Genomic DNA, 44,909 nt, shown 5'->3' with positions numbered 1-44,909 from the left:
GCCGGCGGCGGCGAGCACGCCGCCGGCATCGCCGTAGGCGCCCAGCCGCGGCAGCAGCGCGGCCAGGGCGCCTGCCGCCGCGCGGCCCGCCTCGATGCGGGCGGCCGCTGCGGCGAGTGCTTCGGCGGCGCGGGCGGAATTGTCCGCCCCGCCTTCGACAAGCTGGGCTGCGGCTGCTTCCAGCGCAGCCGCAGCCTGATGCACGAGCAGCAAATTCTGCTTCACGGCGGGAGATACCGCCTGAAGCGCCTCGCTGCCGTGCTGCAGGAACGTTCCGGCTCCGTCTGCGAAGCGGGAGCCTTCCCGGGTCAGCTTCTCGGCGAACGGGAGCGCTCTCTGCGCCTCCGCCGTGAGCTGCGCGGTTTTGCCCAGATCCTTCCGGGCGACCGCTGCGATCCGGTTCACCTCGGGCAGCTCCTTTTCCAGCCGGTAGACGAGTAACTCCGCATGCTCGATCGCCGGCCGTTCCCGTTCGAGCTCGGTGCCGAGCTCGTTGAACAGGCGGAAGATCGTGCCGTTCACCGTTTCGGAGAATTGCTCGGTGAAGTTCTTGATGATCGTATTCGTTCCGGAAGAGGTAATCTTTGGAGCGATCGCATTGATCTTTTCATTGACGGTGTACGTAATCTCCGCCCGAAGCGGCTTGGGCGAGAGGATGCTGGCCATCCGCTCGGAGAAGTTCGCCGGTATGAGGATGCTGGCATAGTAAGTGCCGTCCCGAACGCCGTCCAGCGCTTTCTTCCCGCCGACAAAATGCCAGCCGATCGAAGGATTGGCGCGCAGCGCCTTGACGATTTCGTCGCCGGCCCGGAGCATGCCGCCGGCTGCTCCTCCCGCTGCAGCGCCCAGCGCCGGACTGAACCGGTATCCGGCATCCTCGTTGACGACGGCGAACGGAATCTCGGAAGTGCGGCCGTACGGGTCCCACGAGGCGAGAATATTGAACCAGGCGTACAAGGAAGGGAGCAGGGCGAGGCCTCCCAGGATGACGCAGGCGGTCCAGTTCCGTCCGATACGCCGCCAATCCTCTGCGGCAATGCTGAATATCGTTTTGATGAGATCCGCCCTCCCAGATGCTGCGGCAGCAGCTTGTCTGCCTAGTATCCCGGGAGAGCGGGAGGATCATTCGGAGAGGACGGGCAGGCTGATGCGGACGACAGTTCCTTGGCCGACGCGGCTGCGGATGACGAATATGCCTATGTGATTGCTGACGATGCGCTGGCTGACCATGAGCCCGAGTCCGTTGCCGCCTTCCTTGCTGGTGAAGAACGGCTCGCCCAGGCGAAGCAGGTCTTCCTCGGAAATGCCGCTTCCCTGGTCCTCGACCGTGACGACGGCAAATCCGGCATCATCCCGATGCAAGCCGATCTTCAGCACGCCGCCCGTCTCCGCCATGGACTCGATGCCGTTTTTGATGACGTTGACGAATACCTGCTTCATCTGGTTCGGCTCGCATAGGATCGGGGCGATGCCGCTATCCAGATCGAGCTCGATGGCAACTCCGGACAGATTGGCTTCCGGCTCCAGGAGGAGCGCCATATCCTCCAGCATCGGGGCGATGCGCTGCCTATGGTAATGATTGGCCTGGGGCTTGGACAGCACAAGAAACTCGCTCACGATGAAGTTGATCCGGTCAAGCTCCGAGAGCATGATCGACAGGAAGTAAGGACTCAGCTCCTTGCCCTCCATCTGCATTTGCACGAAGCCTCGCAGCGTCGTCAGCGGATTGCGGATCTCGTGGGCGACACCGGCTGCCAGCTGTCCGACGACGGAGAGCTTCTCCGTCCGCCGCAGCAGCTCTTCGGTATGCTTGCGGTTCGTCACGTTGCGGGAAATGCAGGATACCGCGACGATCGACCCGTCATGATCTCGAATCGGCGAGGCCGTCGTGCTCACGTCGATGCGGGCTCCGAATTTGGTCTCGAGCGTGGTCTCCGCGTCGATATAGGCGACCCCGTTCAGCACGCTGTTGATCATTTGGCGGATTTCCTCCTCGTTTCCGGGCAGGAAAGAGGCTGGCGAGTCCGGATCCATGAGTTCTTGCTCCGACCACCCGAGCATCGCCTCGAAGGCGCGGTTCGCGCTCATGAGCCGCCCGTCGAGGCCGTACGTATGGATGGCATCCTTCGTATGGCTGACGAGCGATTCCAGATGCTCCTTCGTGTGGCGGAGCTCTTCCGCCGACTCCTTCAGACGGCTCGTATAAGCGCTCATATTGGACGCCATGAGGTTGACGCTTTGTGCCAGCTCGCCGATCTCGTCGTTGCTGCTGAGGCGGATCGGCTTGTTGAAGTCTCCCTTGGCCACCGCGTTCACCCTGTGGATGACGAGCTTCAGCTTCCGCAAGGCGACTCCGGAGATCAGGTAGCTGGCCGATATGGCGACGATCAGCAGCGTGAGCGATATGGCGAGCAGCAGGAAGAACTGCTTGTTCAGCGACTCGCCGTACAAGGAGGTGTCCAGGGAAACGATGACGACGTAGCTGCGGATCGAGTCGACGTTGAAGGGGATGTATCCTCGCAGCAGCTTTTTGCCGAGCAGCTCGGTCTTGTTGTACACCGGCTGGCCTGTCCGGCTGGCCTTCTCCATCAAGGAATAGTCGTTCTCCCTATCGACGTAACGGTAGGCTCCGAATTCCATGGCGTTGTCCGGAAATCCTTGCCGCAGCTCGGAAGGCTCGCCGCTGTCCGAACGGGGCACCAGATCCGCATTGATGCCTGTAATCTCGACCAGGCCCGGAGAATCACGGATCATATCGTCGATATTGCTGTGGTCCTGGATCGGAGTCAGCTTGTCGACCATCGGCTGCACGTTGTAGGAAACCCGCACGACGTAGTCGGAGGTCCCGTCGTAATAGAAGCTCAGCTTGGATTTGTAGCCGCTCTCGGAGTAGAACAGCGAATCGCACCAGTAATTCTGGAGGCTCGTTCCCCGTTCGGTGTATGCATATCCGTGGCTGATCAGATCGCTGACGACCTTGCCGTTGAGGCTTCCGGAGCCGATCGCCTTGCCTGTCAGGTCGGAATCGGATGAGGCCGCGATCGTAATCTTGCCGTCGTATCCGCGCTGGACGAGCGACAGGGAATCCAGGTTGAGCTTGCCCGCGCTCTCCAGCAGGCTGGCTTCGGCGACGTCGGCCAGCCGGGGCCCAAGCAGGCCGATCGCGGCAATGGATGCGACACGCATCCGCTCCGAGACGGTTGCATCGATGTAATAAGCCGTCCGCAGCGTCGGCGACATGGAAAAGCGGATCTGATCGGCGGCCGTACGGATCTGCTGCTCGACCGCTCTTTCCTGCTGCCCGGTCGAATACAGGGAGAAAACGAGCAGGTTCAATGCCAGGATCAGGACAACGACTGACGATATGAGAGCGGATAGCTTCAGTTTGATCGACATGTCCTGCTTTTTCTCTCCTCACATAGCCAAGATGACCTTCAGGACCGGGTGCTGACAGACGATAGGGGCCATCACGCTTTCTCTCGCGTACGTCCGGAGTCGATGCCGGACCAGAATAGATCCATCATCTGATCGGCCAGCTCGTCGATGGAGCCGTACATCCCTTGGGCCGCTTCCCGATTGCCGATCATCAGCAGGGCGGTATAGAGATGAGCCATCAAGAGAGGGTTGCCCTTCTTTACTTCTCCAGAATCCAGAGCTTTGCGGAAATGGACGGCAAGCAGCTGGTGGAGATGGTCCTCGGCTTCGCGGATCTCATTTTTCTGCTCCGCCGTCAGCCAGTGAGAGGCTTCCCGCATCAGCGTTTCGAATTCGGCATGCTGGCTTCGGGCCAGCCGGACCTGAGCGATGCGGAGCAGCCTCTCCCGCAAGGTTCCGCCGCTCTCCAGCAGCCTTTCTGTTCCAGCTTTGGCCTTGCGCAGCATATCGGTGACGGAGGCGGTGAACAGGACAGGCTTGCTCGTAAAATGATAATAGACCGACGCTTTGGTGACGCCGCATTGCTCGGCGATCTGGTTCAGCGATACGGCCTCGTAGCCTTGCTCCATGAACAGGACGGAAGCGGCCTGCAGCACGAGGTCCCGGACGGGAGTTCCGCGGTCTTCCGCCTTCGGCCGGCCCGGCGCGCGGCGCGTTCCTTCTTTATCGGAATCGGATTGGGGAAATTTTGACAAAAGAAGCTCTCCTTCTATGTGAAATCGGAATCCGTTGAAAATTAACCCTACGGTATATATAATGGAGACAGGATTTTCCGTTGGATATTAACTTGCCTGCCCGAGCAGGCGTTTCGCGTTGGACTAGCTTATTTTATCATGATTTCGTGCTCGGGGGTCATACCGGTGACGGAATGCGGAAACGAAAGGATGAGGGTTATGAACCGATGGATGGGAGCCATCGCCGGCCGGCGGAGCAAGTGGGTCACGCTGGCCGCATGGATCGTGATGGCCGCCCTGCTCAGCATGCTGCTTCCGGGAGTAAGGGCCGAGGTGGATGAGAACGCGCCTAACTTCGGCGAACAAGTCGCTTCCGTCCAAGCAGAGAAGGTGCTCAGCCGGGAGTTCGCATCGAATGACGGGACGCCGGCTCTGATTGTATGGCATCGGGATGGGGGACTCGGCGACGGGGATCTCGAGCTGATCCGGCAAGCATCAGCAGACGTGACGGCGCGGCCCGTTGCTCATCAGCAGGCCGCTGTGCCGCTCGACAAGCTGCCGGAGCCTGCCTTGAAAGCGCAGCTGTCGAAGGACGGCAGCACGCTCGTCTGGGCGGTGATGTTCAGGCCGGAGGCCGGCACGCCTGAGCTCAAGGAAGGCACGCAGGAGCTGCGGGAGCGGATCAACGCCCTGGCCGGAGGCGAAGATGTATTCGCGGCATCATACTCGGCTGCGGACTCCCCGGCGCCGAGCGCCAGGCTGACCGGGCCTGCAGGCATCGCGGTCGATGCGACCGCCTTGTTCAGCAGCGCCGATGTCTCTCTGCTGATCGCGACGGTGCTGCTGGTGCTCGTTTTCCTGCTGGTCATCTACCGTTCCCCCGTGCTGGCTCTCATCCCTCTGCTGGCTGTCGGCTTCGCCTACGGAGTGACGGGGCCGATCCTCGGGTATATGGCCTCGCAAGGTTGGATCGATGTCGACTCGCAAGCCGTCTCCATCATGACGGTGCTGCTGTTCGGCGCAGGGACGGACTACTGCCTGTTCCTGATCAGCTGTTACCGCCATCTGCTGACGGAGGAGAGCAAGGCGGCCGCGCTGCGCAGGGCCGTATCCGACTCGGGCGGGGCAATCGCGATGAGCGGCCTGACGGTCGTCATCGCGTTGCTGACGCTGCTGCTTGCCCGCTTCGGCGGCGTGCACCGGTTCGCCGTGCCGTTCAGCCTTTCGATTCTCGTCATGGCGCTGGCCAGCCTGACGCTTGTCCCCGCGCTGCTCGCGATTCTCGGCCGCGGCTCCTTCTGGCCGTTCGTGCCGCGTACGCCGGCGATGGCGGCGGAACGGGCAGCCCGCCGCGGCAAGCCCGCGCCCGCTCCGCGCAGCAGCCGGCGATCCGGCTTCACCGGCCGGCTCGTCGTCCGGCATCCGTGGAAAGTCGCTGCCGTCTCCTTGCTGCTGCTCGGTTCCCTGGCGGCCGTCAGCTCGCAGGTGAAGTTCACGTATGACATCCTTTCTTCCTTCCCGTCGGATATGGAGTCCAGGGAAGGCTTCCGTCTCATCGGAGAACAGTTCTCCGAAGGAAAGCTGGCTCCTGTGACCATCATCGCGGACACGGAGCGAGGGGACATGGACGGCTTCGCGAATGAACTCAAGAGCCAGCCTTACGTGGCTTCGGTGTCCCAGCCGCAGCAGGGAGCTGTCAATCCGAACATCCGGGCGTGGACGGTGGAGCTGAGCCTGAATCCTTATTCCCTCGAGGCGATGGACCGGATTCCGGAGATGCGGAGGCTGGCCGAAGGAGCGCTCGCCGGCGCAGGAGCCGCCGATCCGGCAGGCCATGTATGGATTGCCGGCCAAACTGCGGTCCAATATGATACCCGGGCGACGCAAGACTCGGATACGAAGCTGATCATCCCTGTCGTCATCGGCCTCATCGCGCTGCTGCTGCTCGTTTATCTGCGTTCGGCGATCGCGATGCTATATCTGATCGGAACCGTCATTCTCAGCTACTTCTCCGCCCTCGGGCTTGGGTGGCTCGTCCTCCAGGCGATTGGAATCGACGCCATTCAGGGCGCAATTCCGCTCTACGCCTTTGTGTTCCTGGTCGCGCTGGGCGAGGATTACAACATCTTCATGGTGTCGGGCATCTGGAAAAAGAGGCGGCATATGCCGCTCCGCCAAGCCATATCCGAGGGCGTAAATGAGAGTGGGCCGGTCATCACGTCAGCCGGCCTCATCCTGGCGGGTACGTTCGCCGTGCTCGCGACGCTGCCGATTCAGGTGCTGCTCCAGTTCGGCTTGATTACCGCGCTGGGCGTCCTGCTTGATACGTTCATCGTGCGTCCGTTCCTCGTTCCTGCACTGACGGCGCTATTGGGGCGCTGGGCCTTCTGGCCTTCGGGCTTGCACCGGATTGCTGCGGAGCAGGTTCCGGAAGCCGGAGCAGCCGAAGCGAAGCAGCAGGGTTAGCCGAAGGCCAGGCTCAAGTCATGGGAGCCAAGCTGCCGGAGCAGCGAAGGCGAGGCTAAGGCGGGGGAGCAAGGCTGCCGAAGCAAGGCTGCCGGAGCATCGAAGCTGGAAAAACGGGAGCCAAAGCGAGTCGACCGGAGCTTCCGAAGCGAGTCTGAAGGTCATAGGAGCCGAAGCTGGCAGAGGTAGACCTGGAGTGCTCTGGCATCCGACCGGCGGGGCCGGCCATGGCGGACATTGCCTTGAGCAGGGGAATTCCGCCGAGGGCAATCCATGTGACCTATGGCGTCGCTCTTTTTACCGGTTTTGTTCAGACAGACCCGCAGATGCATGCCGCAGACAATACAAAAGACCTCTTGCCAGCAAGTATCGGACATAGGATCCGTTATTTGCCTGCAAAGAGGTCTTTTGTTTATTTATCGGACATAGGATCCGCTATTTCGGCCGTTTACCGCCTTAGGGAGCGAATTTCGAGCAAATAACGGATCTGATGTCCGATAAATCCGAGAATCGGCGAATTTCGATCAAATAACGGATCTGATGTCCGATAGCAATGCTCGGCTGTTATTTTGTTTAGTCGGGGCTCTAAGCGCAGCCAGAGCTCGGCGCGGCCAGTATTGGTATTGAAGATCGAATTGTGAGCAGGAGCGAAAGCCAAATCGGATTAGTTGAAAGTTCTACGAGCACCCAGGTGGTTGGGCTTTCATCCAGCATCTAGGTAGTTGGACATTCTACGAGCTAGTTTGTTGGAATTCTATGTTCACCCAGTTGGTTGAGCGTTCTATGTGTACCCAGGTAGTTGGATGTTCTACGTATACCCAGTTAGTTGGACATCCGCCCGCATCATGGCGGAGAGAACCCCGTTGCTATCAGCCGGGTGTCGTATACCACCTGCGTCTCAGCTAGGATTTTGTTGTTGGGATAGAAATTGGAACCGCGGACAGAAAGGGAGGCAGAGAGAAGCCCGCCACGCCCGCGCTCACGACCGAACATGTCGAACTCGCGGCCATCTCTGCCGGTCAATCCATTTCATAGATGGAGCCGGACTTGCTGGCGAACAGCTCGGCGTACACCTTTTCGGCGTAAGCGTCCGTCATGCCCGATATATAATCGGCCACAAAGCGCGGCCAGCTCCATTTGCCCGAGTGGCGCTCATAGTTCTCGAGCCAGTCCGGGGGGGTGATCAGGCGGCCCATGTCGGGATGGACAAAGCTTTCCCATAACCGCTGGATCATGATTTCGCTGCGCAGCTGCAGCCGCTGGACGCGGAAGTCCTTGACGAGCGTTACCCAGGCGAGCTTCTTCAGGATCTCCATCGTGCGGAGCAGGTCAAGATCCTGCGAGCCGTCGCGGACGAAGGTGACGCGCTTCCAGCCTCCATCGTCGATGATGCCGATCCGGCCGGCGAAGGTGCTTACCCATCTGGCCTTGATCTCTCTGCGCGTGCGCGAGGACTCGCGGCCGGTGGACTGGTAGATTTCTTCCCATTGGGTCAGGAAATCGTCCAGCACCCGGCGAACCATGACGGGGATGTCCACTTCATCCCAGTGAAAGCCCCGATTCCCTTCGTCATGGGCGATTTCCTGAACGAGATGCTCATGGAGCCGGTCATTTTCGAAGAAGGTCCGGTTCATGCCGATTTTGCCTGCGCGGATGCCGTCCTCGATATCATGGGTGGAGTAGGCGATATCGTCGCACAGATCCATCAGCTGCGTCTCAAGCGTCGTCTCGCCTGTCGGCATGTCCCACTTGCGGCGCAGCTCGGAAATGATTTCCCATTCCGGGGCGTACACTCCCTTGAGGCGGCCGGGCTCATCGAGGCAGAAAGGGTATTTGTTGACGGCAAGCAGCACCGCGGCAGTCAGGTCGAGCCCGCTGCCGCTGCCGGCGCGTTTCTCCAGGAACATGAGAATGCGGAAGTTCTGGGCATTGCCTTCATATTTCATGCCGTACTGCTCCTGCAGCAGGCGGTTGAGCACTTCTTCTCCCCGATGGCCGAAAGGGGGGTGCCCCAGATCATGGGCCAGGGCCGCGCATTCCACGACAGCGGGACTGACGACGAGTCCGGGATGCTCTCCCCGTTCGACGAAGGGGTAATGCTTGGCCAGCCGGCGCGCGGCTTCGCGGGCAATCTGGGACACCTCCAGGGAATGGGTAAGGCGTGTCCGGTAGTAGTCCCCGGAGCCGGCGCCGAATACCTGCGATTTCCCTTGCAGACGGCGAAACGCCGGGGACTGGATGAGGCGGGCGTAGTCACGCTCGTATTCTTCCCTTTCTTCGCTGAAGGTGACCGGGGCCGGTTCGTCCAGCCTCATATGCCTGATATCCATGCTCATGCTCCCCCTTGGCTGCCATGTCCAGCGGGATTCGGCGCTTGCCGGATCCCGCTTGCTGATTGCGGTATTGCGAAAATTGTAGCATAGCGGAAGCGGAGGAAGGTAGGGGCATCAGGGCATGCTTGCTCCTACCATGGAGGCAGCGTATCCATGGCGGCCCGGATAATGGAGCAGGAGCGCTCGAAGCGCTCCTGCTCCTGGGCGCTGAGCCGGAGCTCCAGCACTTCCTGGATGCCGCTCCGCCCCAGTATGGCCGGTACGCCGATGCCGATATCCCGCTGCCCGTATTCGCCGTCCAGCACGGCCGATACCGCCATGATGCGGTGGTCGTTGTTGAGCACGGAGCGGGCGATCGAGGTGAGGGCCGCGGCAATGCCGTAATGCGTGGAGCCCTTGCCATGCAGGATTTCCCATCCCGCATTGCGCGTGCGCAGGGCGATTTCCTCCATGTCCATATGGCCGAAGCGCCCGGGGTGCTGGCCGATGATATCGGCCAGCGGCTTGCCGCCGACCGTGACATGCGACCATACCGGGAACTGCGACTCGCCGTGCTCCCCCATGATGTACCCCTGCACGCTGCGAGGGTCGACCGGCAGGTCCTCGGAGAGCAGCGTCTTGAGCCTGGCCGTATCGATGGACGTGCCGCTGCCGATGATCCGCTCCCGCGGCAGGCCGGACAGCTTCCAGACCACATATGTGATGATGTCGACCGGATTGGTGGCGGCGATGAAGATGCCGTCGAAGCCGCTCTGCATGACTTTGCCGATGATGTCCGAATACAGCTCATAGGACGATTCAAGCAGGTCGAGACGGGTTCCGCCCGGAATCGGATTGCCCCCTGCGCACAGAAGGATGATATCCATATCGCCGCATTGCTCGCAGGTGCCGTCATACACCTTGGTCCGCGAGTGGCTGAAGTCCACGCAATGGGACAGATCGAGCGCCTGGGCCCGCGTCCGCTTCGGATTTCGGCCGATCAGCATGATTTCGTCGCACACCGACTGATTCACCATCGCGTATGCGCAGCTCGCCCCTACATGGCCCACTCCGACAATGGCTGCTTTCCTGAGCTTGTTGACCATACCCGCCGCTCCTCCCGCTTGCCTGAGAACGATAACCGCTATGAATCACAATATGATGGATACCCGGCTTCTGTGTCAATGATATGTTAGAAAAAATAACACGATAATAGCGGCGGGTCTCATTTTTGGAAATGAGCCTTCGCTTTAGGGCTGCGAGGCGCCGCTTCCTTTCAACATCTATTTTGCCCTAACCGAGACGATTCCATTTTGACGAAAGTCCAAGTTACAAGCGAGCAGCAGCGTGACCACATCTTCCAGTTCTCGCTTGCCGCCGGGCTGCTCTTATTCGCCATTCATGCCTTGTGCAAAAGTCTCGAAGAGAGCTGAAGCAAGCCTATTGCCACGCTATAAACAAGCCTTTAAGCACGTCTTTCAGCACGTCTTTAAGCAAGTCTATAGACAAGCCTGCAAACAAGCCTGCAAGCGTTAAGCACGCCTATAAGCCCCGGCCGCAAGCAAGCCGATCAGCATGGCAAAGAGCCCGCGAACTAAGAGCGGGCTCTTCAATATGGCTGCGTTCATGGAACAGCTGCAGGCCGCTCTCTGTACGAGGCTTATTTCCTCGCTTTTTGATCGATGATGCGGCGAAGGAGAGGCAGGGGGTCGGCCGGAGCGGCGTCGGCCATCCGCCTGCGGTAATCCGCTTTTTGCTCTTCCAAGACAGACAGATGCTCCAGCAAGGATGCAGCCGTAAGCTCCTCCTCCTGCAGCACTCGGCATAGTCCCGCCTGCTCAAAGGAGGCGGCGTTGCGCAGCTGGTCCCCACGGCTCTGGGCGAGCGTCAGTGGAACCAGAAGCATCGGCTTCTGCAGCGCCAGCAGCTCGAAGATCGCGTTGGAGCCGGCGCGGGAGAGGACGAGATCCGCCATCGCCAGCACATCCGGAAGCTCCTCCGACAAATACTCGAATGCCCGGTAGCCCACGCCGTCATTCACAGGATTCCCCTCAGGCAGCTGTCCTTTGCCGCATAGGTGTACCACCTGGTACTGCTTCAGAAGCTGCGGCAATGCCTCTCGGACGGCTTCATTGATGCGCCTGGAGCCCAGGCTGCCGCCCATGACGAGCAGCACCGGCTTGCCGGCGGAGAAGCCGCACAGCCGCCTGCCCTGGGCGGCATCGCCCTGCAGCAGCTCCGGCCGGACGAGAGCTCCGGCCTGCAGGATCTCCGGGCCTTTGCGGATATAGGCCGCCGTCTCCGGGAAGGTCGTGCAGACCGCCGAGGCGAACGGCATCGCGATCCGGTTCGCCAGCCCCGGGGTGACATCGGATTCGTGGATGATGACGGGAATCCGGTTCAGCTTCGCGCCGATGACGACGGGGACGGAGACGAATCCGCCCTTGGAGAAGACGATGTCCGGGCGCAGCTTGCGCAGCAGCGCGGCGGCCTGGGCGAGGCCTTTGACGACCCGGAAGGCATCCGTCATGTTCTTCATGTCGATGTAGCGGCGCAGCTTGCCGGTGGAGACGGCATGATAGGCGACGCCGTCCAGCGGCTCGATCAGCTCCCGCTCGATTCCGGATGCGGATCCGATATAGTCGATCTTCCAGCCGTCGGCGAGCAGGCCGGGGATAAGCGCGAGATTGACGCTGACATGGCCGGTAGAGCCGCCTCCGGTGAGAACGATCTTCTTGCCGGAGAGCGCCGTCCGGAGCGGTTCCGAACGCTTTTCCGGCGCAGAGATGGCTGTGTCCGCCGTTGGTTTCGTAGAGGTACGGGTATCGTTGTCAATAATGATTTTCATAAGAAATCCCTATGCCGGCGTTCCGCGCCGAAGAACGCGGACGCCGTCCGGACCGGCTACATAGACCGAATCCGCCATGCCGACGAAAAGGCCGGTCTCGACGACGCCGAGCAGGCTTTTCAGCTTGCCGTCCAGGGCGCCCGGATCCGTGATGTCGCCGAAGTCGCAATCCAGAATGTAGTTGCCGTTGTCCGTCAGGACGGGCTCGCCGCCGCGTTCCCGGCGCACGGCCGAGCAGCCGGCCCCCTCGACGCGCTTCCAGGTGGACTTCCAGCCGTAGGGCATGACCTCCACGGGCAACCGGAAAGGTCCGAGCTCCGGTACGATCTTCGACTCGTCGGCGACGATGACGAGCCTTTTGGAGGCAGCCGCCACCATCTTCTCGCGGAAATGGGCTCCGCCCCCGCCCTTGATGAGATCGAGCGTTCCGTTCACCTCGTCGGCGCCGTCGATCGTCAGGTCGAGCGGCTCGAGCTCGGACAGCTCGCCGAGCGGAATGCCGAGCTCGCGGGCGAGCTTGTCCGTCGCTTCGGAGGTCGGCACGCCGACGATCTCCAGGCCCTCGTCCTTGACGCGGCGTCCGAGCTCCATAATCGTGTAGTAGACGGTCGAGCCCGTGCCGAGCCCGACCTTCATGCCGCTGTTTACTTCCCCGGCCGCTTTTTCCCCGGCTGCCTGCTTGTGGTTCATGATCCTGCCTCCCATGGCTGGATGCCGCCGCTGCGGCATCGTTTTCATATTCGCTGGCTTAAAGGTGCCATCCACCGCATTCCCAGATACGGCGTCGACCTGTTCGGCGCCGTCATTCGCCGCCCCGGCAAGGGCAGCAGGGGAGATGCTTGTGCTCTTCTCCGCACAATAGACCGTATGCCCGGCGTTGTCAATGAAAGGCGGGCCTTGCATGGAGATCGCCCTAATCTATGGAAAAAGGATGCGGAAAGTCTGGTATACTGAAGCTGACAAGCAAAGCGATTTCATAGATGGGCAGGTGCCGAGTTGCATTATTTTCAACAAGCCTACTCCGTATTTTATATTCTCAACCTCATTCTGGCCGTCACCGTCATCTTCCTCGAGCGGCGCAACATCGCGGCCACATGGGCTTGGCTGATGATTCTCTATTTCCTGCCGGGTGTCGGATTCGTCCTGTATCTGCTTCTCGGACAGAACCTGAGCCGCCGCAAAATCTACAAGTTCAAGCTGAGCCAGCTGAAAGCGGCCCGCCAGAGGCTCAAGACGCAGCAGCGGATCGTCGAGAACGGGCTTTATTCGTTCAATGACCCGCTCATGACCTATTACCAGGACATGATCTACATGAATCTGATGTCCAGCGATTCGCTGTACACGCAGGACAACGAGGTCGAGGTATTCACGGACGGGGAGACCAAATTCGATGCCCTGCTGCGGGACTTGGAAGCGGCGCAGGAGCATATCCATCTGATGTATTACATCATCCGGGCCGACAAGCTCGGCAAGCGCATCCTGCACACGCTGATCCGCAAGGCGGAGCAAGGGGTGGAGGTAAGGCTGATCTATGACGATATCGGGAGCATCCGCCTCAACAAGAAATACCTCCGCATGCTCGTGAAGGCCGGAGGGCAGGTCGGAGCGTTTTTCCCGTCCCGCATCTTCTTCATCAATCCGAGGCTGAACTACCGCAACCACCGGAAGATTGTCGTCATCGACGGCAAAATCGGCTACATCGGCGGCTTCAACATCGGCGACGAGTATGTCGGCAAGGTGAAGAAATTCGGCTTCTGGCGGGATACCCATCTGCGCCTGGAAGGCAGCGTCGTCGCCCAGCTGCAAGGCCGGTTCCTGCTGGACTGGAGCCTCGCTTCCTCCAAGCCTTTCATGACCGACGCCCGCTACTATCCGGCCCCGGCATCGGGGGGCTCCGTCGGCATGCAGATCGTCTCCAGCGGCCCGGACTCGGAGTGGCAGCATATCAAGAACGGCTACATCAAGATGATCAACGCGGCGAAGATATCGGTCATGCTCCAGACTCCGTATTTCGTCCCGGACGACAGCCTGCTCAACGCCCTCAAGATGGCCGCGATATCCGGCGTGGACGTCAAGGTCATGCTGCCGAACAAGCCGGACCACTTCTTCGTCTACTGGGCGTCGCATTCCTACTTCGGTGAGCTGCTGTCCGCCGGGGTGAAATGCTATCAGTACGGCAACGGCTTCCTGCATGCCAAAACCCTTGTCGTAGACGGCAATATCGCTTCAGTCGGGACGGCCAACATCGATATCCGCAGCTTCAAGCTCAACTTCGAGGTCAACGCCTTCATCTATGATTCCGCGACGGCGCAGCGGCTTCAGCGCATTTTCCAGGACGATCTGCTGCACTGCAAGGAGCTCTCCTTGGAAGACTATGATTCCCGCTCCGCCTGGCACAAATTCAAGGAGTCGGTCAGCCGGCTGCTCTCTCCTATTTTGTAGAAACTGGATCCTCTGAAAAAGCCATCCAGCCGAGTATGGTATAATAGAGGTCGTTGGCCCGCCGCTCCGACCCTATCCATACCCAAGGAGAGTGATGACTGATGTCCGTTGACGCTGCGCAAGCGAGCAGAGCCATCCTCGATGGCGAGAGCTTTTTGGCGGAGGAAATAGTAAAGCTTCAGTACGAGAGGCAGCCCGGTCTGGCGGAGCGCTTCGGCCGGATCGGCCAAGAGAAGACGCTTGAGGACACCCGCTACAGCCTGAAGTATCTGGTCGAAAGCGTGAGCCTCCAAAGTCCGCTGCTGTTCTCCAGCTATATGACCTGGCTTCGGGTGCTGCTGATTCAATACAAGGTTTCCACGGAGGACCTGTACATCAATATTCTTTGTCTTCAAAACGTCCTGGGCAAGCATCTGGAAGAACGCGACTACAAGCACGTCACTCCCTATATAGAGGCGGCTCTGAGGCAGCTGGACACCGATGCTGAGCTGACGGTCTCCCATCTGGACAGCAGCGCGGCGGCCGACGAGGCGCGGGCTTACTTGTCCATGCTTTTGCAAGGAGACCGGAGCGGAGCCAGCCGCCTCATCATGGGCCTTGTCGACGGCGGGATGCCGCTGCAGACGATCTACCTGGAGATTTTCCAGAAATCGCAATACGAGATCGGGAGGCTGTGGCAGCTCGGCCGGCTGACGGTTGCGCAGGAGCATTACTGCAGCGCCGCCACCCAGCTGATCATGTCGCAATTGTTTCCCTATCTGTTCAACCATACCCGCAAGGGCAAGAAGCTGGTCGCGGCCTGTGTCGGCGGAGAGCTGCACGAGATCGGACTGCGCATGGTGACGGATATCTTCGAGCTGAACGGATGGGATACGTACTACGTCGGCGCCAACATGCCCAGAGGGCCTCTGATCCGCTCTCTCAAGGAGTACGGAGCCGATGTGCTGGCCATCTCCTGCACGATGACTTATCACGTCGGGCTGGTCAAAGAACTGATCGCCGAGGTGCGGCTCGATCCGGAATGCGACCGGATCCGAATCATCGTCGGAGGATTTCCATTCAATATCGACCCTGAATTATGGGAGAAAGTAGGCGCGGACGGACATGGACGCGACGCGGAGGAATCCGTGCGCAAGGCAGGCGAGCTGACGAAACGATGAAGGCGGTGAATTCATGGAAAGCATCAAAGCGGCTCCGAGAACGGACCAGAAGGTCATCTCCCTTCTCTGCAGCCGCACAGGGCGAATTTCTACCATCATCAGAGACGACTATGGCGTTTCCGCTCGCTTGAGCGGGGGCGGCCATGTGTTTTCCGTAATGGACGAAATGAACGCTCTCAAATTTCACGACTTTCTGAACCGGCTTGAACAGGAAAAGGCGATTTTCAATTGGGAATTGAACCTGACCCTGGAAGACAGGCCGGTTCTTTTTTATTTCAACGGGGGCGTTTTCGACGACCATCTGCTCGTCGTCGGCTCCACGTACAACCCGGGCTATTCGTTTTTTTACGACGAGCTGATGAAGATCAACAACCAGCAGATGGTGACGCTTCGCGACACGATCAAGAAGCTCTCCAATCAGATCGTGGAGAAGATGGAGCAGGAGATGAGAACGTTCGACGAGTTCTCCGCCCTGAACAATGAGCTCGTCTCCCTGCAGCGGCAGCTGGCCAAGACGAACATCGAGCTCAAGCTGGCCAAGGAGAACGCCGAGAACGCCGACCGCTCGAAGAGCGTGTTCCTGGCTACGATGAGCCATGAGATCCGCTCTCCGATGAACGGGATCATCGCCATGAGCGAGCTGCTTTCCCAGTCGGACCTCTCCGATCAGCAGCGGGAGTCGGTATCCATCATCATGGACTCCGGCCAGCTGCTGCTCACGATCATCAACGACATCCTGGATCTGTCCAAGATCGAGGCGGGAGAAATGAAGCTCGATGCGGCGCCGTTCGACCTGCGTGCCTCGCTGGAGCATACGATGAAGCTGCTGCAATCCAGAGCCCAGCTGCAAAAGGACTCCCTGCGTTGTTATATCGATCCGCGCATCCATACGCCTGTCGTCGGAGACGCCGGCCGCTTCCGGCAGGTGTTGATCAATCTGGTCGGCAATGCCGTCAAGTTCACCCAGGACGGGGAAATCGAAGTGCGTTTCTACCTGCTTTCCCGCAGCGGCGGGCGCCAGAAGATCCGCATCGAGATCCGGGATACCGGAATCGGCATTTCGGAGGAGAATGCCAAGAGATTGTTCACGCCCTTCTACCAGATCGACAACTCCTTGACGAACAAGTTCTCCAGCACGGGCCTCGGCCTATCGATCTCGAAGCATCTCGTTGAAATGATGGGAGGCCAGATCGGGGTCGACAGCCGTCTGGGCGAAGGCTCGGAGTTCTGGATCGAGGTCGAGCTCCAGCAGCAGGAGCAGCAGCGCGGCTCTGCGGAGTCGGCGGGACGGCCGACAGCCGTCGACGGGCTTGCCGGCAAGGACGCCGCGACCGTGATCCTGCTGGCGGAGGACAATCCGGTCAATCAGCATGTGACGATGCTGCAGCTGCGCAAGCTCGGCTTCAGCAACGTCATTGCGGCAGGCAACGGCGAGGAAGCGGTGGAGCTGTGGAAGAAGCATGAGCCGCGCCTCATTCTCATGGACAACCAGATGCCGCTGCTGGACGGCTTCCAGGCGGCAGGCCGAATCCGCAAGCTCGAAGCCCGCGAGGAGATGGAGGCAGTGCCGATCATCGCGCTCACGGCGAACGCCATGATCGGCGACCGCGACCGCTCGATCAGCGCAGGAATGAACGATTACCTGGCCAAGCCGGTGACGCTGGAGAAGCTGGCGGGCATTCTGCTCCGCTGGCTGCCCGACGCCATGGGACATCGAGAGCTCGCCGCGCCGAACGCGGAGCCGGACGAACCGAAGCTCGTCAGCATGGAGACTCTGGCCGACATCGCTCCTCTTCCATGGAGCGGCGACGATGTCGGCCTGCTGCTGGAGCTCGTGCTTCTGTTCGAGCAGGACACCCCCGCCAAGGTCGGGCAGCTGAGGCGCGCTGCCGCTGAAGAAGATCATGGGCAGGTGGAGCTCCTGTCCCACCATATCAAATCCGCTTCGCTGAGCATCGGCTTTAGCGCGCTTGCCCGCCTTGCAGGCGATCTGGAGCAGAAGGCGAGGTATTCCGCCGGCAGTTACGGACATGAGGCGGAGCGCCTTGAAGGGCTGCTGGAGGCTTCGTGCCGGGAGATCCGCCAGCTGCTCGAAGCCTGATTTTCCGCCCGGACCCGATTCCGCCTCCTCCTCATCGGGTAAGAAGGGACGAAGAAGACATCCTAATTCCCGTCCGGCCGATACGGACCCGGGCAGAAAAATTGGAGGCGAGCGACGTGACGATAAGATATGCGGGAGTATTTCGCGATGACGATCATGCTCTTCGGGCGATAGAGGAGCTCCAGGCGACCGGCTTCAAGCGGGACGAGCTGTCGGTGCTGACCCAGGACAAGGAACGCTACGAGGGCATGATGGACGAATCGGGAACGATGGCTCCAGAAGGCATTGCTGCCGGCGTGACGACGGGAGGGCTGGCGGGTGGGGCGGTCGGCCTGCTCGCGGGCCTAGGAGCGCTGGCGATTCCGGGCATCGGGCCGCTGCTTGCTGCCGGACCGATCGTCGCCGCGATCAGCGGCGCTGCCGTCGGAGCGAGCACGCTCGGCATCGCGGGCGGACTGGTCGGGATGGGATTCCCGGAGAACGAAGCGGAGCGGTTCCAGAACGAAGTGAAGGACGGCCGCATTCTCGTGCTGGCGGAAGCCGACCGGCATGATGCAAGAGATATCCTCGGCATCATGGAGCGCGCCGGAGCGATCCGCACACATAAGCTTGATTCCTCCGGCAACGATCCGGGACGGCCGGGCGCGGGAGATGTCACGATCGTCTAGATCCACTATTTTTCAAGCGGAGGTGCATGATGATGCCATGGGCTAAAAACGATTATCCGCCGTCGATGAAAAATCTCGACAAGCGGGTGCGGGACAAAGCGGTGGAGATCGCCAACGCGCTGCTGAAGGATGGATACGAGGAGGGCCGTGCGATTGCCATCGCCACTTCTCAGGCGGAGAAATGGGCGGAGGAGCATCCCGGCGGCGGAGGCGGACATGAGGGAAATGCCGAGGACCATGACGGCGGGAAGAAGGATTCGGATGCGAAAGGCGGTTCCGGACAGCGCGGCAGCGGAACCGGAGGCTCCATCCAGCATGTCGTTCCTCATGACGGGGAATGGATGGTGAAGGACGCCGGAGCGGACAAAGGCGAGACCTATTCCACCAAGGCCGAGGCAGTGGAGGCCGCCAGGAAGTCGGCTTCCGACCGCGGCGGCAGCGCCATCGTCCATCGGGCCGACGGAACGGTGGAGACATCCCATAATTACTCCTGAGATCGCGGGACTATAGATCACCCGGCAGGAGCCGGTTCGGTGAAGCGGATTGAATGCCAATCCCCCTCTGCGGACCTAGTGATAAAGCTGATTGAATGCAAATCCCCCTTTGCGGACCTATCGGTCTGCAAAGGGGGATTTGTCAATTCTGCAAGGTGACGCTGTCGTCCCCGTAGCTTGCTTTGGCATGGAGGATTTCCGTGAAGAAGGCCAGCGGTACCGTCATCCGGCCTTTGCTGTCGTAGGCCGGAGCGGCTCCGAGCGCGACCGGGGCCATTTTGTTGTACGTGTAAGAGTCGCTGCCGATCGTGACGGCTGTCCATTGGCTGCCTTTGCTCAGCTCGAGCGTCGAGGTGCGTGCATCCCATTTCAGCTTATAGCCGAGCGCTTCGGCCGCATCCCTTACCGGTACGATCGCGACCCCGTCCTTGTTGGGGACGGCCTGGACGCCGGTCAAAGCCTTGCTTCCGATGATGACCTGCAGAGGTTTGGAATCGGCTCCATGGACGGGAAGAGGGATCTTGAACTCCGGATTGCCGCTCGCGCGCGGAGCGATCTCTCCTTGCTGGAAGACGACGTAGGCGTCCTGGGCTTTCACGTAGAACACGCTGTCCGCTGTCACGCCTCTGAAGCCGTCATCTCCGGCAAAGTAATTCTCTTTGTCCTTGGAGATCGCAGCCTGAACGGCTGCCCCGACCTCGCTCTCGTAATGATTGCCGAACAATGCCGCCAGCGTCACGGGCGAAGCTTGGGAGGCATTGCGGAATGTCGACGCGCTTATATGCGTATCCCCGTTCGCTCCGCCTTCGTAGGTGTACGTGGTCATTTTAATGGAGACAATTCCCCCGGCAGCTGGAGAACCGTCCGAGACGACTTCGAAGGTCGTCTTGATCTCGGAAGGGATGAAGCTCGTTGGGCTCGCTTTTTTGCGCTCGGCTGCAGCCTTTTTCAGCGAATCCAACTCATTGGAGGCGGCCTGCTCCATTTTCGCATTCCATTCATCCTGGAACTTGGCATCGAGCAGTCCGCTTAGGACGGGAATATCGATGTCGGCTTTGTACAAATCGTCCTCCGTACGGATGGGTTTGGCATCTATTTTGACGGAGACGGCAGGGGTCGGATTGGAGGAGGACGGAAGCGGGATCGCGAACACGGGAATACCAGAGGCGTAAGGAGCGATTTCGTAAGGCTGGAAGACGACCTGTACGCTGCCGTCCTTGAGGTAGAAGGGCTGATCCGCCGCCACGCCGGTGAAGGCATCCTTGAAATAACCATCCGCGTTCCGGGAGATCTGCCGCTTGATCTCCGCGTTGATCGCGGCCGGGTAAGAGTCTCCGAACAGCGTCTTCAAGGTGACGGCTGTAGCGGAGCCGGCGTTCTTGACGTTGTAGGCGTCAATTCTGGAAATGCCGTGCGCTCCTCCCGTATAGATGTAGGTATTCAGCTTGAGAGAGAGAATAGGACTGGCCGTACTCGTTCCGGATAGTCCAGCGGAATATTGCAGCTTTATTTCATAAGGATGGAACTCATTGCCGGCTTTTTTCGCTGCGGCCAGGCCGGAGGCGGACTGCTTCTTCACGGCATCCAGGTCTGCCATGGCCGCGCGCTCCATCTTATCATTGAGCGATTTCTGATAGGAGGCATCCTTGAGCCCGGAGACGACGGGAATGAACAGAACGGCTTTCAAAGCCGATGTCGACTGAACGATTTTTTTGGCCGTAACGGAGACGCTTGCCGCTTTTTCCTGCGCTGAAGCAGGCAGGGAGGCATACGCAGCCGGACCAGAGGAGGCAGGAGCTTGTCCAGGCGCTGGAGCCGATAATGCTGCTGCATAAGCGGAAGGCAAAGAGGCCGTGCTGAGCAAGGCCGCGCTGGTCAAGCCGAGGAATAGCGCTTGGATTCGTTTTTTCGATTCGTTGCGATTCGTCATGATGTTTCCTCCATCTATAGCCTCTGGCAGCAGAGGTCCGATTTCATTCTGTATACTAGACCGTTCTGACGACGTGAAGGTTACAAACGGGTAACGTTCTCTTCACATTCCATGACGAAGCGTGGAATTCCTTCTCGAATGGGGCAAAAGGGAATCAAATGCTGGAGGGATCTGTCGAACCATCGTTGAGAGAAAAGTCCCGACAAGTCATGATCCAATGAGGACAAGCCGTCGTCGCTTCGCTGCTCGAAGTCCAGGTTGAGCATCCGGGCCAGCGGGTAATATAAGCATGCGTTCAACTGACCGACAGCAAAGGAGAGGATTATGATGGCGAAAATCGCATTCCTGCTTGGACCGCAATTCGAGGACAGCGAGATGAAAGCACCGTATGACGCTATCCGCGCGGATGGTCACGAGACGGTGATTATCGGCCTCAAGGCCGGCGAGAAGCTTGAGGGCAAGCAGAAAAAAGCGGAGTATACGACGGATCTGGGCATTCAAGACGCCGATGCTTCCGACTACCAGGCCGTTGTGATTCCAGGAGGATCTTCCCCGGAAGCTCTTCGCAACGATCATTATGTTCAAAAGTTCGTGCAGAAGTTCGATGAAGAGGGCAAAACGATCGCCGCCATTTGCCATGGACCTCAGATTCTGATCAGCGCGGGTCTGGCCAAAGGGCGCACGCTGACCTGCTACCCGCCGCTGCGTGATGATTTAGCCAATGCAGGCGCTCATTACGTGGACCAAGAGGTTGTCGTGGACCGTAACTTCATTTCTTCCCGAACGCCGAAGGACGAGCCTGCCTTCATCCGGGAAACGCTGGAGCAGATTAAAAAAGGATTGCCCCAGGCATCCCGATAATGGATGGAAATGCCGCACAGGAATGATGCGGAAACGCATGGTTTCCGGCATCCAACGCCATGCCGCCGATTGCGCAGTTTGAACTGCTCAGCCGGCGGTTTTTTGGCGAGTTCGCGAATTTGCGTTCACATCCGAATTCAAGTAGGATGAAGAAAGCGGCTTCGTCCATAGTATGGAAAGCCCCGCCGGCAACAAGCCGGCATCTTCTCCTTGGGAGTGTCGATCCCCGATGAACCTGAATATCCAACCATCGCCGCTATGGTCGCTGCTGATTCCGCTGATCGGCGGACTCGCCGTTATCGCCCTGCGGGTGCGTTCTACCCGCAAGCCGACGACCATGCGCAAAATATTGATTCCACCGCTAGGCATGTCCACTGGCTTCCTCATGTTCGTCGTGCCGCAGACTCATATTCCGTGGCTGTGGGGATTGGCTGCCTTCGCGTCAGGAGCGCTGTTTTTCGCAGCGCCGCTGATCACCACCTCCAAGATAGAGTTTGTCGGAGATGACGTCTATCTTCGCCGCTCGAAAGCCTTTTTCTTCATTATTCTGATTTTGCTCGCCATCCGTCTGGTCCTTCATGATTTCGTGGAGCAGTATGTGACGGTCATGCAGACGGCGTCCTTGTTCTTCCTGCTGGCATTCGGCATGCTGGTGCCATGGCGGCTTGCGATGGCCTCGAAGTTCAGACGGCTGCAGCGAAGCCGAGCTTCCTCGCTTCAGTCCTGAAGCAGGATCAATCGAGCCTTCCGCATAAGTCGGCTTCTGCGCATCTCTCCCTCGCCGGGTTTCCGGCGGGGGAGTTTTGTTCCAACGCGTGTTCAGGGGATGATTCATCTCGCAAGTGTAGGCTGCTCCTTCTACACCGTAACGGCGCTGCTTGTTCAGAAAGCATAAATCGGATGTCACGCCTCCACTCATTTAATACCAAGGCGGGTCTACATGGGGAAGAGATGCGGTCGTGATCGTTTGACAGAGCGAGTGGGGATATGTTAAGTTAGTATTATCCAATTTAATTGTATACAATATAATTGAACGGAAGGAGTAGATCCCTTGCTGGATTCCCACCATGACCAGACCGCGTTGCCCGACGAGCAGGGCGATCATTCGCTTCTCCAATTGGATAATCAGCTTTGTTTTGCGCTATACGCCTGCTCCAAGGAAGTGACCCGGCTGTACCGTCCTCTCCTGCAAGAACTCGGCCTCACGTATACGCAGTATGTCACGCTGTTGGCTCTATGGGAAAGGGACGGGGAACCTGTCAAATCGCTGGGAAGCCGGTTGTACCTGGACTCCGGCACGCTGACTCCGCTGCTCAAGAAGCTCGAGTCGATGGGTCTAGTGAACCGGGTGCGCGATCGAGCTGACGAGCGGATGCTGCGGGTAAATCTGACAGAGGCAGGACAAGCCATGCGGTCAAGGGCCGGCAGCATTCCGCGGAAGCTATGCGAGGTCACAGGCATGGAGCTTCGCGATCTTGAAGCGCTCAGGCTGCAGCTTCAGCAGCTGAACGCCGTTATCCAACACCATTATGAGGAGGATTCGGAACATGGCGAAGATTGACAACTACACGCTTGAGACGATCAAAGGGGAGACGAGTGAGCTCTCCGACTACACCGGCAAGGTGCTCCTGATCGTCAACACGGCCAGCAAATGCGGCCTTACGCCGCAATATGAAGGGCTTCAGGCTTTATATAACGAGTACAAGGATCAAGGCTTGGAAATTCTCGGCTTTCCGAGCAACCAATTCGCGGGCCAGGAGCCAGGCAGCAGCGAAGAAATCGATAGCTTCTGCCAGCTGAACTACGGCGTCAGCTTCCCGCTGTTTGCGAAGACCGACGTCAATGGCGACGCTGCGCATCCGCTGTTCAAGCAGCTCATCTCCGACGCGCCATTCCAAGGTTTCGACGCGTCCCCGAGCGGCCAGAAGTTTCAGGGAATGTTCCAGCCGGATCAGCTCGAAAGCAACGACGTGAAATGGAACTTCACCAAGTTCCTGGTGGCCAGGGATGGATCGATCGTGAAGCGCTTCGAGCCGAATGTGCTTCCTCAAGATATCGCGGCGGACATCGAGAAGCTTCTCTAGAGGCTAGCTCGGGCAGAGCTCTTAAGTCCAGATATGTCTGCAATTGTAACAAGCCTCCGCTCCACTCATAAGCTGACAGAACGATGCAGCAGGACTGCGCCGGGCTGTCGGCTTTTCTTGCAAGCTCCCCCTTATATTCAAACCGTATTTTGTGTAGAATGGTAGGATACAATTTATCAGAGAGGTTGTGGTCGCATGGATCCTAAGAATCCTCCGGTTTCTAATTTCATTCGCGCTATTGTCGTCGACGACGTGGAGAGCGGCCGCACGCAGCAAGTCGCAACCCGTTTTCCTCCCGAGCCGAACGGCTATTTGCATATCGGTCACGCCAAGTCGATCTGTCTGAACTTCGAGCTCGCGGATGAGTTCAAGGGCCGCACGAATCTTCGTTTCGACGATACGAATCCGGTCAAGGAAGATACGGAATTCGTGGAATCCATTCAGGAGGATGTGCGCTGGCTCGGCTTTGAATGGGAAGAACTGCGATTCGCATCCGATTATTTCGAGGAGTTCTATGAACGCGCTGTCCTCTTGATCCGCAAAGGGCTGGCGTATGTGGACGACTCCACTCCGGAGCAAATGCGCGAGCTTCGCGGAACTTTGACAGAGCCTGGCAAGAACAGTCCGTACCGCGATCGAAGCGTCGAGGAAAACCTGGATTTGTTCGCCAGGATGCGTGCGGGAGAATTCCCTAACGGAGCTCGCGTGCTGCGTGCCAAGATCGATATGAGCTCGCCGAACATTACGCTTCGCGATCCTGTCCTGTACCGCATCTCCCATTCCCATCATCACCGGACAGGGGATGCTTGGTGCATTTACCCGATGTATGACTATGCTCATCCGCTGGGTGACGCGATCGAGGGCATTACGCATTCGATCTGTACGCTTGAGTTCGAGGATCATCGTCCGCTGTATGACTGGACCATCGAGAACTGTGAAATGGAAGCCCGCCCTCGCCAGTACGAATTCGGCCGCCTCAACCTGACCAACACCGTCATGAGCAAGCGCAAGCTCAAGCAGCTCGTAGAAGAAGGCGCCGTTGACGGCTGGGACGATCCCCGGATGCCGACGATCAGCGCGCTCCGCCGCAAAGGCTTCACGCCTGAAGCCATCCGCACGTTCTGCCGCGAAATTGGCGTATCCAAAGCCAACAGCATGGTTGACGAGCAAATGCTGGATCATTTCATTCGTGAGGATCTTAAGCTGAAGGCTCCTCGTACGATGGCTGTCATTCGTCCTCTCAAGGTGACGATTACCAACTATCCCGAGGGCCAGGTGGAATGGCTCGAAGCCGAGAACAACAACGAGAACGAAGAAATGGGAACCCGGCAAATTCCGTTCTCGCGGGAAATCTATATCGAGCAAGACGACTTCATGGAAAACCCGCCAAGCAAGTACTTCCGTCTCTTCCCGGGCAATGAAGTTCGCTTGAAGCATGCCTACTTCATCAAGTGCGAAGAGGTCGTCAAGGATGAAGCCGGCAACGTGGTCGAGCTCCGCTGCACCTACGATCCGGAGACCAAGAGCGGGACCGGTTTTACCGGACGCAAAGTCAAAGGCACACTGCACTGGGTTGAAGCTTCCCATGCTGTTGCGACCGAGTTCCGCCACTTCGAGCCGCTGATTACAAGCGAAGCCGAGGAGACCGGCAAGCCGTTCATGGAATGCTTGAACCCGAACTCGCTGGAAATTCTTAATGGCTTCGTCGAGCCGGGAATGAAGGAAGCCGCAGCTGGCGACAAGTTCCAGTTTTTCCGCCATGGCTACTACAATGTGGATCCGAAGCTGTCCGATCCTGGCAAGCCGGTATTCAACCGCGTCGTGTCGCTGAAGAGTTCGTTTGATCCTGCTAAGGGCTGATCAGATTAGTTGCTTCTTATTAAAAGAGTCGTTTGCATGTACGTCCTTGGACGCCTTGCAGACGACTCTTTTTGCTTGCCGGCCACCTGTCCGACAAACATTCTGAAAACCAAAAGAGCGGCCCCGGAGGACCGCTCTTTCTACTGGAATCAAGAAGGATTAGTTCGAAAGACCAGAGATAGGCAGGTAGCGTGCGATCATTGTAGTTGCCTCGGCACGGTTGGCGAAGGAATTTCCAGCGATTTTTGTCGCGGATTGTCCTTTTACCACACCGGCTTTGACAGCTGCAGCAACCTCAGCTTTAGCCCATTGGAGATTCGCAACATCGGTATATCCAGCCAGAGCTGCGTTTGCTTCCGCATCTGTCAGCTTCAGGGATTTACCGGCGTATGCCGCCGCGCGAACGACGATAGCAGCGAGTTCTTTGCGAGTGATAGGGCTGTTCGGGTTGAAGTTTCCTTTTTCATCTCCCATGACCAGACCCAGTTCAGCAGCCGTAGCTACCGTACCAGCGTACCATTTGGAAGATTGAACGTCGTTGAACTTGTAAGTTGCAGACGTTGCAGGAACTGCTCCCAGCGAACGAACTACCAGCGCTGCGAATTCTGCACGGGTGATACTGCGTTTAGGCTCGAACAGGTTTTTGCCTGTGCCTTCAACAACCAGCATCTCGGACAGAGTCGCGATGTCGTTCTTGGCCCAGTGAGTCAACGTGTCGTTGAAACGAACTGTTTTGCCTTGAATGACGGTGTAGATGGAAGCACCGTCACGTTTCAGCGTTGCGATCGTTTTGTTGTCAGCCGTTGCGAAGGTGCTAGGCACGAAGCTCAGCTCTTTCGCAGTCGGGTTGAACATAACGCCCGCTGCCGTTGCGGTAGCTGCGGAAGTCAGAGGAATCGTACGGGATACGAGTTGTCCGAACTTCTCGATAGCCACTTCTTTGCCACCGCCCATTGCTACGACACGGAAGTCGTAAGCATCGGCCAGTTGCGTAGCTCCGATTGCTTTCACGGCATTCGAAACAGCATCAGCTGCTTCACCCGTCAGCTTCTTCATTTCCACGCGGATAACCAGATCCTTCAGCTCAACCCCGAGGGATTTAGCGAGATCAGCCAGTTTCAGAGCGGAAAGAGGAAGCGTGATGGATACGCCTGCATCGTTGTAGATGGTCAGCGTTTTGCCGTTCAGCAGAGCGTCAGCAGGCAGGTACACGGTGTCCGTAGTCGTTTTGATACGGGCATCGGCATTTGCCGCAAGAAGAGCGATCAGCTGGTCACGGTTGACTTTACCGTCAGCACCTACCAGGTCACCGCCAGTTACCGGAGGGAAGAATCCTCCCGGGAAACCGCCGCCTGGAGTGTAGCCGTTGTAGACCAGTTTGCTTACAACACCATTATCAGCGCTCTTGTCGGAGTACTGCAGAGTGTAGTAAGTGGAGTAGGCCACGGATTCGTCCAGATTGTAGTAGTACTTACCGTCGGTGTATGTACTGTAAGTTGCATATACCGTTGTAGGTACCGTCGAGCCTGCAGCGTAGACCTGGATGGCGATACGGTTTTGACCGTCGATATAGACGCTCTTAGCCGCATATGTGTCCGCATCTACGTATACCGAAGCCGTAACTTGGTTGTAATACGAGGAAGCGGATTGGAATCCAGAAGCTGCGAAGGCCAGAATCGGCGACAGCGCCGATACTACCATCATGAAAACGAGTAAAGTCGCTGTTTTCTTAGAAATAAGTTTTTTCATTTTCTATTTCACCTCCTTTCAAAATTAAGATCTAAAATACTCTAGTTTAAGTATTGTCTGAACTTGTAGGTTTTTGGGAATTTTTGAAGGCGTAATAGGTATTAAATCATAGTGTTAAAAAAAAGTAAAGGTTAAATGTGATAATTAAGAAATTATTGGTATTTAAATATGTTGTTGAAAACCAACTTTATTGAACTGCCATTAATTCATTAAGCAAATTGGCTTCGTTTGAATCAGATTGAATCAATTTTTCTTTCAAAGAGTCATCGTTTTGACCCTGCTTCGACAATGACGCCAGATAATAGCGCACAGCTTGGCGAGCGGTAGCGACTCGCTTGGATTCAACTTGAGCATCTTGGGCCGGATCCGCCTCAAGAGAGTCCCCGGAGATCGGTTGAAGAATATCGGCAGCCTCTTGGTAGCGTCGGGATTGATAGAGAATCAAGCCGATTTTCTGTCTTGTCATGGGCGCGATATCAAACCTCTTGCCTTGAAGCTGCTCCGCGGGCAAGTTCTTGAGCTTGTCCATGCCAGACAGAATGCCCTGATAGATCTCCTGCGCTCGGTTCCATTTAGCCTCGAAGCCGCTGTTTCCGGCTTCTTTTTCGCTCAGCCCGATGTCGGTGTACTGCTGGATTCCCATTTCATAGAGGGTGATATCCCAAGGGAAGTTCTTCAAGCCTTCATCAATCAGAGCGAGGACCTGGTCGTCCTTTCCTTTAATGGATTCGTTTTGGTAACGTGCCTGCAATATTTGACGCGAGTAAGGCTCATGAAGTTGCGCTTTTTGAAGAGATTTTTCGGCTTGGGTTAAATAATCGACATTTTTCGTCTGATTGAACACCTGCGTGAGCCAGTCCGCCTTCACCAAAAGATACTGAGTGTTGGAAGGAGAAAGCTCTATAGCGCGATCCAGCGGAGGGAAGATTTCTTCGATGGACCGCTGCTCCTTGCCCATAGTCAGGGCTTTGTCGAATTGAAGATAGGAAGCGTAGCTTCGACAGGTTATGATGCCGACTCCTAACGCCAAGACGATTAAAGCCGCGGGGTAGATACGGGTCAGCGCCGGCTTCTTGAAGCGGAACGACGTAAGGGCAGTCTCTTTACCGTAGCTTCCGATCATGCCGCCGAGAGCAAAGAAGAACATGGAGGCGAACGTGATGTAGCTCATGTCGAAATCGAAAAGGCTGTGCAGTAGAAGTGAGATAGCGAAAATAAAGTAAACAAGCTGGCTGCCGCGTCTGTCTGGATGACGAATCCACAGGCGGATGAAGAGGACAAAAATCAAGACAAAGAAGCCGAAATGGATCAGCAGCCCGAGATAACCGGTTTCCACCAGCGTTTGAACAAGGTAGCTGTGAGCCTGATTGCTGGTGTACGGATTGCTCTGATATTTCTGGTAAAGCGCATTCCAGGCGCCCCCGCCGCCGCCCAGAATCGGGTAGTCGGCTGCAATTTTAAAGCCGTTTTCATAGAAGGTGCCCCGTTCCAGAACGCTGTGCTGCTTGAAGCTGATGTTCTCGAGACGGTCAGCCAAATTGGGTGGCAGCAGGCCGCGCACCGCACTGCTCGTGAGGACGATAGCAGCCGCTGCAGCGGCCAGAACAATCATGGCGATGGGAGTGACGACGAAAGAAATGCGGCGCTTTGAGAAGGTCCGCAGCTTGTCTTGGAGCCAAGGCTCTATCCACCGGGAAACAATCAGGCTCAAAGCGGTGGCAGCAAGGGAAGCGCTGATCAGGATGCCCCAAACGGCCAATGCTTCCGAACTCCAGAAGGAAAGAAGTTTCTCGGGGGGGACCTGGCTGCCTGCCTCGTTGAAGCGAAGCACTCGCTGCAGGATGGCGGCAGATTTGGTTTCGATGACGCTTAGGATGCCGAAGGAAACGATCACCGTCACTGCCAGATGAAGCAAAAAAGAGATCTGTCTGGCCAATCTCATGAAAGGAAGCGTGACCAGCACCGCCAGCGGAATAATGACAAGAGCGGCGCGCGAGTAGGTCAACATAAAGGAGATGAACGCAGGTACCAGCATGAAGGCGTGGATGGCCCTCCACCACCAGGCTCTGGCATGAGTCGCATAATAAGTTGAGGCCAGCATGACGGCAATAAGCAGAGCGGCGTATGTATTGGGGTATTGGAATACGGAGGTCATCCGGTAATTGCCCAATTGAAACCAGAGGGCGTCCGGGTACCAGTGGTGTCCAAAGAGGTTGATAATTCCAAACCATACGAGTATATATGATGAACCCATAAGAATGAACTCCAACGCAGCTCTGGAATATTTGGTGTCGTTAAAATAGAGTCCAAATACGAAAAAGCCGGCCAGCAAGAAGCTGATCATCGTCATAATATGGGAATAGTTGTCGGATGTTGCGTTTATGGAAGAAAGTCCAAATGACAGAGGCAGGAGCCAAACAACAATGGATAAAATGGATTTCCAGCTCTTATCCTTCCAGACTTTGAAGAGATGTAAAGACATGACCAGAATGAATACAAGCGAGAACAGCGAGGCGCCTACAAGCTTCTTTTCAAAGGAAAAGCCGTATCCATTGAAAAGGCCTGTACGGAAAGAATAGAGAAAAAAGAATATTCCCGCCATGATAATTGCTGCCCATTTGATGAGGGAAAAGTCAGCTTCTTCCTTTTTGATATACTTGGGTACTGAAGAGTGTGGATTCATGGTAAACTCCCTTTTTGTCGAGTACAAGCTAGTTTCTATTTTAATCCGGATTTCCTTTCAATACAAAGAGTTTAGAGATGTTGGGAGTACCTTTTTTTACAAATCAAGACAAAAAAATGTCCCTACAGCTTAGCTGAAGGGACATTTTTGTCGTGGCAATTGAGCGGGATATTAGTTCGAAAGACCAGCGATAGGAAGGTAGCGTGCAATCATGGTTGCTGCTTCGGCACGATTTGCAGAAGCGTTGCCAGCAATCGTATTCGTGGATTGGCCGTTTACGATACCCGCTTTAATAGCGGAAGCAACTTCAGCTTTCGCCCATCCCAGAGCGGCGGTGTCCTTGAATCCAACCAGAGCCGCGTTTGCTTCGGCATCCGTCAGCTTGATGGATTTTCCGGCATATTCCGCGGCACGAGCCACAATGGCAGCTACTTCTTTGCGCGTAATAGGCGCGTTCGGATTGAAGTTGCCTTTTTCATCACCGATGATCAGTCCGATTTCAGCAGCAGCAGCTACTGTACCAGCATACCATTTGGTGGAAAGCACATCGTTGAACGCTGTAGTCGACGATGCAGCAGGCTGTACTCCAAGCGAACGGATGACCAGTGCGGCGAATTCAGCACGGGTAATGCTACGGTTTGGTTCAAACTGATTTTTACCCGTGCCTTCAAGTATCATTTTTGCGGAAAGCGATTCAATGGCGTCCTTGGACCAGAACGGCAAGGCGTCATTGAAGCGAGTCGATTTGCTTTGAATCACTGTGTAGATGGACATGCCGTTGCGCTTGAGAGTCGCAATCGTCTTGCCATTCTCCGATCCAAACGTGGAAGGCACAAAGCTCAGCTCTTTGGTGGTCGGATTGAACATGACGCCGATCGCATTCGTCGAAGATCCAGTCATTGGAATGGTCCGGGATACGAATTGCCCGAATTTCTCGATTGCAATTTCCTTGCCTCCGCCAACAGCCGTAACTTTGAAGTCGTAAGCTTCAGCCAGTTGGTTTGCTCCGGTAGCCTTAACGGCTTCGGATACCGCCGCTGCAGCGCTACCTTCCAGCTGTTTCATTTCTACGCGGATGACCAGGTCCTTAAGATCGATTCCCATGGATTTGGCAAGAGCGGCCAAATTCATAGTAGACAGTGGCAGTGTGACCGATACGCCTGCTTCATTGCTGATTGTCAGCGACTTTCCGTTGACAAGAACATCAGCAGGAAGGTCCACAGAATTACCGGAAATCTTGAGCACGGCATTGGAACCGGCTTCCAGCACGCTGGTCAATTGATTGCGGTCTACTACTTGATTGTTGTTGCCACTTGCAGGAGGTGCGATGACGATTGGGAATCCAGGAATTCCGTTGTCTGGATTTTGAGTGCCTGGATCTGGGGTGCCTGGATCTTGGGTGCCCGGATCTTGGGTGCCCGGATCTTGGGTGCCTGGATCTTGGGTGCCCGGATCTTGGGTGCCTGGATCTTGGGTGCCTGGATCTTGGGTGCCTGGATCTGGAGTGCCTGGATCTTGGGTGCCCGGTGGGGTGCCTGGATCTTGGGTGCCCGGATCTTGGGTGCCTGGATCTGGAGTGCCCGGATCTTGGGTGCCTGGATCTGGAGTGCCTGGATCTGGAGTGCCTGGATCCTGGTTGCTTGGATCTGTTCCAGTATTATCGACACGATAAGATATTGCTCCATCTGCGAACTGGAGGACATAATAGGTTGAATAAGTGACATCAGTTGCATTGAAACTGAATACACGTCTATGACCAGTATCATATGTTTCAAAGGTGGCGTAGATAGTTTGAGCTACATTAGAGTTAGCTGCATATACGTTAATCGCAATACCTTTGTTAGAAACATTATAGATGCTGTATGTAGCTTGATCAACGTAAATCGATCCCGTTACTGTACGGCCTGCAGCTGTAACATTTAAAAAGCCGGATCCTGTAAGTTGATTCTCTTGGGAATCCTCATCAGAAGTACATGTTCCAGTGCCTTGTTTGTAGACATCATAGGAAACGGCTCCATCGGCAAACTGAAGATTGTAGTAAGTCGAATAAGCCGCGCGCGTTACTTCTGTAGTATCAAAATCAAAAATTCCGCCAAAGTCATTGTCGTAAGTACGATATGTCGCATATACAACGTCAATCACTTTAGCATTGTCGCCATAAACAGAGATGGCAATTGTACCATCTTCTAATTTATAAGCGCCATAGGTTTCATCATCAACGTAAATCGATCCAGTGACTACACAATTTTGAGGAGTGGAGATGTTCTTGAAGCCGGAAGCAGCAAAAGCGAGAATCGGGGACATTGCAGATACAAGCAACATGAATACGAGTAAAGAGGCTGTCTTCTTTCTTGCTAGTCTAAACAAGTTTCTTACACGTCCTTTCAAAATGGGTTTTTAAAAGCCTGACTTCATTAGGAGACTCTCATAATTTGTCTAATAAAGTAGGATTTTAGGGAGATTGAGACTATACTAGGTATTTAATCATAGGCCAAAAGGTTTGTAAAGGAAAATATTAGAAATCTACAAGTCGGGGCGTTTTATGATTGGTTCATCCTCTGTCTAAATTAATTTTGGGATAGAGTTCCTTTACTCTATTGAACCAAAGGACAAAAGTAGCGAGAGTAGTCTTATATCGAGAACATTAACAGGATTAGATAATAAAAAGGAAAATATACCAACCATGAGAATGGCTATCCATTGGATAAAGTATACGTAAGATTCTTCCTTTTTTGATTTATATGGGTGGTGAAGGTTGTCGATTCATGGTAAAATCCTTTTTAGTGGCTTGCAGTCCACGTCAATTTATTTAAATGAAAGATTCAGACAATGATTTCTTCAGCTGAATTTAGTGGGTTGAACTTACATAGGTGGCGGTGTTTTTTATAAAAAAACTGTTATTTAAAGGGATATACAAAATGGCCCTCGGTTTAAAGACGGTTGTACGACCGCTTCTCTCTCCGGAACAGCGGCAAAAGTTCAAAAAAATTTTGCTTAAAAAAGCCTATCCTCTTAAAAACAACGAATCCTCGAGTGAAAAGCATTTTGCCGGGAATTTCGGCGTCAATTTGATTGGATATGCAAGAGCCGAGATGGGCATTGGGGAGTCTTGTCGAATTGCTGCCAAGTCTTTGGATGCAGGAGACATTCCATTTGGAATTCTCAATTATACCGGGACCAATAAAGCGAGAATGGGCGATCTTTCCTGGGAGCACAAAGAAATCGGCGAGCCTTCTTATATGTTCAACGTATTTCATCTTAACGCCGAACAAATGATGGAAGCTTACGCACACTATGGGGATCGTATTTTCAATGGGCGGTACAATATCGGATTCTGGCATTGGGAGCTTCCTGAATTCCCGGACGAATGGCTTGAGAATATGAATCTGGTCGATGAAATCTGGGTGCCTTCGACCTTTGTGGCCGATGCAATCGCAGCCAAAAGCCGTGTGCCCGTCGTCAAGATTCCGCATTCAATTGAAGTGAAGATCGAGGAGCCCCGATCGCGGGAGTATTTCGGGCTTCCGCAAGACCCTTTTTTATTTTTGTGCATGTATGACCTTAAGAGCTATCAGGAAAGAAAGAATCCAATGGGCGCGATCAAGGCTTTCCAAGCCGCTTTTGATCAGAATGAAGATTCTGTCGGGCTGGTTGTCAAAGTCAACGGTCTCCACGATGGGGACAAGGATACCGCTGTCCTGAAGGAGATTGCCGCTGGATACCGGAATATCCATTTCATCAAGCAGACTCTGTCAAGAAACGATACGAACGCTCTCCTTCAAGCCGTCGATAGTTTCGTATCCTTGCATAGAAGCGAGGGCTTCGGATTGGGATTGGCTGAAGCCATGTACTTGGGTAAGCCCGTCATCGGCACGGGCTGGTCCTCGAACATTGATTTCATGAACGCCTACAATTCCTGCATCGTGGACTACGAGCTTATCCCCGTCGGGCAGGATCATGGGCCGTACAAAAAAGATCAGCTGTGGGCGGAGCCCAATCTCGGCACGGCGGCATCTTACATGGGCAAGATCTTCTATGACGCAACGTTTCGCGAGCTAATCGCGTCCAATGGACAGATAACGATACGGGAGGAGTTTTCTCCTAAAGCTGTAAGCAGAAAAATTAAACAACGGCTCGACTACATTAATCTATGGAATTCCGGAGGCTTGAAATGACGATTACATGCGTAATAATGGCCGGCGGCAAGGGAGAGCGCTTCTGGCCTAAAAGCCGGACGAACCTGCCGAAGCAATTTCTGAATATATCCGGAAATAAGTCCATGATTCAGCAATCAATCGAACGCCTGGAGAAATGGCTCCCGATCGATCAAATTTTCGTCGTAACCAATGAGCTATATGCGGAGCTTATCCATGTGCAGATTCCGCATCTGCCTAAAATGAATATCATCATTGAACCTGTGGGCCGCAACACGGCGCCATGCGTAGGGCTTGCCTCCGTTCTGATTGAAGAACGATTCCCGGACAGCACCATGATCGTAATGCCTTCGGACCACATTATTGAAGATGCGGATGGTTTTATTCGAATTCTGCAGACCGCCGTCGAGGTGGCTCAGGATAACAGCAATCTCGTTACCCTGGGAATCAAGCCCTCTTACCCGGAAACAGGCTACGGATATATCGAGTGCACAAGCAAGACTCAAATCGTAAACAGCTTTGAGGTACATAAGGTGAATCAGTTTGTCGAAAAACCGGATTATGCCACGGCGCAAAATTATGTGGAATCCGGCAATTACTTATGGAATAGCGGGATGTTCGTCTGGAAAAACTCCACTCTTCAAAGCTACATCAAAGCTCTGATGCCTGAAGTTGACGATATCCTTCAGACGATCATGGCGGTAACGGATTCAGAGAAGCGAAATAAGGCCATTCGCAGCGAGTTCGTTAAAATGCCCGACCAATCGGTCGATTACGGGATCATGGAGAAGGCGGAGAACATTTACGTGATTCCGGTTTCTCTGGGTTGGGATGATGTCGGATCCTGGACGGCATTGGATCGTATCAACGACAAAGACACTGACGGCAATGTAATTAAAGGAAACATCTTAAATATAGCAACGAAAAACTGTATCATCGAAAGCGATGGCAAGCTGATTGCAACGCTGGGCATCGAGGATCTGATTGTGGTGGATACGGAAGATGTAACTTTAATTTGTACCAAAGACAAGGCTCAGGAGATTAAATCGCTTCTGAAGGCTTTGAGGGAACAAAAAAGAGTAGAATACCTTTAAAGGAGATTTATATAAAATGACAAAACGCGCATTCGTAACAGGTGTAACTGGACAAGACGGATCTTACCTCGCAGAGCTTCTACTTGAAAAAGGCTACAAAGTATACGGGCTTCGCCGTCGTACAAGCACTCCGATCATGGAGAATATTGAGCATATCAAAAACGAGATTGAATTCATTGACGGAGATCTCCTCGATCAAGGCTCCCTTATCAATGCGATGCGCATTTCAAATCCGGATGAAGTCTACAATCTCGCTGCCCAATCTTTCGTTGGAACTTCCTGGATTCAGCCTGTCCTTACTGGCCAATCCACCGGTATTGGCGTTACGAACATGCTCGAAGCTGTGCGTTTGACCAAACCGGAAGCGCGTTTCTATCAAGCTTCTAGTAGCGAGATGTTCGGTAAAGTTGTTGAGACTCCGCAAAAAGAAACGACTCCTTTTTACCCGCGTAGTCCTTATGGTGTTGCCAAAGTGTACGGGCATTGGATCACTGTAAATTATCGTGAGAGCTTCGACATGTTTGCTTGCTCGGGCATCCTCTTTAACCATGAGTCTCCGCGCCGCGGCGTCGAATTCGTCACTCGCAAAGTAACGGATGCGGCTGTTCGTATTAAACTCGGTCTTCAAAAGGAGCTCCGCATGGGCAATCTGGATGCTAAGCGCGATTGGGGCTTTGCCGGAGACTATGTAAAGGCGATGTGGCTTATGCTTCAACAGGATACTCCTGACGATTATGTTATTTCGACGGGCGAAACGCATACCGTTGAAGAATTAGTTGAGATCGCATTTGGCCATCTTGACTTGAATTGGCGCGATTATGTTGTCATCGACAATAAATTTGTTCGTCCTGCAGAAGTAGACCTTCTTCTTGGGGACTGCACGAAAGCGAAGCGGAATTTAGGCTGGGAGCTGGAAGTTGGATTTGAGCAATTGGTGACCATGATGGTGGATAGCGATCTAACAAAGTTGCGGGGATAAAGGTGGGGATTTAATGAAAGCTCTGATAACAGGGGTAACAGGTTTTGTAGGTAACCATCTATTAAACGAACTTTTGTTAAGAAAGGACTGGAAAATTTGGGGGGCGGTAAGATCTCCCTCCAAATCCCCTATCTACCACAACTCTTTTTCGTATATTCAATTAGATTTACATGATGAACGAAAAATTGTCGACTGTTTGAATGAAATTAAGCCGCACTATATATTTCATTTGGCTGGGCAGAGCAATGTTCGTTTGTCATGGGATGACAAACGAAAAACATTTGATATTAATACCATGAATGTACTTAACCTACTTGAGGCAATTCGAAAAAGCGAAGTCGCAAACTCCGTAAAGCTGCTTACGGTCGGCTCTTCCGAAGAATATGGAATTGTAAAGCCAGAGAGCCTTCCTATTAGCGAAGACACGGCATTGGATCCTCAGAACCCTTATGGAATTTCAAAAGCGGCTATTAGTATGCTTATTAAACAATATCATAAGGCTTATGGTCTGAATGTCATACATGTTCGCCCGTTTAATCATATTGGACCGGGCCAAAGAAAAGGCTTTGTCACAGCTGATTTCGCGTATCAAATTGCAGCAATGGAGACCGGGAAAATTGAAAATGTATTCCGAGTTGGGAATTTATCCTCAAAACGTGATTTTCTAGATGTTCGGGATATAGTTAAAGCTTATTTAGAAATCATCATGTATGGTTCTGCTGGGCAGATCTATAATGTATGTTTAGGTAAGTCAACTAGTATACATGAGATCTTAAATTACTTCATTTCACAAGCAAGAGTCCCCATAAACGTTGAAATTTCACAGGAATTATTTAGGCCTGTGGATATCCCCTTATATGTTGGAGATAACTCGAAACTTTTTGAAGCGACGAAATGGAGACCGAAATATTCACTTGAGACTAGTCTCTCTGATATCCTTGAGTATTGGCGATATGAAATGAGGAATGAAGAGGATGCAATTGGAAAGAGCGACTGAATTTTTTCGCTATAGACAGATGCTCACAAGTTTAGTTTTGTCTGACCTTAGAACAAGATATCGAGGCTCTCTTTTAGGATTTTTATGGACGTTTATTAATCCTTTACTCATGCTAGGAGTTTACACACTGATTTTCTCTACGGTAATGAGGATAGACCTGGAGAATTATGCAATTCATTTGTTTATTGGATTGTTACCATGGATTTATTTTCAATCTTCTTTGGTGAATAGCTCGAGTGTCATAATTAGAAATGCAAATCTTATTAAAAAGATATATTTTCCGAGAGAGGTCCTTCCTCTTTCTGTTGTTTTTGGTGGGATGATTAATTATTTGCTTGGATGTTTCATTCTTATTCCCTCTATATATTTCTCGGGAATACATCTATCAAGTACGATTCTATATTTTCCACTAATTCTATTGATTCAAACTATTTTAATAGCGGCGTTTTGTGTTTTATTCAGTGCGATAACTGTATACTTAAGAGATGTTGAACATATCTTGGGAATATTTACGATGGCTTGGTTATACTTTACTCCTGTATTATATCCAACCTCTAATATACCTGAAAAATATCTTTTATATTTTAACTTAAATCCTATGAAACCCATTATTGAAGCCTATCAAGCTATTTTCTATTATGCAAAAGCTCCAAATCTATATGAATTGTTGATGTGTTCTATCTTTTCCATTGTTTTATTTGTATTTAGTTTAATGGTTTTTGGGAAATTAAACAAAAAATTTGCTGAAGAGGTATGATCTATAATGTCTATACCTGCAATTGAAGTGAAAAACCTATCAAAAGATTTCAAAGTTGCTATAGATAAAAAAAATACTTTTAAAGAACGTTTTCTTCGTTTTGGAAAGCAGAATTCAATAAGTTATCCTGCACTTGATAATGTGACGATTAAAATAAAAGAAGGCGAAACAGTTGCGCTTATGGGCCGAAATGGGTCGGGAAAGAGTACTCTTCTCAAAATCATGTCTAAAATCATTTTTCCAACGAAAGGTGAAATGAATATAAGAGGGCGTGTATCAAGTTTGTTAGAGCTTGGTGCGGGTTTTCATCCTGAATTTTCAGGTAGGGAAAATATATTTATGAATGCCTCAATACTAGGATTGTCTAAAAAAGAAATTAATTCAAAGTTAGAAGATATTATAAAGTTTTCTGAACTTGAGGATTTTATTGAGAGACCAGTTCGCGTATATTCCTCAGGAATGTATATGCGGCTGGCTTTTTCCATAGCTATCAATGTCGAGCCAGACATTTTGCTCATTGATGAAATACTAGCGGTGGGGGACTCTGCATTTCAAAATAAATGTATAAATAAAATTAAAGAACTAAAAGGGCAAGGCAAAACCATCATCATTGTAACACATGACAATGGCATGGTTGAAAGATTGTGTGATCGTGCAGTGTGGCTGCATAACGGGAAAGTAATCGAAACTGGAGAACCACGTGATGTAATAATGAAGTATATGTACAATCTTTCCGAAATGGAAAATTCAAGAATGATAAAAGAGGCCGAAAAGACTGAAAAAAAAGTACAAACAGACTCTGTTTCCTCTAATTCCACTAAAATAGATAACGGTGATCTCGATCGATGGGGAAACAAAAAAATTTCAATTGAGCAAGTACAGATAAGCAATATTAATCATCAAATCCAAAGATCTTTTCAAACTAATGAGGGTTTTGTCATTCAGATTCATTATAAGGTTCGAACAGAATTTCAAAATGCCGTATTTGGAATAGGAATCTTTACTCCTAATAGAGTTTGTTGCTACGGAACAAATACTTATATCGATAAGATTAATATAAAAACTTTGCCACCCAGTGGAATTGTTGAGTTTAAAGTAGAGTCTCTGAATTTAGTCGCAGGCGAATATTGGCTTGATGTAGCAATTCATCATGAAGATGGGGAACCGTATGATTATATATCTAAAGAATTGAGCTTTCAAGTCCATAACATTAATCCAGATACAGGAATCGCTTGGCTTGATCATGAATGGAAAATCAAAAGTTTGGAGTGATTATTGTGGATATAAAGATCGATGATGATGAGATTAATGTGAAAGAAATTATGGAAAAGATTAAGAAGAATATACACGATAAGAAAATTCCAAGAAAAGATTTTAATGATTATAATGCTAAGTATTCTACTGAAATTAGCAATGTGGAATCGGAATTAGTAGGTATGAATAGAAAATGGTATTATTCTGCAGATATTCCTCTAGTATCTCATCGTAATAAACTGATTGGGAAATTGATTTTAATTTCAAAAAAGGTTATTCGGAAATCGTTGAGATGGCATATTAATCCTATTGTCAACAATCAAATTGAATTTAATGCATCAACAGTTAGAGTTTTAAATGAGATGAGTTCATTATTATCTAAGCAAGAATTAGAAAAAGGGAACAGTCTTCTTCAATTGAAAAAGCAACAAGAACATATTGAGAACTTAGAAATGAAAATTAATCATATTGAATATAGACAGAATGAATCAATAATAGAATCTAATGATTTTGATTATTTAGAATTTGAGAATAAATATCGTGGAACAAGAGAATCAATTAAGGAAAAGCAAAAACAGTATTTAAAATATTTTAATGAGGGTGATACTGTTCTTGATCTTGGCTGTGGCAGGGGGGAATTCTCAGAACTTTTAATCGAAAATAAAATTCAGGCAATTAGTGTTGATAGTAATAATCAAATGATCGACTACTGTGGGGAGATTGGTATCAGAGCTATAAAGTCGGATATTTTCGATTTTCTGGACCAACAAAATGATGCATCTTGCCATGGAATCTTTTTAGGACAAGTCATTGAACACTTGACACTGAAACAACTTTTGAGGCTGTTGGAGCTTTCAAAAAAGAAATTAATGCCCAATGGTATCTTTATTGCCGAAACCCCTAATCCCCAATGTCTTTCAATTTACGCTCAAAGTTTCTATTTGGATCCTACGCATGTAAAACCGGTACATCCATTTTTAATGAGATTTATTATGGAATCAAGGTCATTCTCTGATATTGAAATTCATTACTTCTCTAAGAATGATGGATCCTTGCACTTACCAGTCTTGCTTAATTTCGATGAGGTTCAAATCGATCGATTAAATGAATTCAATGAAAAAATTCAAAGATGGAATGATGTTATCTTTGGCAATCAGGATTATTATATTATGGGAATTAAGAGAGAGGGAAAATGAAAAAAATAGCTCTTGTAACCCCTTGGTACGGGGCAAATATACCAGGAGGATCAGAGGCAGCCTCTAGAAATTTAGCGGAGAAAATTAACGAAGCTGGGTTAGAAGTTGAAGTTTTAACCACTTGTGTAAAACAATTCGCTAGCGATTGGAATCATAATTATTACAAACCTGGAATTGAAATTATCAATGGAATTCAGGTTAAAAGATTTAATGTTAAAAAGAGAAATACCGAGTTGTTTGATTCAATTAATCTTAAGTTAATAAATCAAATTGACATATCTGAAGAAGAAGAACGTGTTTTCTTGAATGAAATGATAAATTCTTCTGATTTGGTTGATTTCATCAAAAAGAACAAAGATGAATATACGGTATTTTTATTTATGCCATACATGTTTGGTACAACTTATAATGGAATAAAACAATTACCCGAAAAATCAATTTTAATACCAGCATTCCACGACGAGAATTATGCATATTTCAAGAAGTTTCGCGAACTGTATTCTCAAGTCAGAGGAATGATATTCTTTTCTGATGCAGAAAAAGATTGGGCGGTCCAGCATTATGATTTAACAAAGACTGCTGTTGAGGTTTTAGGTCTAGGTATTGAATATTTTGAACCGAATGCAAGTAGGTTTAGAGAAAAATTCAGTATCAATGAACCCTTTTTACTGTATGCAGGGCGGAAAGATCATGGTAAAAATGTTCATATTCTTCTAAATCATATGGAAAGATATCATCGTGATTATGGGCTTGAACTCAAGCTCGTTATGATCGGAGGTGGCCAGATAGATATTCCTCCCCTGATAAAAGATTGGGTTTTTGATCTTGGCTTTATAGACTCAAGCGATAAATATGACGCTATGGCTGCAGCTGAGTTCCTATGTAATCCATCACCCAACGAAAGTTTCTCACTTGTCATAATGGAGAGCTGGTTAGCAGGTACACCAGTTCTTGTAAATGAGAAATGTGAGGTTACTAAACGGTTTTGTGAAATATCTAACGGAGGATTATACTATAATAATCAAGAAGAATTCATCGAATGTTGGAAACTTCTTGTAAATAATAAAAAATTTAAGGAAAAATTATCAAACAATGGTAGAAAATATGTTTTAAATAATTTTACATGGGATAAAGTTACTGCTAACTATATTCATTTTATAGAATCGACAATGGGAGAATGAAATAATGGTCATCAATCAACTCTTACCAACAATTAGCTATGGAGACGCTGTTAGCAATAGTGCGATTAATATGATGAATACTCTAAATGATATGGGGATAAAATCTAAAATATATGCCGAAAATATTCATCCAAAAATGAAGAAATTTGCCTATGATGCTCACTTGTGTCCTAAAGATGAATCAGTTATTTATCACCTTTCTACTGGAAGTCATCTGGCATATAAAATACCAGAGTTTACAAAAGAAAAAATTCTTTTTTACCATAACATAACTCCGGCGAATTTTTTCAATGGGTACAGTGGGATTGCAGAAAAGCTTAGTTTTGAAGGTAGAGAACAACTGGAATTCTTATCTACTTGTGTCGATTACGCTTTTGGAGCGTCACAATATAACTGTCAAGAACTTATACAACTAGGGCTTAAAGATTCACAAGTGCTTCCCCTCATTATAAATTACGATGATTATAATAATCAACCAAACCATAGATTGTTATCGGAACTTAAACATAATAAGGGGAATAATATTCTATTTGTAGGGCGAATTGCTCCAAATAAAAAACAAGAGGATATAATTAAAACATTTTATTATTACAACAAATATATCGACAATGATTCAAAACTTTATCTTATTGGATCATATCAAGGAATGGAACGATATTATGAAGAACTTAAACGTCTGATTAATGATTTAAATCTAACTGATGATGTGCTTATAAGTGGTCATATTGGATTCTCTGATATTTTGTCTTATTATAAAGCGGCAGACCTTTTTTTGTGTATGAGTGAACATGAGGGATTCTGTGTCCCGATAGTCGAGGCAATGTATTTTGAAATTCCAATCATTGCATTTGAAAGCACGGCCGTCACCACAACACTGGGTAACGGTGGTTTTATCTGCAAGGATAAAGATCATTTGGCTATAGCAGAGTTAATGGATATTTACTTAAAAGATAAGGCGGTAAAGAATCGCATTAATAAAAATCAAAAAAAGAGATTGGATGATTTATCCAAAGATAACACCATAAAACTATTCATGGATGAAATCAAGAAGATTCTCAAAATATAGCGGGAGTTGGCGTGATGAAACCAAAAATTGCATTGGTGGTGCAAAGATACGGGCTAGAAGTTAACGGGGGCTCTGAATACAGTTGTCGATTATATGCAGAAAAACTTTTCGAGAATTATGAAGTTGAAATACTAACAACAAAAGCTAAGGATTATATGACCTGGGAAAATTATTATACTGAAGATATTGAGGAATTAAATGGAGTGGTCGTCAGAAGATTTAAAACAAACCATCCTAGGAATGTCGCTGAGTTCAATCGCTTTTCTGAAAAATTATATTCGAATTCGGAAAGAACAATATATGATGAATTGGAATGGATGCGATTGCAAGGGCCTGTTTCATATGACTTACTTTCCTACATTAAAAATTTTAAGGACGAATATTGTGCCTTTATTTTTTTCACCTATACATACTTTACAACATTCTTTGGGCTACAGCTTGTTCCAGACAAGAGCATACTGATTCCTACTGCGCATGATGAGCCTCCTATCCATTTATCCATTTATCAGCCGTTCTTTCACTTGGCTCGCAAACATTTCTTTTTGACAGAAGAAGAAATGAATTTTGTCCATAAAAAATTTAATAACGAATATATTCCATCTGAGATTTTAGGGATAGGCATCGATCCAATTAGTTATGAGGCGAGTTTTTTTGAAAATAGAATCAATTCAAATTATATTATCTATGTTGGAAGAATAGATGAATCTAAAGGTTGTAAAGAGCTTTTTGATTATTTTATAAGATATAAAGAAGAACATCCTTCGAACCTTAAACTAGTATTAGTCGGAAAACCGGTGTTGAAGGTCCCTACTAATAAAGATATCATTAGTCTCGGATTTATTGATGATAAAGAAAAAGCTGCAGCGATATATTATTCCGACTTTTTAATTATGCCTTCAAAATACGAAAGTTTGTCTCTTGTGGTTTTAGAAGCTTTTCTTTTCAAAAAAGCAGTTCTAGTGAATGCTCATAGTGAAGTACTCAAAGGGCATTGTGAAAAGAGTAACGGCGGGCTATATTATCAGGACTATGAGGAATTCAAAGCATGTCTACAAGTTATGGAAGATAAAAATTTTCTGAATATACTAGGGAAAAATGGGGAAGCTTATGTGAAAGAAAATTACACATGGGAGAAAACAATGAATAAAATGATTATGTCAATTGAAAATATTTCCATATTAAAGAAAGAGTGAAGATCATGCTTAAATCCACTAAAAACTATTTATCTATAAGCGTTTATGCGCTATCATCGTTACTATATTTCGGTAAAGTTGCTCTGAATCCAATGAGCATGCACGTTGGAACCGCGGGAGACGCAGAACAATTTATGTGGTATCTAGGTTGGTTTTGGGAGGCTCTTTTATCAGGGGATAATCCATTTATAAGTGAAAAGATGAATTACCCGAGTGGGATAAATCTTACGGCAAATACCTCCTTGATGGCCGAAGGGTTTATATTCGGATGGCTTGGTTATATTTTTAATATGATTTTTGTATATAATTTCATTGTTTTTGTAAATATTATTGTATCGTGTCTAATGGTTGAGCTAACCTTGAAGGAATTAGGAATACGCAGATGGCTTGCAATTTTAATGGCCATATTATCAAGTTTTATTCCTTATACGACAGCTCATATGCTTGGCCATTTAAATTTAACGACTACCATGTCAGTATTTATTATTTTTTATTTAATGGTAAAAATATTCAAAAATAATATTAAGAGAAATCGTTTGACTGGTATTGCTCTAGGGGTTATTCTAGCTTTCCAATTCTATACATCACTCGAAATATTGGCTACCTTGGCATTTTTTATTTTTATCTTGGCAATATATACGGCAATCATTGATATACAAAGTATAAAGTTTTTAATTAAAAGAGATAATATCATAATCTTTTTTTATTTTCTTGTTTCATTTATTTTCTTGGCCTTACCTGGCCTATATTACTTTCTCTTTGGTCCATTCTATAATTTCGAGAGCCAAGTGTATCAAGCTAAGAATATTTACGTCAACGATATACTGAATTTTGTTGTACCGACTGTCGTAAATGCCATGAGTTCTGAATCTACTCTAAAGATTACAAATTTATTTAGCGGTAATGCAGCTGAAATGAATGGATATATTGGGGTGCCTTTGATTATTACTTTCATATGGTCCTCTGTTATAACGTGGAAGAATAAATATGCTAGAATTATATCTTGGATGATTATTACGTTAGCTGTATTTTCTCTAGGAGAGCACTTACATCTTATGGGTACTTCATCTACATATCATCTCCCTTGGAGTTTCATGAACTATGTGCCTCTATTAAATCATGCTTTACCATCGAGATTAATGTTTTATGCAGATGTTTTACTAGTTTTAATGATTGCCTACTCCTTTGAATTATTTCTTAGGGAATCTAGAAAGAGAGCGTCACTAATCATTGGTGTTCTATTTATCATCATGTTTATTACGTGGCTGCCG

At 51.3% G+C, this 44,909-nt stretch carries 33 protein-coding genes (1 of these 33 cut by a window edge); 22 read left to right on the top strand and 11 right to left on the bottom strand.

The features are described 5' to 3' along the window. The 3 genes from ACLBWT_RS10730 to ACLBWT_RS10720 form a co-directional block, all read right to left on the bottom strand. On the bottom strand, positions 1-1,014 hold a 1,014-nt coding region (locus ACLBWT_RS10730), incomplete at its 3' end, for a YhgE/Pip domain-containing protein (protein WP_447663116.1). A 108-nt stretch (positions 1,015-1,122) separates the two neighbouring features. Continuing rightward, positions 1,123-3,396 carry an ATP-binding protein gene (locus tag ACLBWT_RS10725; protein ID WP_447663086.1) on the bottom strand — a complete coding sequence of 758 codons (2,274 nt, stop codon included), beginning with the start codon at positions 3,394-3,396 and terminating at the stop codon, positions 1,123-1,125. A gap of 71 nt (positions 3,397-3,467) precedes the next feature. Beyond that, positions 3,468-4,130: a TetR/AcrR family transcriptional regulator gene (locus ACLBWT_RS10720; protein ID WP_447663085.1), complete on the bottom strand. Its 663-nt coding sequence runs from the start codon at positions 4,128-4,130 to the stop codon at positions 3,468-3,470. 189 nt (positions 4,131-4,319) lie between these two features. Between ACLBWT_RS10720 and ACLBWT_RS10715 the strand changes: the two genes are divergently transcribed. Then, entirely contained in the window at positions 4,320-6,575 is a 2,256-nt protein-coding gene (locus tag ACLBWT_RS10715; RefSeq protein ID WP_447663084.1) for an MMPL family transporter, read from the top strand. Between the two features lie 1,019 nt (positions 6,576-7,594). On the opposite strand, the gene ACLBWT_RS10710 is transcribed toward ACLBWT_RS10715, so the two are convergent. The 4 genes from ACLBWT_RS10710 to rpiA form a co-directional block, all read right to left on the bottom strand. After that, positions 7,595-8,905, bottom strand: a complete 1,311-nt coding sequence (locus tag ACLBWT_RS10710; protein WP_447663083.1) for a deoxyguanosinetriphosphate triphosphohydrolase family protein — start codon at positions 8,903-8,905, stop codon at positions 7,595-7,597. A gap of 134 nt (positions 8,906-9,039) precedes the next feature. Continuing rightward, positions 9,040-9,993: an L-lactate dehydrogenase gene (locus tag ACLBWT_RS10705; RefSeq protein ID WP_447663081.1), complete on the bottom strand. Its 954-nt coding sequence runs from the start codon at positions 9,991-9,993 to the stop codon at positions 9,040-9,042. Positions 9,994-10,547: 554 nt separating this feature from the next. Next, entirely contained in the window at positions 10,548-11,735 is a 1,188-nt protein-coding gene (locus tag ACLBWT_RS10700; protein ID WP_447663080.1) for an undecaprenyldiphospho-muramoylpentapeptide beta-N-acetylglucosaminyltransferase, read from the bottom strand. 9 nt (positions 11,736-11,744) lie between these two features. Beyond that, entirely contained in the window at positions 11,745-12,425 is a 681-nt protein-coding gene (rpiA, locus tag ACLBWT_RS10695) for a ribose 5-phosphate isomerase A (RefSeq protein ID WP_447663078.1), read from the bottom strand. Between the two features lie 306 nt (positions 12,426-12,731). Between rpiA and cls the strand changes: the two genes are divergently transcribed. From cls to ACLBWT_RS10670, 5 genes are all read left to right on the top strand, one after another. Continuing rightward, positions 12,732-14,177 (top strand): cardiolipin synthase, encoded by a 1,446-nt coding sequence (cls, locus tag ACLBWT_RS10690; protein WP_447663076.1) that lies wholly within the window; start codon positions 12,732-12,734, stop codon positions 14,175-14,177. Positions 14,178-14,278: 101 nt separating this feature from the next. Further along, positions 14,279-15,337 (top strand): cobalamin B12-binding domain-containing protein, encoded by a 1,059-nt coding sequence (locus ACLBWT_RS10685; protein WP_447663074.1) that lies wholly within the window; start codon positions 14,279-14,281, stop codon positions 15,335-15,337. 13 nt (positions 15,338-15,350) lie between these two features. Continuing rightward, complete coding sequence (locus ACLBWT_RS10680; RefSeq protein ID WP_447663073.1) at positions 15,351-17,438, top strand: ATP-binding protein; 2,088 nt, start codon at positions 15,351-15,353, stop codon at positions 17,436-17,438. 116 nt (positions 17,439-17,554) lie between these two features. Beyond that, positions 17,555-18,106 (top strand): general stress protein, encoded by a 552-nt coding sequence (locus ACLBWT_RS10675; RefSeq protein WP_447663072.1) that lies wholly within the window; start codon positions 17,555-17,557, stop codon positions 18,104-18,106. Between the two features lie 32 nt (positions 18,107-18,138). Beyond that, positions 18,139-18,600: a DUF2188 domain-containing protein gene (locus ACLBWT_RS10670; RefSeq protein ID WP_447663070.1), complete on the top strand. Its 462-nt coding sequence runs from the start codon at positions 18,139-18,141 to the stop codon at positions 18,598-18,600. 142 nt (positions 18,601-18,742) lie between these two features. Here ACLBWT_RS10670 and ACLBWT_RS10665 read toward each other — a convergent pair whose 3' ends face one another. Further along, complete coding sequence (locus tag ACLBWT_RS10665) at positions 18,743-20,530, bottom strand: PdaC/SigV domain-containing protein (protein ID WP_447663068.1); 1,788 nt, start codon at positions 20,528-20,530, stop codon at positions 18,743-18,745. A gap of 327 nt (positions 20,531-20,857) precedes the next feature. On the opposite strand from ACLBWT_RS10665, the gene ACLBWT_RS10660 reads away from it, so the two are divergent. From ACLBWT_RS10660 to ACLBWT_RS10640, 5 genes are all read left to right on the top strand, one after another. Next, positions 20,858-21,391: a type 1 glutamine amidotransferase domain-containing protein gene (locus ACLBWT_RS10660; protein WP_447663066.1), complete on the top strand. Its 534-nt coding sequence runs from the start codon at positions 20,858-20,860 to the stop codon at positions 21,389-21,391. 229 nt (positions 21,392-21,620) lie between these two features. Beyond that, a complete protein-coding gene (locus ACLBWT_RS10655) occupies positions 21,621-22,118 on the top strand; it encodes a CcdC family protein (protein WP_447663065.1) in 498 nt (165 codons plus the stop codon). A 324-nt stretch (positions 22,119-22,442) separates the two neighbouring features. Beyond that, positions 22,443-22,952 (top strand): MarR family winged helix-turn-helix transcriptional regulator, encoded by a 510-nt coding sequence (locus tag ACLBWT_RS10650; protein ID WP_447663064.1) that lies wholly within the window; start codon positions 22,443-22,445, stop codon positions 22,950-22,952. Continuing rightward, positions 22,939-23,475: a glutathione peroxidase gene (locus tag ACLBWT_RS10645; RefSeq protein WP_447663063.1), complete on the top strand. Its 537-nt coding sequence runs from the start codon at positions 22,939-22,941 to the stop codon at positions 23,473-23,475. The genes ACLBWT_RS10650 and ACLBWT_RS10645 overlap by 14 nt, the downstream gene beginning before the upstream one ends. Positions 23,476-23,670: 195 nt before the next feature. Next, positions 23,671-25,335: a glutamine--tRNA ligase/YqeY domain fusion protein gene (locus ACLBWT_RS10640; protein WP_447663061.1), complete on the top strand. Its 1,665-nt coding sequence runs from the start codon at positions 23,671-23,673 to the stop codon at positions 25,333-25,335. 159 nt (positions 25,336-25,494) lie between these two features. Here ACLBWT_RS10640 and ACLBWT_RS10635 read toward each other — a convergent pair whose 3' ends face one another. From ACLBWT_RS10635 to ACLBWT_RS10625, 3 genes are all read right to left on the bottom strand, one after another. After that, the gene (locus ACLBWT_RS10635; protein ID WP_447663059.1) at positions 25,495-27,084 is read right to left on the bottom strand and encodes an S-layer homology domain-containing protein; all 1,590 of its coding nucleotides are present in this window, start codon (positions 27,082-27,084) and stop codon (positions 25,495-25,497) included. A 187-nt stretch (positions 27,085-27,271) separates the two neighbouring features. Next, positions 27,272-29,767, bottom strand: coding sequence for an O-antigen ligase family protein (locus ACLBWT_RS10630; protein ID WP_447663057.1), 2,496 nt, complete (start codon positions 29,765-29,767; stop codon positions 27,272-27,274). Positions 29,768-29,938: 171 nt separating this feature from the next. Then, on the bottom strand, positions 29,939-32,134 hold the full coding sequence (locus tag ACLBWT_RS10625) for an S-layer homology domain-containing protein (RefSeq protein WP_447663055.1): 2,196 nt from the start codon (positions 32,132-32,134) through the stop codon (positions 29,939-29,941). A 551-nt stretch (positions 32,135-32,685) separates the two neighbouring features. Here ACLBWT_RS10625 and ACLBWT_RS10620 point away from each other — a divergent pair. The 11 genes in view from ACLBWT_RS10620 to ACLBWT_RS10570 are tightly spaced (at most 16 nt apart) and all read left to right on the top strand, a layout consistent with a single transcriptional unit that may run on beyond the window. Next, a complete protein-coding gene (locus ACLBWT_RS10620) occupies positions 32,686-33,942 on the top strand; it encodes a glycosyltransferase family 4 protein (RefSeq protein ID WP_447663054.1) in 1,257 nt (418 codons plus the stop codon). Continuing rightward, entirely contained in the window at positions 33,939-35,015 is a 1,077-nt protein-coding gene (locus ACLBWT_RS10615) for a mannose-1-phosphate guanylyltransferase (protein ID WP_447663052.1), read from the top strand. The genes ACLBWT_RS10620 and ACLBWT_RS10615 overlap by 4 nt, the downstream gene beginning before the upstream one ends. 16 nt (positions 35,016-35,031) lie before the next feature. After that, positions 35,032-35,994: a GDP-mannose 4,6-dehydratase gene (gene gmd / locus ACLBWT_RS10610; RefSeq protein ID WP_447663050.1), complete on the top strand. Its 963-nt coding sequence runs from the start codon at positions 35,032-35,034 to the stop codon at positions 35,992-35,994. A 13-nt stretch (positions 35,995-36,007) separates the two neighbouring features. Further along, positions 36,008-36,991: a GDP-mannose 4,6-dehydratase gene (locus ACLBWT_RS10605; RefSeq protein ID WP_447663048.1), complete on the top strand. Its 984-nt coding sequence runs from the start codon at positions 36,008-36,010 to the stop codon at positions 36,989-36,991. Further along, the gene (locus ACLBWT_RS10600) at positions 36,969-37,748 is read left to right on the top strand and encodes an ABC transporter permease (RefSeq protein WP_447663047.1); all 780 of its coding nucleotides are present in this window, start codon (positions 36,969-36,971) and stop codon (positions 37,746-37,748) included. Before ACLBWT_RS10605 ends, ACLBWT_RS10600 begins: the two co-directional genes overlap by 23 nt. A 6-nt stretch (positions 37,749-37,754) precedes the next feature. Then, entirely contained in the window at positions 37,755-39,020 is a 1,266-nt protein-coding gene (locus ACLBWT_RS10595; protein WP_447663045.1) for an ABC transporter ATP-binding protein, read from the top strand. A 5-nt stretch (positions 39,021-39,025) separates the two neighbouring features. Continuing rightward, entirely contained in the window at positions 39,026-40,198 is a 1,173-nt protein-coding gene (locus ACLBWT_RS10590) for a class I SAM-dependent methyltransferase (RefSeq protein ID WP_447663044.1), read from the top strand. Further along, positions 40,195-41,379: a glycosyltransferase family 4 protein gene (locus ACLBWT_RS10585; protein ID WP_447663043.1), complete on the top strand. Its 1,185-nt coding sequence runs from the start codon at positions 40,195-40,197 to the stop codon at positions 41,377-41,379. Before ACLBWT_RS10590 ends, ACLBWT_RS10585 begins: the two co-directional genes overlap by 4 nt. Positions 41,380-41,383: 4 nt before the next feature. Continuing rightward, the gene (locus tag ACLBWT_RS10580; protein ID WP_447663041.1) at positions 41,384-42,445 is read left to right on the top strand and encodes a glycosyltransferase family 4 protein; all 1,062 of its coding nucleotides are present in this window, start codon (positions 41,384-41,386) and stop codon (positions 42,443-42,445) included. 14 nt (positions 42,446-42,459) lie between these two features. Then, positions 42,460-43,638: a glycosyltransferase family 4 protein gene (locus tag ACLBWT_RS10575; RefSeq protein WP_447663039.1), complete on the top strand. Its 1,179-nt coding sequence runs from the start codon at positions 42,460-42,462 to the stop codon at positions 43,636-43,638. Between the two features lie 5 nt (positions 43,639-43,643). Next, on the top strand, positions 43,644-44,909 hold the 5' portion of the coding sequence (locus tag ACLBWT_RS10570; protein ID WP_447663037.1) for a hypothetical protein. It continues 777 nt past the right edge of the window; only the first 1,266 of its 2,043 coding nucleotides appear in the window; its start codon is at positions 43,644-43,646; its stop codon lies beyond the right edge, outside the window.

It is taken from the genome of Paenibacillus sp. D51F, assembly GCF_053345695.1.
This window is presented reverse-complemented; position numbering and strand designations above follow the sequence as displayed.

Coding starts and splice junctions, on each gene's coding strand:
- ACLBWT_RS10670 (WP_447663070.1), top strand. CDS start 18,139: ATGCCATGGGCTAAAAACGATTATCCGCCGTCGATGAAAAATCTCGAC.
- ACLBWT_RS10585 (WP_447663043.1), top strand. CDS start 40,195: ATGAAAAAAATAGCTCTTGTAACCCCTTGGTACGGGGCAAATATACCA.
- ACLBWT_RS10700 (WP_447663080.1), bottom strand. CDS start 11,735: ATGAAAATCATTATTGACAACGATACCCGTACCTCTACGAAACCAACG.
- ACLBWT_RS10630 (WP_447663057.1), bottom strand. CDS start 29,767: ATGAATCCACACTCTTCAGTACCCAAGTATATCAAAAAGGAAGAAGCT.
- ACLBWT_RS10575 (WP_447663039.1), top strand. CDS start 42,460: ATGAAACCAAAAATTGCATTGGTGGTGCAAAGATACGGGCTAGAAGTT.
- ACLBWT_RS10685 (WP_447663074.1), top strand. CDS start 14,279: ATGTCCGTTGACGCTGCGCAAGCGAGCAGAGCCATCCTCGATGGCGAG.
- ACLBWT_RS10710 (WP_447663083.1), bottom strand. CDS start 8,905: ATGGATATCAGGCATATGAGGCTGGACGAACCGGCCCCGGTCACCTTC.
- ACLBWT_RS10680 (WP_447663073.1), top strand. CDS start 15,351: ATGGAAAGCATCAAAGCGGCTCCGAGAACGGACCAGAAGGTCATCTCC.
- ACLBWT_RS10595 (WP_447663045.1), top strand. CDS start 37,755: ATGTCTATACCTGCAATTGAAGTGAAAAACCTATCAAAAGATTTCAAA.
- ACLBWT_RS10655 (WP_447663065.1), top strand. CDS start 21,621: ATGAACCTGAATATCCAACCATCGCCGCTATGGTCGCTGCTGATTCCG.
- ACLBWT_RS10620 (WP_447663054.1), top strand. CDS start 32,686: ATGGCCCTCGGTTTAAAGACGGTTGTACGACCGCTTCTCTCTCCGGAA.
- ACLBWT_RS10615 (WP_447663052.1), top strand. CDS start 33,939: ATGACGATTACATGCGTAATAATGGCCGGCGGCAAGGGAGAGCGCTTC.
- ACLBWT_RS10600 (WP_447663047.1), top strand. CDS start 36,969: ATGCAATTGGAAAGAGCGACTGAATTTTTTCGCTATAGACAGATGCTC.
- ACLBWT_RS10635 (WP_447663059.1), bottom strand. CDS start 27,084: ATGAAAAAACTTATTTCTAAGAAAACAGCGACTTTACTCGTTTTCATG.
- ACLBWT_RS10580 (WP_447663041.1), top strand. CDS start 41,384: ATGGTCATCAATCAACTCTTACCAACAATTAGCTATGGAGACGCTGTT.
- gmd (WP_447663050.1), top strand. CDS start 35,032: ATGACAAAACGCGCATTCGTAACAGGTGTAACTGGACAAGACGGATCT.
- ACLBWT_RS10665 (WP_447663068.1), bottom strand. CDS start 20,530: ATGACGAATCGCAACGAATCGAAAAAACGAATCCAAGCGCTATTCCTC.
- ACLBWT_RS10715 (WP_447663084.1), top strand. CDS start 4,320: ATGAGGGTTATGAACCGATGGATGGGAGCCATCGCCGGCCGGCGGAGC.
- ACLBWT_RS10705 (WP_447663081.1), bottom strand. CDS start 9,993: ATGGTCAACAAGCTCAGGAAAGCAGCCATTGTCGGAGTGGGCCATGTA.
- ACLBWT_RS10605 (WP_447663048.1), top strand. CDS start 36,008: ATGAAAGCTCTGATAACAGGGGTAACAGGTTTTGTAGGTAACCATCTA.
- ACLBWT_RS10645 (WP_447663063.1), top strand. CDS start 22,939: ATGGCGAAGATTGACAACTACACGCTTGAGACGATCAAAGGGGAGACG.
- rpiA (WP_447663078.1), bottom strand. CDS start 12,425: ATGAACCACAAGCAGGCAGCCGGGGAAAAAGCGGCCGGGGAAGTAAAC.
- ACLBWT_RS10640 (WP_447663061.1), top strand. CDS start 23,671: ATGGATCCTAAGAATCCTCCGGTTTCTAATTTCATTCGCGCTATTGTC.
- ACLBWT_RS10725 (WP_447663086.1), bottom strand. CDS start 3,396: ATGTCGATCAAACTGAAGCTATCCGCTCTCATATCGTCAGTCGTTGTC.
- ACLBWT_RS10660 (WP_447663066.1), top strand. CDS start 20,858: ATGGCGAAAATCGCATTCCTGCTTGGACCGCAATTCGAGGACAGCGAG.